The organism is Desulfitibacter sp. BRH_c19, from assembly GCA_001515945.1.
Lineage (GTDB): Bacteria > Bacillota > DSM-16504 > Desulfitibacterales > Desulfitibacteraceae > Desulfitibacter.
The window spans coordinates 173,015-230,685 of record LOER01000046.1 but is presented as its reverse complement, the minus strand read 5'-3'; the positions used below and the strand labels follow the sequence as shown (position 1 = coordinate 230,685).

The 57,671-nt window shown below is 34.7% G+C and carries 63 protein-coding genes, 1 tRNA gene and 1 pseudogene (2 of these 65 running past the window's edge); 51 read left to right on the top strand and 14 right to left on the bottom strand.

The annotated features are described in order from the left end of the window. Nucleotides 1-740, bottom strand: the 5' portion of a protein-coding gene (locus tag APF76_10510) for a hypothetical protein (GenBank protein ID KUO49050.1). 373 nt of this gene lie to the left of the window's left edge; the window shows 740 of its 1,113 coding nt (coding positions 1-740); the start codon lies at nt 738-740; its stop codon lies off the left edge, out of view. 168 nt (nt 741-908) lie between these two features. On the opposite strand from APF76_10510, the gene APF76_10505 reads away from it, so the two are divergent. The 6 genes from APF76_10505 (at nt 909) to APF76_10480 (ending at nt 5,892) form a co-directional block, all read left to right on the top strand. Next, nucleotides 909-1,958, top strand: a complete 1,050-nt coding sequence (locus APF76_10505) for a hypothetical protein (protein KUO49049.1) — start codon at nt 909-911, stop codon at nt 1,956-1,958. Nucleotides 1,959-2,171: 213 nt separating this feature from the next. Next, nucleotides 2,172-3,209: a cobalamin biosynthesis protein CbiM gene (locus APF76_10500; protein ID KUO49048.1), complete on the top strand. Its 1,038-nt coding sequence runs from the start codon at nt 2,172-2,174 to the stop codon at nt 3,207-3,209. Between the two features lie 7 nt (nt 3,210-3,216). Then, nucleotides 3,217-4,029 (top strand): cobalt ABC transporter permease, encoded by an 813-nt coding sequence (locus APF76_10495; GenBank protein KUO49047.1) that lies wholly within the window; start codon nt 3,217-3,219, stop codon nt 4,027-4,029. After that, nucleotides 4,026-4,781 carry a cobalt ABC transporter ATP-binding protein gene (locus APF76_10490; protein KUO49046.1) on the top strand — a complete coding sequence of 252 codons (756 nt, stop codon included), beginning with the start codon at nt 4,026-4,028 and terminating at the stop codon, nt 4,779-4,781. The genes APF76_10495 and APF76_10490 overlap by 4 nt, the downstream gene beginning before the upstream one ends. Before the next feature lie 242 nt (nt 4,782-5,023). Further along, a complete protein-coding gene (locus tag APF76_10485; GenBank protein KUO49100.1) occupies nt 5,024-5,194 on the top strand; it encodes a disulfide oxidoreductase in 171 nt (56 codons plus the stop codon). A 143-nt stretch (nt 5,195-5,337) separates the two neighbouring features. Next, nucleotides 5,338-5,892, top strand: a complete 555-nt coding sequence (locus APF76_10480) for a hemerythrin (GenBank protein KUO49045.1) — start codon at nt 5,338-5,340, stop codon at nt 5,890-5,892. On the opposite strand, the gene APF76_10475 is transcribed toward APF76_10480, so the two are convergent. From APF76_10475 to APF76_10460, 4 genes are all read right to left on the bottom strand, one after another. After that, nucleotides 5,884-6,981: a hypothetical protein gene (locus APF76_10475; protein ID KUO49044.1), complete on the bottom strand. Its 1,098-nt coding sequence runs from the start codon at nt 6,979-6,981 to the stop codon at nt 5,884-5,886. The genes APF76_10480 and APF76_10475 overlap by 9 nt on opposite strands. Nucleotides 6,982-6,998: 17 nt before the next feature. Then, complete coding sequence (locus tag APF76_10470) at nt 6,999-8,324, bottom strand: hypothetical protein (GenBank protein KUO49043.1); 1,326 nt, start codon at nt 8,322-8,324, stop codon at nt 6,999-7,001. 249 nt (nt 8,325-8,573) lie between these two features. Continuing rightward, a complete protein-coding gene (locus APF76_10465; protein KUO49042.1) occupies nt 8,574-9,896 on the bottom strand; it encodes a hypothetical protein in 1,323 nt (440 codons plus the stop codon). Nucleotides 9,897-10,172: 276 nt separating this feature from the next. Beyond that, a complete protein-coding gene (locus APF76_10460; GenBank protein ID KUO49041.1) occupies nt 10,173-10,883 on the bottom strand; it encodes a hypothetical protein in 711 nt (236 codons plus the stop codon). A 270-nt stretch (nt 10,884-11,153) separates the two neighbouring features. Here APF76_10460 and APF76_10455 point away from each other — a divergent pair, with 270 nt between their 5' ends. From APF76_10455 to APF76_10445, 3 genes are all read left to right on the top strand, one after another. Next, nucleotides 11,154-11,426 (top strand): hypothetical protein, encoded by a 273-nt coding sequence (locus APF76_10455; protein ID KUO49040.1) that lies wholly within the window; start codon nt 11,154-11,156, stop codon nt 11,424-11,426. Between the two features lie 45 nt (nt 11,427-11,471). Then, a complete protein-coding gene (locus APF76_10450; GenBank protein ID KUO49039.1) occupies nt 11,472-11,759 on the top strand; it encodes a hypothetical protein in 288 nt (95 codons plus the stop codon). Nucleotides 11,760-11,833: 74 nt separating this feature from the next. Continuing rightward, nucleotides 11,834-12,130: a hypothetical protein gene (locus APF76_10445; protein ID KUO49038.1), complete on the top strand. Its 297-nt coding sequence runs from the start codon at nt 11,834-11,836 to the stop codon at nt 12,128-12,130. Between the two features lie 46 nt (nt 12,131-12,176). Here APF76_10445 and APF76_10440 read toward each other — a convergent pair whose 3' ends face one another. Further along, nucleotides 12,177-13,130, bottom strand: coding sequence for a hypothetical protein (locus APF76_10440; protein ID KUO49037.1), 954 nt, complete (start codon nt 13,128-13,130; stop codon nt 12,177-12,179). Between the two features lie 192 nt (nt 13,131-13,322). On the opposite strand from APF76_10440, the gene APF76_10435 reads away from it, so the two are divergent. From APF76_10435 to APF76_10415, 5 genes are all read left to right on the top strand, one after another. Beyond that, complete coding sequence (locus APF76_10435; protein KUO49036.1) at nt 13,323-13,973, top strand: hypothetical protein; 651 nt, start codon at nt 13,323-13,325, stop codon at nt 13,971-13,973. Between the two features lie 225 nt (nt 13,974-14,198). Next, nucleotides 14,199-14,939, top strand: coding sequence for a hypothetical protein (locus APF76_10430; protein ID KUO49035.1), 741 nt, complete (start codon nt 14,199-14,201; stop codon nt 14,937-14,939). A 7-nt stretch (nt 14,940-14,946) separates the two neighbouring features. Beyond that, nucleotides 14,947-15,396, top strand: a complete 450-nt coding sequence (locus APF76_10425) for a hypothetical protein (GenBank protein KUO49034.1) — start codon at nt 14,947-14,949, stop codon at nt 15,394-15,396. A 92-nt stretch (nt 15,397-15,488) separates the two neighbouring features. Continuing rightward, complete coding sequence (locus APF76_10420; protein ID KUO49033.1) at nt 15,489-15,689, top strand: cold-shock protein; 201 nt, start codon at nt 15,489-15,491, stop codon at nt 15,687-15,689. Between the two features lie 162 nt (nt 15,690-15,851). After that, a complete protein-coding gene (locus APF76_10415; protein KUO49032.1) occupies nt 15,852-16,691 on the top strand; it encodes a hypothetical protein in 840 nt (279 codons plus the stop codon). On the opposite strand, the gene APF76_10410 is transcribed toward APF76_10415, so the two are convergent. Next, nucleotides 16,688-16,987, bottom strand: a complete 300-nt coding sequence (locus APF76_10410; protein ID KUO49031.1) for a hypothetical protein — start codon at nt 16,985-16,987, stop codon at nt 16,688-16,690. The genes APF76_10415 and APF76_10410 overlap by 4 nt on opposite strands. Before the next feature lie 148 nt (nt 16,988-17,135). On the opposite strand from APF76_10410, the gene APF76_10405 reads away from it, so the two are divergent. From APF76_10405 to APF76_10385, 5 genes are all read left to right on the top strand, one after another. Next, nucleotides 17,136-18,491, top strand: a complete 1,356-nt coding sequence (locus APF76_10405) for a hypothetical protein (GenBank protein KUO49030.1) — start codon at nt 17,136-17,138, stop codon at nt 18,489-18,491. A gap of 24 nt (nt 18,492-18,515) precedes the next feature. Further along, complete coding sequence (locus APF76_10400) at nt 18,516-18,743, top strand: hypothetical protein (GenBank protein KUO49029.1); 228 nt, start codon at nt 18,516-18,518, stop codon at nt 18,741-18,743. Beyond that, nucleotides 18,743-18,991 (top strand): hypothetical protein, encoded by a 249-nt coding sequence (locus APF76_10395; protein ID KUO49028.1) that lies wholly within the window; start codon nt 18,743-18,745, stop codon nt 18,989-18,991. The genes APF76_10400 and APF76_10395 overlap by 1 nt, the downstream gene beginning before the upstream one ends. Before the next feature lie 61 nt (nt 18,992-19,052). Then, entirely contained in the window at nt 19,053-19,952 is a 900-nt protein-coding gene (locus APF76_10390) for a hypothetical protein (GenBank protein KUO49099.1), read from the top strand. Between the two features lie 11 nt (nt 19,953-19,963). After that, nucleotides 19,964-20,425, top strand: coding sequence for a hypothetical protein (locus APF76_10385; GenBank protein ID KUO49027.1), 462 nt, complete (start codon nt 19,964-19,966; stop codon nt 20,423-20,425). A 98-nt stretch (nt 20,426-20,523) separates the two neighbouring features. Here APF76_10385 and APF76_10380 read toward each other — a convergent pair whose 3' ends face one another. Further along, nucleotides 20,524-22,221, bottom strand: a complete 1,698-nt coding sequence (locus tag APF76_10380) for a hypothetical protein (GenBank protein KUO49026.1) — start codon at nt 22,219-22,221, stop codon at nt 20,524-20,526. A gap of 149 nt (nt 22,222-22,370) precedes the next feature. On the opposite strand from APF76_10380, the gene APF76_10375 reads away from it, so the two are divergent. From APF76_10375 to APF76_10345, 7 genes are all read left to right on the top strand, one after another. After that, nucleotides 22,371-23,006, top strand: coding sequence for an endonuclease III (locus APF76_10375; GenBank protein KUO49098.1), 636 nt, complete (start codon nt 22,371-22,373; stop codon nt 23,004-23,006). 31 nt (nt 23,007-23,037) lie between these two features. Continuing rightward, nucleotides 23,038-23,499 carry a hypothetical protein gene (locus APF76_10370; protein KUO49025.1) on the top strand — a complete coding sequence of 154 codons (462 nt, stop codon included), beginning with the start codon at nt 23,038-23,040 and terminating at the stop codon, nt 23,497-23,499. 31 nt (nt 23,500-23,530) lie between these two features. Further along, nucleotides 23,531-24,376: a hypothetical protein gene (locus APF76_10365; protein KUO49024.1), complete on the top strand. Its 846-nt coding sequence runs from the start codon at nt 23,531-23,533 to the stop codon at nt 24,374-24,376. Nucleotides 24,377-24,519: 143 nt separating this feature from the next. After that, nucleotides 24,520-25,008, top strand: a complete 489-nt coding sequence (locus tag APF76_10360; protein ID KUO49023.1) for a phosphodiesterase — start codon at nt 24,520-24,522, stop codon at nt 25,006-25,008. Nucleotides 25,009-25,058: 50 nt separating this feature from the next. Beyond that, nucleotides 25,059-25,135: transfer RNA gene (locus APF76_10355), tRNA-Pro, on the top strand. Between the two features lie 225 nt (nt 25,136-25,360). Beyond that, a complete protein-coding gene (locus APF76_10350) occupies nt 25,361-25,537 on the top strand; it encodes a spore protein (protein ID KUO49022.1) in 177 nt (58 codons plus the stop codon). Between the two features lie 64 nt (nt 25,538-25,601). Continuing rightward, complete coding sequence (locus tag APF76_10345) at nt 25,602-25,793, top strand: hypothetical protein (GenBank protein KUO49021.1); 192 nt, start codon at nt 25,602-25,604, stop codon at nt 25,791-25,793. 194 nt (nt 25,794-25,987) lie between these two features. Here APF76_10345 and APF76_10340 read toward each other — a convergent pair whose 3' ends face one another. Together APF76_10340 and APF76_10335 are read right to left on the bottom strand one after the other, a co-directional pair. Next, entirely contained in the window at nt 25,988-26,482 is a 495-nt protein-coding gene (locus tag APF76_10340) for a hypothetical protein (GenBank protein KUO49020.1), read from the bottom strand. Nucleotide 26,483: 1 nt separating this feature from the next. After that, nucleotides 26,484-26,807 (bottom strand): hypothetical protein, encoded by a 324-nt coding sequence (locus APF76_10335; protein KUO49019.1) that lies wholly within the window; start codon nt 26,805-26,807, stop codon nt 26,484-26,486. Between the two features lie 168 nt (nt 26,808-26,975). Between APF76_10335 and dnaE the strand changes: the two genes are divergently transcribed. The 8 genes from dnaE (at nt 26,976) to APF76_10295 (ending at nt 36,224) form a co-directional block, all read left to right on the top strand. Beyond that, complete coding sequence (gene dnaE, locus APF76_10330) at nt 26,976-30,374, top strand: DNA polymerase III subunit alpha (GenBank protein ID KUO49018.1); 3,399 nt, start codon at nt 26,976-26,978, stop codon at nt 30,372-30,374. A 14-nt stretch (nt 30,375-30,388) separates the two neighbouring features. Continuing rightward, nucleotides 30,389-30,874 carry a phosphopantetheine adenylyltransferase gene (locus tag APF76_10325; GenBank protein KUO49017.1) on the top strand — a complete coding sequence of 162 codons (486 nt, stop codon included), beginning with the start codon at nt 30,389-30,391 and terminating at the stop codon, nt 30,872-30,874. Nucleotides 30,875-30,926: 52 nt separating this feature from the next. Beyond that, nucleotides 30,927-31,157, top strand: a complete 231-nt coding sequence (locus APF76_10320; GenBank protein ID KUO49016.1) for a transcription attenuation protein MtrB — start codon at nt 30,927-30,929, stop codon at nt 31,155-31,157. Nucleotides 31,158-31,186: 29 nt separating this feature from the next. Then, nucleotides 31,187-31,387: a glutamate decarboxylase gene (locus APF76_10315; GenBank protein ID KUO49015.1), complete on the top strand. Its 201-nt coding sequence runs from the start codon at nt 31,187-31,189 to the stop codon at nt 31,385-31,387. Between the two features lie 21 nt (nt 31,388-31,408). Beyond that, a complete protein-coding gene (locus APF76_10310) occupies nt 31,409-32,368 on the top strand; it encodes an ATP-dependent 6-phosphofructokinase (protein KUO49014.1) in 960 nt (319 codons plus the stop codon). 23 nt (nt 32,369-32,391) lie between these two features. Continuing rightward, nucleotides 32,392-34,140 carry a pyruvate kinase gene (locus tag APF76_10305; protein ID KUO49013.1) on the top strand — a complete coding sequence of 583 codons (1,749 nt, stop codon included), beginning with the start codon at nt 32,392-32,394 and terminating at the stop codon, nt 34,138-34,140. A gap of 224 nt (nt 34,141-34,364) precedes the next feature. Then, on the top strand, nt 34,365-35,771 hold the full coding sequence (locus APF76_10300) for an oxaloacetate decarboxylase (protein ID KUO49012.1): 1,407 nt from the start codon (nt 34,365-34,367) through the stop codon (nt 35,769-35,771). 111 nt (nt 35,772-35,882) lie between these two features. After that, nucleotides 35,883-36,224: a hypothetical protein gene (locus APF76_10295; GenBank protein ID KUO49011.1), complete on the top strand. Its 342-nt coding sequence runs from the start codon at nt 35,883-35,885 to the stop codon at nt 36,222-36,224. Nucleotides 36,225-36,342: 118 nt separating this feature from the next. Here the strand turns inward: APF76_10295 and APF76_10290 are convergent, their stop codons facing one another. Next, a complete protein-coding gene (locus APF76_10290) occupies nt 36,343-37,023 on the bottom strand; it encodes a hypothetical protein (protein ID KUO49010.1) in 681 nt (226 codons plus the stop codon). Between the two features lie 278 nt (nt 37,024-37,301). Between APF76_10290 and APF76_10285 the strand changes: the two genes are divergently transcribed. The 11 genes and pseudogenes from APF76_10285 to APF76_10235 all read left to right on the top strand — a co-directional run bounded on the left by APF76_10285 (nt 37,302) and on the right by APF76_10235 (nt 47,684). Continuing rightward, a complete protein-coding gene (locus APF76_10285; GenBank protein ID KUO49009.1) occupies nt 37,302-37,493 on the top strand; it encodes a hypothetical protein in 192 nt (63 codons plus the stop codon). A gap of 200 nt (nt 37,494-37,693) precedes the next feature. Beyond that, entirely contained in the window at nt 37,694-38,209 is a 516-nt protein-coding gene (locus APF76_10280) for a hypothetical protein (GenBank protein KUO49008.1), read from the top strand. 264 nt (nt 38,210-38,473) lie between these two features. Then, complete coding sequence (locus APF76_10275) at nt 38,474-39,868, top strand: reductive dehalogenase (protein KUO49007.1); 1,395 nt, start codon at nt 38,474-38,476, stop codon at nt 39,866-39,868. Beyond that, a pseudogene (locus APF76_10270) lies at nt 39,849-40,220 on the top strand (hypothetical protein). Before APF76_10275 ends, APF76_10270 begins: the two are co-directional and overlap by 20 nt. Nucleotides 40,221-40,347: 127 nt before the next feature. Further along, the gene (locus APF76_10265) at nt 40,348-40,956 is read left to right on the top strand and encodes a hypothetical protein (GenBank protein ID KUO49006.1); all 609 of its coding nucleotides are present in this window, start codon (nt 40,348-40,350) and stop codon (nt 40,954-40,956) included. A 22-nt stretch (nt 40,957-40,978) separates the two neighbouring features. Beyond that, nucleotides 40,979-41,824, top strand: coding sequence for a hypothetical protein (locus tag APF76_10260; protein ID KUO49005.1), 846 nt, complete (start codon nt 40,979-40,981; stop codon nt 41,822-41,824). 77 nt (nt 41,825-41,901) lie between these two features. Then, nucleotides 41,902-43,434: a hypothetical protein gene (locus tag APF76_10255; protein KUO49004.1), complete on the top strand. Its 1,533-nt coding sequence runs from the start codon at nt 41,902-41,904 to the stop codon at nt 43,432-43,434. A gap of 1 nt (nt 43,435) precedes the next feature. Then, nucleotides 43,436-44,119 carry a two-component system response regulator gene (locus tag APF76_10250; GenBank protein ID KUO49003.1) on the top strand — a complete coding sequence of 228 codons (684 nt, stop codon included), beginning with the start codon at nt 43,436-43,438 and terminating at the stop codon, nt 44,117-44,119. A gap of 27 nt (nt 44,120-44,146) precedes the next feature. Beyond that, nucleotides 44,147-45,376, top strand: a complete 1,230-nt coding sequence (locus APF76_10245) for a reductive dehalogenase (GenBank protein ID KUO49002.1) — start codon at nt 44,147-44,149, stop codon at nt 45,374-45,376. 19 nt (nt 45,377-45,395) lie between these two features. Then, nucleotides 45,396-46,094: a two-component system response regulator gene (locus APF76_10240; GenBank protein KUO49097.1), complete on the top strand. Its 699-nt coding sequence runs from the start codon at nt 45,396-45,398 to the stop codon at nt 46,092-46,094. A gap of 699 nt (nt 46,095-46,793) precedes the next feature. Further along, the gene (locus APF76_10235; GenBank protein ID KUO49001.1) at nt 46,794-47,684 is read left to right on the top strand and encodes a hypothetical protein; all 891 of its coding nucleotides are present in this window, start codon (nt 46,794-46,796) and stop codon (nt 47,682-47,684) included. On the opposite strand, the gene APF76_10230 is transcribed toward APF76_10235, so the two are convergent. Next, the gene (locus tag APF76_10230; protein ID KUO49000.1) at nt 47,667-48,515 is read right to left on the bottom strand and encodes a nitrilase; all 849 of its coding nucleotides are present in this window, start codon (nt 48,513-48,515) and stop codon (nt 47,667-47,669) included. The genes APF76_10235 and APF76_10230 overlap by 18 nt on opposite strands. 180 nt (nt 48,516-48,695) lie before the next feature. Between APF76_10230 and APF76_10225 the strand changes: the two genes are divergently transcribed. Then, nucleotides 48,696-49,358: a dihydroorotate dehydrogenase gene (locus APF76_10225; GenBank protein ID KUO48999.1), complete on the top strand. Its 663-nt coding sequence runs from the start codon at nt 48,696-48,698 to the stop codon at nt 49,356-49,358. Nucleotides 49,359-49,395: 37 nt separating this feature from the next. Here APF76_10225 and APF76_10220 read toward each other — a convergent pair whose 3' ends face one another. Beyond that, nucleotides 49,396-49,935: a chromate transporter gene (locus tag APF76_10220; GenBank protein KUO48998.1), complete on the bottom strand. Its 540-nt coding sequence runs from the start codon at nt 49,933-49,935 to the stop codon at nt 49,396-49,398. Nucleotides 49,936-49,937: 2 nt separating this feature from the next. After that, a complete protein-coding gene (locus APF76_10215; GenBank protein ID KUO48997.1) occupies nt 49,938-50,498 on the bottom strand; it encodes a chromate transporter in 561 nt (186 codons plus the stop codon). 232 nt (nt 50,499-50,730) lie between these two features. Here APF76_10215 and APF76_10210 point away from each other — a divergent pair, with 232 nt between their 5' ends. The 5 genes from APF76_10210 to APF76_10190 form a co-directional block, all read left to right on the top strand. Next, entirely contained in the window at nt 50,731-52,497 is a 1,767-nt protein-coding gene (locus APF76_10210; protein KUO48996.1) for a hypothetical protein, read from the top strand. Nucleotides 52,498-52,641: 144 nt separating this feature from the next. Next, entirely contained in the window at nt 52,642-53,943 is a 1,302-nt protein-coding gene (locus APF76_10205; protein KUO48995.1) for a hypothetical protein, read from the top strand. A 375-nt stretch (nt 53,944-54,318) separates the two neighbouring features. Then, nucleotides 54,319-55,773, top strand: a complete 1,455-nt coding sequence (locus APF76_10200; protein KUO48994.1) for a hypothetical protein — start codon at nt 54,319-54,321, stop codon at nt 55,771-55,773. A 57-nt stretch (nt 55,774-55,830) separates the two neighbouring features. Next, nucleotides 55,831-57,261, top strand: a complete 1,431-nt coding sequence (locus tag APF76_10195) for a hypothetical protein (protein ID KUO48993.1) — start codon at nt 55,831-55,833, stop codon at nt 57,259-57,261. Between the two features lie 115 nt (nt 57,262-57,376). Beyond that, a protein-coding gene (locus tag APF76_10190) for a hypothetical protein (GenBank protein KUO48992.1) crosses the window boundary here: on the top strand, nt 57,377-57,671 show its 5' end (the start). It continues 1,142 nt past the right edge of the window; the window shows 295 of its 1,437 coding nt (coding positions 1-295); its start codon is at nt 57,377-57,379; its stop codon lies off the right edge, out of view.

Genomic DNA, 57,671 nt, shown 5'->3' with positions numbered 1-57,671 from the left:
TTACCGTTCTTTTGTAATTCAGCTCTCATATCTACTATGCTATTATCTATTTTGATTAAATCAATTGCTTCTTGGATTATAAACTCTTTATTACTATAAAATTTATGAACTTCACGAATTAAGCGAGTGAAATCATTGACTATTAGAACATATAGCTTGTTAATATAATACCTAAATTCATAGCTGCCTTCGGGTAACTTGGAGATACAGATTACTCCTCTACCGAGACCACTTTGACAGTGCTTTAAGTAGACTTTTGGAAAAAGATTTAGCATATTTTTTAAATCATCTGATGTATTATAATAAATAGTATGTGGTAAATGGGGTGCTAAATTTTCATGTCTTGACAAGTGCTTCAAAACGTCCCATTTATTAAAGGTAAACAAGTAATTTAGAGTTTTAATTTTTCGTTTTTTTAACTGTTTCGCAAGCTTCCTATCTAATCCTTCCTCCTTTTTTGTGCCATATAATTTATAAATTACATCAGGATAAGGAAATTGTTGAATCTCCCAGTTGCCTGAGTTTTTGTTAAAGATAATTCCATTTATTACATTTTCATCTAAGTTTCCACTTGAAAAAAAGTAGATAGTTATTTTCGCTTGTTCATTTGCCTTTATTACTTCTAGATATTTTAAGGGTGGTTCTTGTTTTTTAAGTAACTTATTGGCATGGGTATCCTTAATAAGGATACCTAAAATAGGTCTTGCGTAAGCTTGTGGCAAACTATTATTATTATTCATATAAACTCTCCCTGTCTAATTTACCTTCCTAATTTCATTTTATTCTATTATGTAGTATAGCTTTTGGTGACTATTTCTGATTTTCTTTATTTATCATCTGGAAAAGTTTTACAGCAAGGGTATATACTCTTTCGCCGCGGTGAATTCTTACGAAAGGAAGGTATTAATATGAAAAGAAATAAAGAATTTTTTAGAGGGTGTTTATTAGGTGGAGCGATAGGTGATGCCCTTGGCAGGCCAGTTGAATTCATGAAATTTGAGGAAATTACAAGACACTTTAGTAATGAAGGAATAACAGATTTAATAGTAGGGGAAAATGGCAAAGCAGACATAACAGATGATACTCAAATGACTATCTTTACTTCCGAAGGACTTTTAAGAGCTTATACAAGGGGGAATAGCAAGAGTATATGCCATATTCCAACAGTAGTCCATAATGCTTACCTAAGGTGGTTACATACCCAAGGCCAATTAACTATAAAGGAAGATAACAAATTGTTATTAGATAGCTGGCTACTTAACGTTGGGGATCTTTATGCTAGACGTGGACCTGGTAACACATGCTTGACAGCATTAAATAGCGGTGTGATGGGAGAAATTGAAAAGCCCTTAAATAATAGTAAGGGTTGTGGTGGAGTTATGAGGTCAGCTCCCATAGGGTTATTTTTTACAAAAGATGAAGCCTTTAAAATAGCTTGTGAATGTGCAGCTTTGACCCATGGGCATCCAAGTGGATACATTTCTGCAGGTATTCTAGCGCATTCAATTGCAGGCATAATTGATGGTATGGAAATAACTGAAGCAGTAGAAGATGCCCTACAGCAAGCTGTGCAATATAATGGACACGAGGAGTGCACAAGAATCACTATTACAGCACTTGAACTGTCACAAACAGATCTAGAGGCACATGATGCCATTAAAAAGCTTGGGGAAGGATGGGTAGGTGAAGAGGCGCTAGCTATTTCTTTATACTGCGCTATTAAATATAATGATGATTTTAAGAAGGCAGTAATTGCGGCGGTAAATCATGATGGGGACAGCGATAGTACGGGAGCTATTACGGGTAATATTTTAGGGGCTTATTTAGGAGTAAGCTCTATACAAAGTGAATGGATAGAGAGGTTAGAATTAACAGAGCTGCTTACAAAGATAGCAGATGACTTGCTCACAAGATTTCAGGACACCAGGGACTGGTGGGATATGTATCCAGGCTTTTAATAATTTATCTCTAGACATTGATAGTCTATTATTATATAATTTTATTAAGCAATTAAACCATGTAGGTTTAGTAAAGGCGAAAAAGCATGTCATAACATAGATTGTAAAATTAAAAATTATAATTTAGCCATGGAGACTGAATAGACTGCGAAAAGCAGTTACTTAAGTTTTCACGGTTTTTTGTTTTTCTAACTAATTTTAGGAGGAATCGCTATGCATATGGCTGACGCTTTAATATCGCCTGTGGTTGGTGTGACCATGCTGGCGGCAACAGCAGGTGTTGCTGCATATTCAGTTAAAAAGCTAAAAGATAATATTGATGAACAAAAAATTCCTTTAATGGGAGTAATGGGAGCTTTTATATTTGCAGTCCAAATGATTAACTTTGCAATTCCAGGAACAGGTTCAAGTGGGCATTTAGGTGGGGGTATGTTATTAGCAATTCTACTTGGACCCTATGCAGGTTTTCTGACCATGATATCTATTTTAAGTATACAGGCATTATTCTTTGCTGATGGCGGGCTGCTTGCTTTAGGAGCTAATTCTTTTAATCTTGGGTTCTTTACATGCTTTGTTGGCTATCTATTAATCTATAGACCCATTATGAGTAAAGGATATTCATCTTCAAGGCTGTTCATGGCCATTATGTTGTCAGCAGTAATTGCACTCCAGCTTGGGGCTTTTAGCGTTGTACTCCAGACATTGTTTTCTGGAAAAACAGAGCTGCCTTTTACTAGCTTTGTTCTTCTAATGCAGCCTATTCATTTTGCGATCGGAATTATTGAAGGCTTAGTAACAGCAACAGTAGTATCCTTTGTTTGGAAGTCCCATCCTGAGCTAATTGAAAGGACTGCTGGAAATGGCAAATCAAGTGTGTTTTCTATTAAAAAAACAATAGCAGCCATTGCCATTGCCGCAGTATTAATTGGAGCTGTATTCTCATGGTTTGCATCAGAGCATCCAGATGGGCTAGAATGGGCTATTTATAAAGTCTCGGGAACTGAAGAGTTGGAGGCACAAAACGGCATCCATAAAACATTGGAATCAATTCAGGAAAAAGTTGCCTTTCTTCCGGATTATTCTTTTAAATCTAGCGTAGATAATTCTCAAGAAGAAAGTGAAGTATCAGCTTCTATTGTTGATGCAGGAACTAGTATAGCAGGATTGGTAGGAGGATTAATAACTCTTTTGGCAGCTGGATTGTTGGGATATTGTTTACACACAGTTAAGAGGCGTAGACAAAGGATTTGATGGATTTATGTCTAAAATAATTGATTCATTTTATAACATTAGAATTCTTGATGAAATAGCAGAAAAAGATACAGTTATTCATAAAATTCATCCACTCATGAAGGTATTTACAACCTTTGTGTTCTTGATAACTGCTGTATCTTTTGGTAAATATGAGCTTAGCGGCTTGATACCTCTCATTTTTTACCCCATAACTATAATGGCATTAGCTGAGATTCCTGCTATTCCTATACTTAAGAGAATGATAATCGTAATGCCCTTCATAATTTGTATTGGGGCTTTTAATCCATTCTTTGATACAAATACCATAGTCATCTTTTCAGATATTACTATTTCTGCTGGCTGGGTTTCCTTTGTATCGCTTTTGCTTAAAGGTATCATGACAATACTTGCCGCTTTTATTTTGATAGCAACAACGGGAATGACAAAAATAGCATTCTCATTAAGATTAATGAGGGTACCGCAAATATTTGTTATGCAGCTTCTCTTAACATATAGATACATATCAGTTTTGATAGAGGAGCTGGCCAGAATTCTTAGAGGTTATTCACTTCGTTCACCATATGATAAGGGTATCCGCTTTAGTAGTTGGGGGCCTTTAACAGGTCAATTGCTTTTAAGGACTATAACAAGGGCACAGCGAGTTTATCAATCCATGTGCTGCAGAGGGTTTGTAGGGGAGTTTAATACTGGTAGTGAACAGAGGTTTTATATAAAAGATATTGGATATTTTATAAGCTGGTCAGTATTTTTTATAGTAGTAAGATATTTTGATATTTCAAATCTAATAGGTACATTAATGACAGGAGTAGGAAAATGAGCCATCATATCATTGAAGTTAATAATTTAAAATATAAGTATCCCGATGGAAGAGTAGCTCTAAATGGTATTAATTTTCAAATTATCCATGGGGAATCTGTAGGTATTGTTGGAGCAAATGGCGCAGGCAAGTCTACTTTATTGATGCATTTGGTGGGTGTCCTGTTGCCACTTGAGGGAGAAGTACGTGTAGGGGAAATTCCCGTGGTTAAAAAGACATTACCAATGATACGCCAAAGTGTAGGAATGGTTTTTCAAGATGCAGATGATCAACTATTTATGACTACTGTTTATGATGATGTTGCCTTTGGACCCAGAAATTATAAACTGCCTGAGGATGAGGTTGATAAAAGGGTAAAGGCATCGCTTGAAACAGTAGGTGCCCTGCACTTAATTAATAGACCTCCGTATAAGCTATCAGGAGGCGAAAAGCGAGCAGTAGCAATTGCATCAGTACTGGCTATGGAGCCCAACATCTTGGTTATGGATGAGCCCACTTCGTCACTAGACCCAAAATCAAGACGCCGATTAATAGATCTTCTTTCTGGCTTTTCACATACTAAAATTATTGCCACCCATGATTTAGATTTGGTTCTGGATTTATGTGAGAGAACAATTGTTATCAAGGATGGCAGGATAATTAAAGATGGCTCCACACTTGACTTGTTTAATGATCAGGAAATGTTAGAAGAGTGTGGACTTGAAAAGCCATTAAGCATGCAGAATTGTCCAATATGCAGCACAAGGAAATGAGAAGAGTTCATAAGTCCCAGTAAATGAGACTTGTGAACTCTTTTTTTCATAAGATGGAATCTAGAGGAATTTCTATTAGTATTGGGTATCTTAAAACTCTGGAAATAATTGAACATAAGACAAATATTGTATAAAACAAAATGGATATGTAGTGTCAAATGGTTGAATAATAGGAATGGAGTTATGATTTGATTACTAAAAACTCAGATAGAAAGGGGATTATATTAGTGATTACAAAGGATATGTTAATTGGAGATGTATTGAGGAAAAAACCAGAAGCTACTAAAATTCTTGCTGAGTTTGGAATGGGTTGCCTAGGTTGTCCTTCTTCCCAGATGGAGAGTATAGAGGATGCAGCCAAAGTACATGGTTTAGAGGTTGAGAAGATTTTGAAGAGTCTTAATAAGGATTAAGGGAGGCATAACCTTGAGTGCGTTTTTGAGAGATGAATGGATCAAGTCCTTTGTAAAGTCCTTGCCTCAAAGGTATGAATATACTGCAGAATATTCCTCAGGGAAAAAAACAAATAGAATAGTTAGATTGGAGGATAGTTAAGATGAAGTCTATAGACCTAATGGTACATGAACATACCTACATTAAAAGAATGCTTACCGTAATTAGGAAGTATTGCTTAAAAATATTAAATCATAAACAGATAAACTATGCTGATTTCTATAAAGCTATTGATTTTGTTAGAAACTATGCTGACAAGCATCATCACAGTAAAGAGGAAGATATTCTTTTTAAAAGAGTAAATCAGGAAGTAGATAATAATGCTGCTAAAAGCTCAATTACAGGTATGTTCATTGAACATGATAGTGGTAGGTTATTTATTCAAAATCTTGAGAGGGCTGTAGGTGAAGTGGAAAATGGAAACATGGATGCCAGACTAGATATTATCGGAAACGCCATAGCCTACACAGATTTGTTAAACCGGCATATTGATAAAGAGGATAATGTTATCTATGTATTTGCAGAAAAAAATCTCTCTCAAGCTGGGAGAGAGTATGTAGAAGAATATTCTCGAGAAGTGGAAAATAGTGCTACTTCAAAGAAAATACAGAAAAATTACATAGATTTACTAGAAGAACTGGAAAAAGGCTTAGCGTAAGGAATACAAATACTTAGCATATTCTAGTATGTTTAAATATGATTGATTGATTGTCTCTTTGTCATATGCGTTATTAAGTGACACTTTTAAAGAGCGAGCGTTGCATTCAATAAACCATAAGCGACCTTCTTTATCCAGACCAATGTCTATTCCTATATCACCACTTGGCCCATAAATTCTTTCTATGGACCTGTAGGCAGTAATTAGGAAGTTATTTACCTTAGTTTTTAGACTTTCAATTTCCTCTTGAGAGTATTTCATAATTTCTTCAAAAAAGTAATCAAAGGTATAGCTCTTAGCATGTGTGGTGATGGGTGAATTGTAACGACCAACACGAACAGGAATGGCTGTTACTGTTATTTCTCCACTACCATTTCTTTGTACTTCTGCACGGAGATCCACAATACTTTTGCCGATTGTTATAAGATCAATTGCTTGTTGAACCACAAATTTTTTTGAGCCAAAAAATCCTAGAATTTTTTTAATAAGCTTATTGAAATCATCTATTTTTTCGACATACAATTTTTCAATAAAACAACTGAATTCATATTTTCCATTAGGCAATTTGCTTACACAAACAACTTGCCTGCCTTTTCCACCTCGACAAGCTTTTAGATAAACTTTATTGCTTATTGCAAAAAGTTTCTTTAAGTCATTTGGTCTCTTATACATAAGTGTTAATGGTAAATACTGAAGAAAATCCTTATCTTTAGATAAACTGTTATAAACCTTCCATTTATTAAATCCATATATGTAGTTCAATGATTGAATATTTTCTTTTCGGAGCTGTTTCTCAAAGGTAGCTGCTAATTTTTTTTGAGTTCTTAAATTACTGCTTTTTCTGTAAATGAAATCTGGGTAAGGAAACTGTTTTTTCTCCCAGAGACCTTTTTTATCATTATAATAAGTGCCTATTATCCGTTTCTTTACAATATCAACATTCTTAATGGTAAAAAAAAATAAAGTTGTATTTGCATGTTTGTTAGCTTTTATTAAATCTTTAATTTGTGATACTTGTTCTTGCTTTAAAAGCTTATTTATAGAAGTTTTGTTAACAACTACTCCTACGACAGGTTTATTTCTTAACATTTTTGTTATCCTCCTAATTAATTGTGTGAATTATTATACAGGTGTTTCACTAGGGATGTAGCGTAGTCTATTGGCAAGCCGAATATTTGATTACTTTTTTCTTTGGTGGCTGTTCTGTATGCGATGCTACTAGGCCGGCTGTTAGCCTCAATAATCCATAGTTTTCCTTCTTTATCTAACCCTATATCCAAGCCTATTTCTCCTAAGCTTCCAAAGGAATTTTCCAAGGCGTAAACTGCCTTTGATGAAAGATTTGATAGTACTTCCCAAGAAAGGCCAGGATGAAGTAAATCCTCCCCAGGTGTAAGAAAGACGTCTCTAGCGCCAGCAGCGAAGTTAGTCACGATAGCTCCTGGTTTAGCAATCCGGAAGTTCACGGCGGAGATAATCCATTCGCTATTGATGTCTTTTTGAACTAAAACACGCATATCAAAGGGACCTCCATCTATCTCAGCCAAAAAAATTCCCTGCTGAATAATAAGATTCTTTCCAAGAGTATTACACAAAAAAGAATAAAGAGTCTCTATATTGGCAAATTTCCAGCTTCTAATTTGATTTCCTCCTGCCTTACATAGATAATATTTTTTTACTTTTTCTATCCTAAAAACTTTTTTACCACCCCTGCCATAAGTATCCTTAATAAAAGTGTACATATATTTTTTCAAGAATTCTTTCAAGTTTGGTAAAGTAAAGAAGGCTGTTTCGGGGTGGGATTTACTAGTGTCTTTAAAAGACCTAAAGGCTTGAAAAGTTTCCCACTTACCAAAGGTACGTGTAGTATTAATCCATTGAATGTTATTAACCTTTCCTTGGTTATTGTAACTTTCTACTGTTTTTGGCCCGGGATGTGAACCCCTGTCATAGATAACATGAGGAACAGGAACATTTTTCTTAACCCAGTTATAGTTATTAGGATTTAAACAGTATGCTTCCACTAAATTGTTTTTCCAGTCCACGTTCTTAAGGCGAAAGCAATAAAAGAGAACACCTTTTTCTAAGGCCAGAAGAGCTCTTTTTTTTATCGCAGTACTTTTGTCAATATTACTCCATGAATGAGGCGTTAAAGTCAAACCTAAACTAGGGCCTAAAATCAGTTTGCTATTTGAACTATAAATCAGCTTTAAAGGTTCACCTTGGTAATAATAAAAGTCAGCAAGTAGCGTTTCTGTCATATAAAGAGTATCAGTTGAACGCTGACTATTTTGTATTGCTACTTCTACTAAGGAGTCTATAACTCCAAGTTGTAAGATTAGTTCTTGACCTGGGGTGAGATTGAACATCTCTAACTGAGAATTGTTTAAGAAAAGCTGTTTTTTGTGTGATCCTTGGACGAAAACTTCCAAGGTAAAAAGTCCTTGCTTCGGGTTCTGGATTTTATAAAAGTTGTTTATTTCAAACCCTCCTTAGGTTTTCTTGTTTCTTTTGAGTTCAAATTATCCTCTTTGTGCAATGAAGCTGTCATGATTTAAGAAGTGTATTTCAAGATATACTATGATAATTCTAATCCATGTGTACCTTAACGTTATAATTTACATTTACTGCAGTCCGTTAAAAACTATAGGACACTCACAAAAGGAGTATCCTATAGGCTTCTATTTTTCATTAGTTTCTTGGGCAGTATTGATATCCTTCATGCTTTCTATTATTTCTTGAGAGCTAATATCTTCAATTTCTTTCTTCTGCTCCATATCCTTAGAATGTGTATTACCCACGTTTGTATTATTTCCCGGTAAACGGAAGGTGCTGATAGGCACCTGATAATTATAATTTTTACTAGAAATTTTTTGAGACCCCCACATGTTTTTTGGTGTTAAGGAAGTAGGTAAATCTATGCTTTTAGTCTCACGATTAGGTCTCATAAATTCATATACTGGACCCCCTTCAGGGATCCTCACCGGATAAGGCAAATGATTATACTTGTAAAGATTTGACTGCTCTTTTTTACTTATAGGCATGTATAGCTTTTTGGCTTTTGTCTCCTTCTTTTTGCGAGTTTTTCTGTTTTTATTAGTTCCAAGATTATTTTTTTTGTTAGGTTTTTGTTCTTCCTGTGTTTGATTGTCTACAATTAGCATTTTCTCATTAAGTTCAACTTTTTCTTGATTTTTTTCTGTATTTATTTCTTTTATTATTTCTTCTGTTTCTATATAAGATCTTTTTAATGCATCTAATTCAGCTTCTTGTAGTTCTAGTTTAGCTAGAAGTTCATTTAACTGATGCTGTTCTTTAGATAAAGATGTGTCAGCAGATAACCTTTGAGTTACATCATTAAAGTATTTAACAACACTCTCTATTTCTTCGTTGTTAGGTTTATAACTAAACTCTTCGACAAGGCTTTTTAACAGACTGTCTCCAAAGTTACTTAGAAATTTATCAGGTAGACTAGGAATTCCTAGTTCAAAAACCATTGTTGGGGTTGGATTACCATATAAATAGTTCCAATATTTAGTTGCAGTAATTTTGCCCCAAAAGCTTGCTACCTTGTAGGTTATATTTCTGTCTAAAAGATTTAAATGTCTTAGGAGTTTTTTTATGAGAGATAGGCTAATTTCCTGGTCACTAAAAGGCAAATAAATAGTTAGATTGGGATTATTTTTCGAAAAGGAAAAAGATAATAAAATTTGTGCATCCAGGTACCCCAGAGATTGTTTATCAGTTTCTCCACCATCAATTAAAACTGTAGCTCCTTCACTTGTAAGTGAATTTTCTATAGTTTTAATAGTTTCCTTTAATTCCTCATGTTCACTCAGCATTTTAAGTATTATGGTTTTATCATATAATGCAGGGAATATAACTACATTGTCAGTATCTAAAATATAGTTGATATTTTTTGAGTTGCATGAAGCTATCAAGAATTCTTTGTAATTACTTTCAAACTCCAGAATTTCTTTATTATTCCATATAACATTACCCATGACTTTCCCACCTTATCAATTTTGGTATATCTTATGCAGGGTAAAAAAAACTGTGTTAAGAGTAGGAAATTTAATAATAATATTATTATGCCAATATATAGAAAAGGGCCTACTTTTATTAAAAAGTAGACCCTTTTTTGGTTTTAAGCAATTTTTGTTTTATCCAAAATATTATATATGGGTTAAGACCCCCACTTCTATTAGTGGGCTCTAAATCAGGTAGAGTAGAGTCTTCACCTGATTTCCCGATGTTAAGTTTTAGCTGAACGAGTTCACTTATTGAGCAATAAATAATTGAGTTGCAACGATACCATATCTGTCAGATAAAATTCCAACTCCTATATGGGTAAAATGTGAACTTAAAATATTATTTCTATGGCCTTCACTAGCCATTAGAAGTACATGGGCCTTACTTACGTCTCTAGCCTTTGCTAGATTTTCTCCTACTTGTCGATAAGAGATACCTGCATTGCTTACCATGTGATAAAAAGAACCGTAGGTTGGCGAGTTATGTGCAAAATAATTATTGTCCACCATGTCCTGACTTTTTAATCTAGCCAAACCAGCAAGTCCAGAATGCCATTGTAATGGTTTTAAGCCCTTTTCAGATCTTTCTTTGTTAATTAAATTAAGCATCATGCTTTCTGAACTCGTCATTGCTCCCTGCTGGTTGCTCGGAGGTGTTTCAGGCCTAGGATTAGATGGGGATGGGTTACTAGGAGTAGGATTAGCATTGTTTTGCTGGGTTGTTGGATTTCTACGCAGATTGCGAATATAATCTGCAGTAGATTGGTTGCTTGAAGGGGCTGGAGTTGTAACCTGAGTATCTTTAGGCGGCTGTGTAGTAACAGGTGCAGATGTTGTAGCTTGATTTTGCTGATCAAGTATTCTTTGCAATCCCCATGATGCATAAGCCATTGTTGGTATTTGCATTAGCAAAACTGTGATAACAAGAAAAGAAAATGCTTTTTTAAGTAAACTGTTCATGGTATTACCTCCTGATAATTTATTATGTTTATATATATTGATATTATATCTAATATATTGGGACATACAAAATGCTTAACTCGCTATATCTAGATAGAATGTTATGGTTATCTTTATATTAAAGACTAAGTCTCCCAAAATTGCAATTATTTAGGGGCATGTCTTAATTTACCAGAGTGTAACCTTTATTAAGTGAAGTTAATATACTGGAATAGCAAGTTAATAATGCTGGGTTCTATCAGAAATTAAGAATAAGAGGGGTGAGATGACTTGAAGCCAAAGCAAAGAATCTACATTGATGCTAGGAACGAAAAGCTAAATCATGAAAATGCAAGACAAGTGTGTTATATCATAAATGGAGCATCTGATGACCATATTAAACAAAAAATTTATGAATGCATTGGCTTAAATACCTTAAGAATAGAGGTTGTGCCAGCAAGTGAAAAAGTAATTATAACCTACTATGAGTATCTAATTACACCAACCTATATGGACTATAAGTTTCAGCTAAAAGGTATAGAATTTAAAAGAGAAGGTGGCTGAAAGTAAAACATAAGCAGTTGCTTATTAAATCAAGGGGGTACTATTATGTCCATGTATAAAAAGGTACAGGATTTTAAGTCTTATACAACAGCAGAAATTAGACTGCGTATCGGAAATATGAATACATTATATGATGGGCAAGTTATTAAACGAGAATTAACAAAACATGAGGGAATTAAGGATGTAGAAATATATACCAATAAGAAAATAATCTCTGTTAAATACTACCCGAATATCATAGATGGTAGCGTTATTGGCTACTTGATTCTTAAGCTAGGCTACAAACTACAAAATTACAATAATAAACCGGCAATAAAAGTCAAGGGTGGATGATGCACTAACAAAAAATAACAGGCAGGGTGCCTGGTTAATTGATTTCTAAATTAATAAATGAGGTGGTGCTCAAAATGAGCTGGTATGAAAATAGACTTGGAAAGTTAGCTGAGATAATGGAAGAAAAAAATCAGCAGCATTCAAGTATTCATAATGCATTTATAACAATTAATATGACAATTGCGAACATGAATACTTTAACTGATTATGAAGGAGTTACTAACGCTCTTAGAACTATTAAAGGAGTGGAAAGTTTTGGACCTTATCAACAGAAAAAGCTTTCTGTAACATATAATCAATTTGAGACTAGTTTGGAATATATAGTATATAAGCTGTCTGTCATGGGATATAGATATATAAATAGATTCTGAAAAAAATGTTAAAAACCTGTATGGTTTTCAAAGATATAATCTCTAATTATCTCTTTTGTGATAGCTTAATTATGTTTGATGCTTTTAATGTTATGGGAGATTTCAATTCTATGTTAAAGAGTTCATTAAAGGCCAGACTTGAAGAAATGTAACCTGTAGTATTATAAACACCAGCAATATTTTTATAAGAAGATATTTGGCTAATAGAAGACTCTATCCACCTTGAACCGTCCTTCAAATAAAAGAAATGTCCATTTATCAAATTTGTAGAAAATATCGCCATTATGTTATTGTCTTGAATTAAATAACATTTTTTAGGGAAGAAGGCTGGAAGCATTATAATATTAGACTCTCTAGAACTATTAGTATTCCTATTGAGTTCTGTGTAATTGAGCTTGTAGTAATGGTCTTTTACAAGTGTTACCAGATGTACTAAGCTTCTTGTATATCCAAGAGCAAGTATGGTTCCAGTAGGGATATCAAAACTGAAACCTGCTTCTTCCCACTCCTGAGTATCGCCATTCCAACTATAGGTTAATAATACTCTGTTTTTTTTGCAAAAAACGGTTAAGAAGAGTAGATGTTTCTCTGAAAGAAAGGTTAGATCAAATATTTTACAGTTTGGTATTGGAAGAGACTTTCTATACCAATTGTTATCTACATTAAAGAAATGAAAAGCTTCTTTATTATGACCATATGCAGTTTCTATTAGCAAATGGGATTGATTATTATCAATCTTGGAAACAAAAAAGCCAGTAATATATTCTTTAAATTGAAACTTTTTCAATATCCAGTGATTTATTTGCCATTGGTATACGTTAAGCTGATAGTGATTGTATTTAGTAACAATTAAAGGCATATTTGTTCCGTTGTATGCTACACGATAATCAAGAACATTATTATGCTGCTTTCCGTTAAAGCAGAAAGTAAAGTTTAGGGTACTGTGCTTAAATGAAAAATTCCAGGTATCCCCAGATTTTGGGTTTATAAATACTGTCATAATCATCACCATATTTCATTTCATTTAAAATAAAACTTGTATTTCTTTACCTTAAATAATATACATTATTCTTTGAACTATGATAAAAAATTTAGATATTTTATGCCAAAGCTGTAACCAATACCAGCAAATTTTAATAGAATACACTAGATAGTTTAACTAAACCAAAAATCTAAAGGAGGAAAGTGCAACATGTCAAAAAAAGTAAAACAAAATCAAATTCAACCGGGACAGTGTCCCATTGATCCTGACACAGGTTTGCCTGTGTGCCCACCCTTTGATAGAATTGAGTGTATTGTGGTAGATAAGGTTTATGATAGTTGCTTCCAAATCGATGATAGAACAAGAGAAGTATCAACTGATTCGGATGAGTTTGGAACAGGTCTTGAGCAGGGAGATCCTGTAGAATGTGCGTTAACTGAGGGGTCTGATATTACCTGTAATGAAATCAGCCGTACATCAGTAGGGGATGGATTTTTCACAATAGTGCTTTCAGTAAATGTCCCAGTCACCCTTATTAACCCAGAAGCAGAAAATGGTGAAGATAATGAAATAGAAAGAATTTTTACATTCAGTAAAACAGTTACATTATGTGCCCCTGAGGGTGTAAGTATAGACTGTACTGAAAGTGTATTATTAGCTTGCAATTGTGTTGTTACTGATGTAGAAGAAGATGATGAGGTTCTAGAATACTCAATTTCCTGTGACATTCAGGTATGTCTAGTAGTTAAGTCTATCTTAACTGTACAGCTGTTAGTTCCTAGCTTTGGCTTTTGCGTACCTGCACCATGTGTTACCTTACCTGGCGTTTGCCCTCCACTACCGCCAGAGCAATGCTTTTAAATTTAATACAGAGAGAGTCATCTATGATGGCTCTTTTTTGTATTTAATCACCCGAGATGATAATCTACAGGTTTTTTGTTTGAAATTACTAAAAAATGAAGGTATAGCAAATAATAATATAGAATGTTATATGGACCTTAACTATATCTTAATTATTTGACACCTAGTACTGATTAATGGTTAATGGATTTCTAATTTAACATAAGGGTAAGGAGGTTGTTGTAAATGAAAGTATTTAAAGAACTTTTTTTCAAGATGGACAGGCAGGTACCCGGCAGTAAGGACTATACACTAAAGGCAGCGGAAATCGCCGGCTTAAAAAGTTTACCTGCTAAGAGCAAGGTGCTAGATGCAGGATGTGCAACTGGGAATGCTACCATTATACTAACAGAGGAGTATCCTGTAGAGGTTGTTGCCGTGGATGCTGATAGTAACTCTTTAAAAATACTTGAAGAAAGAGCAGCGGACTTAAATCTCAGGGATAAAATTTCTCTTTATAACACCTCAATGCTTAACTTAAATTTTGAAAACGAATTTTTCGATGTTATCTGGTCAGAAGGCTCTATCCATAATGTTGGATTTTTTAAAGGCCTATCCTATTTAAAGAAGTTTTTAAAACCTGGAGGTAAAATAGTTGTATCTGAACTTACATGGATTAAGGATAGTCCACCAGATGAGGTGTTTTGGTATTGGAAAGAGAACTATCCTGACATGACGGGAATTAAGGAAAATGTAAAATCTATGGAAAAAGCAGGTCTAAAAAATATTGGGCATTTTGAAATGGGCAAGGATGGTTTCTGGGATAATTATTACAAACCTATGTATAAGCATATTAATTATTTTCAGCAGAAATTTGTAAAGAATTCTACAGCACAAGAACAATTAGAGGAATTGCAGACTGAAATTGACTACTTCGTTAAATTTGGAGATTACTACAGCTATGTATTTTTCATAGGGGAAAAGTAATAGACATATGAAAATACTTGTAGATGCAGACTCTTGCCCCAAAAAGGCTATGATGATTTTAGTAGAAATGTCAGATTTATATGATGTATCTCTTTTAGTAATATCCTCATTTAATCATCAAATTAATGGGATTGAGAAAATAATTGTAGGTAATGAACCGCAAGCAACAGATATTGCTTTAATTAACAAAACTAATCGAGGTGACATAGTAGTTACCCAAGATTGGGGATTGGCCTCATTGGTACTATCCAAAGGAGCTAATTGTATAGGACCAAAGGGATATATATATTCAAAGGATAAAATCGATTTCATGTTAGAGGAAAGGCACTTAAAAGCCCAAATAAGAAAGGTTGGGGGTAGAACAAAAGGTCCATCTCCAAGGGAGAAAGAAGATGATGAAAGATTTAAAAAAAACTTAGAAATATTACTAAAACAATTAAATGAACTAAAAAATTGATAAAAAAGTTCGAAATAATTGACAAATGGAAAATGTTATGTTATCATTGCCATATTCGCCGATAGGCAAAGAAATAGGAGGAATTACGATTTATGAAACAAGGTACAGTAAAGTGGTTTAACAATGAAAAAGGTTTTGGTTTTATTGAAGTAGAAGGTGAAAAGGATGTATTCGTACACTTTTCAGCAATTGGTGGAGATGGTTTTAAATCATTAGAAGAAGGACAAAGAGTAGAATTTGAAGTGACTGAGGGACCAAAAGGACCTCAAGCTGCTAACGTTTCCAAAATCTAAATCCACAGACAACACGCCTATCCTTATGGTTAGGCGTTTTTTATTACACCAACAGAAACTTAACTTTTGGCGATATTAGTAATAAAGCATTAAATGATTGATATTTATACACATTGCAAATCCTAGAAATACTGGCGCAAGGCCCCAGAAAGGAGAATTAACTTGGCAATAGATGAAATACAGCAAGACACCATTAGTATTAATAGTCAGAAAATACATATAGATATATATCCAGCAAATGGAAAACCCATTGGAACTATTTTATTTCTCCATGGAAACATAGTCTATGCTAAATCCTATAGGAAATTTTTAAGTAGACTAAATGAAAAGGGTAATTTTAATGTAGTATCATTTGATTACATAGGTTGGGGGCGTAGTGAAGGACAAAGGGGAAAGGCACAGGCCAACAACATATTAAAACAGATTAATGAAATGGTGAAGTATACAACTAACAGATTCCCAAATAGCAAATATGCTGTTGTGGGGCATAGCATGGGAGGGCAGTTTGCTTTTGAAGCATTAATTGATAACCCTGTTCTTTATTGTTGTGTATCTCACACTATACGTTATCCTGGTACATATGCCAACATTATTGATAGGTTTTTTGTTAATTATTTTAGATTTATGGGTATCATAACACCCAATAAAAGAGTTAGTCCATTAAAAGAAGCCTTAAAGCCTAAAATGAATCCAGGAATTAATACTACATATGAAAAACTTTTAAGAGATCCTAGGATAGTAACGACTTTTGACATGAAGACAATTGCTGAATTAACAAAGGTAAAATCTAATAAAGACCATAAAACTCAAAAACCAGTATTAATAATTGTGGGAGAAAAAGAGGAAAATATAAATGAAATATTATTAGCAAAAGAAGCAGTTCGGATTTTACCCAATTCCAAACTAGAAATTGTAAAAGGTAGCACTCATTTGCTTTTTATAGAAAATCCAGAAAAGGTTGCAGACTTGATAATTGACTGGTTGAATAAAAGCTTAGCTTAACTAAAAAGGCTTCTGATTTTTTCTTCTTCTGCTCTGAAAAACTTTAGGCAACCATTTAAATACTCCTCCAAAGAAAGGGCATTCTTTGAGTTGTTTATTATTTGAAGTTTATCATCAGGTACTTCAAAAGTTAATTCTTGCATCATTGAAGATTTCCAAGGAGTTGTGTCTAAATCCTCCAAATTTATAAGTATGGTGTCTATTAGATCGTCAAAAGCTTCCTGATGATTACTGTCCTTACCAACCCACCACTTCCAAAGAATACGGTCTAAACTTATAGTTATTTTTTTAACCATGTAAATACCTCCAAAATAGCCAAATTCATAAGCACGGTTAACATATTGTACTTTGTTTATTATACATCTTTATATTTAAAAAATCAGTTAAAATAAAAACAAGATAAAATGATATTATTCATAGTATAATTTTAAAGGGGACAATTTCATGAATAGAGAAGACATTAAGAATGAAATAGCTATTGAAATTGATAACAGTTTTGGTGAATTAAAAAGAATAGCAGAGCTCCTCTATAACACTCCAGAGCTTGGTTACAAAGAAGAAAAGACTGCATCATTAGTTAAGCAGGCATTAGAAAAGTTAGGAATTAAAGCTTCAGAAAAGGTTGCATTAACGGGTTTTAAGGGTGTTATCAAAGGGAAGAAACCTGGTCCTAAGGTGGCTCTTTTAGGAGAATTGGATAGTATAATATGTCATCAGCATCCTGTTGCAGATAAGAATACTGGTGCTGCCCATGCATGTGGTCATTTTGCTCAATTAGTGTCATTATTGGGAGTAGCAACAGGACTGAAATATTCTGGAGCTATGGATTACTTGGCAGGTGAAGTATGCTTTATGGCTGTACCTGCTGAAGAATTTGTAGACCTGGAATATAGAGAAAGATTAGTACAAAATGGTCTTATAAAATATAAAAGCGGTAAGCAGCAGGCTATTTATGAAGGTCATTTTGACGATATTGATATCCTTTTGATGAACCATATCATGCCTATGGATTATCCATACTCTGTATATGCTGGGATGACAAGCAATACATTTATTTCAAAAAGGGTAACCTATTTAGGAAAGGAATCCCATGCTGGTGCTGCGCCTCACCAGGGAGTGAATGCACTCAATATGGCAATGTTAGCTTTAAATAATATAAATTCTCAAAGAGAAACCTTTATGGAAGATGATAAGGTTAGAGTGCATAGTATTATATTAAAAGGTGGAGATGCAGTAAATGTCATACCTGACGAAATTGTTATGGAAACAGTAGTAAGAGGTTCTTCCGTGAAGGCCTTGCAAAATGCCGTGGAAAAGGTAGATCGCTGTCTGATAGCTGGTGCTATTGCAGTAGGTGGAAATATTATAATAAAAAATGATGCAGGTTATCTTCCTCTTGTTAATAATCAAAAGTTGATGTCTATCTATTCTGAGAACATGGGAATCTTAATTGGAAAAGACAAGGTATGCGAAATGGGTTCAATAACTGCTTCCTTTGACTTCGGTGACATTACTCACCTGAAACCTGGGCTACATTCATTTATTTGTGCAGCCGAAGGTAACTTGCATACCAAGGAATTCAATGTTGCCGATGAAAATCTAGCTTATAAAGAAAGCATCAAAGGGCTTGCATTTACTCTTGTTGACCTTTTATATGATGATGGAAAAATTGCTAAAGAAATTAGCAGTAATTATAAATCTTTTATGACTAAGGAATGCTATTTAAAGTACCTAGAAGATAATTCAAAGACATTAAGAGGGAAGCCATTGAAAAAAGCACGGACATCTGCCAAGTCATAATTTTAATTTAGGGGGTTTTTAAAAATGAGTAATAATATAAGTTGGGCTAAGCTTACTAGTTTAAGTGGTGAAATTGAAGCTGAATTAGTTATTGGGCTACTTGAGACTCATGATATACCTACTCGAAAAGTTTATCCGGGAGCAACTCAATATGTTAAAGTTTACATGGGAACTGCCGTGGGTGTCGAGATTCATGTACCAAAAGAGCAGTTGGAGATAGCTAAAAAAATTCTAAGGGAGTTAGAGGACTAATGCAAAAGTTTCTACGTGTTTTCTGGTTTTTATTAAATCACCCCCAAGTGGGTCAATACAAAAAGCTCATATACGTTGGACTCCCAATTGCTTACTGGTTTTTACCAGATTTAATCCCATTTATTATTGATGACCTAATTATCTTGGCGCTAGGTTTTCGGGGCTTTGTTAAATCTGCAAGTCATGATGTTAAGAATAAAAATGGGGATATTATTGATGTGGAGGCTAGGGTTATAAAAGATGAGTGAATAAAAGAAAAGAAATATACTTAATATTGGCAAATTATTTTTAAAGGATGTTGTGATGGAAATGGATATTTTGCAAAAAAATAGATTATTGCTTATATACAATCCAGTAGCAGGTGAAGGAGCTTTTAAAGAAAACTTGGATACAGTAGTACACCAGTTACAAAAAAATGGATATCAGGTTGTTGTTCATCGAACTAGTCAGAATGATGAAATTGATATTATACTGCATAATTATAAAAATTGTATTGATACTATTGTAGCCGCGGGTGGAGATGGAACCATTCATAAAGTTGTAAATGGTATCTTCAAAGCTGGGATAACAGATATTCCCCTTGGAATAATTCCAGTAGGAACATCCAATGATATTGCCAATTATCTAGGAATACCAACAAATTTTATTGGTGCAATAGATGTTATAGGAAAAAGAAAAGTAGAACGAATTGATATAGGAGAAACCAATGGAATTTATTTTGTAAATGTAGCTAGTGGTGGACTTATGACTGAAGTACCACACACAACTAATGTGAAATTAAAAAATTTAACTGGAAGGCTCGCCTATTATCTTAAAGGAATTGAAAAATTGCCGAACTTAAAACCCATTCCAGTAAGAATTAACTGCGCAGAACAGAAAGTCGAAGCGGATATTCTGCTATTTATTATTCTAAATGGATCAATAGCAGGTGGATTTAAGAAACTTGCTCCTGCAGCATCTATGGTTGATGGAAAATTTGATGTATTGATCTTTAAGTCGGTATCTATTTCAAAGCTTTTATCGGTGTTTGTAAAAATACTTCGGGGTGAGCATGTTGGGGATTCATCCTTAATATATTTCCAATCAGCGGGTCCTATTGAGATTTTATGTGAATCAGCTATTGCCACAGATATAGATGGTGAGAAGGGGCCTCTTTTTCCAATGAATATTAAGATTCATCCAAGGATTTTGCCTGTATTTGTTAATTAAGGAGAGAGTTTATGAAGTTTGAAACCGAAATTAGAGTAAGATATGCAGAGACAGATGCCATGGGAGTAGTATACCATGGAAATTATTTTGAGTGGATGGAAGTTGGTAGAACAGAATTTTTCAGGCACTTAGGTTTACCCTATTCAAAAGTGGAGAAACAAGGTATCTATTTCCCGGTAGTAGAGGCTTATTGCAAGTATCTAAGGCCAGCTAGATATGATGATCAGATTATTGTGGAAACCCAGGTAGAAAAGTTTTCCGCTGCCAGGATTGTTTTTAAATATGCGATATATCTCAAGAAGAATCAGACATCCATAGTTGAGGGGCAGACAGTACATGCCTTTGTAAATAAAGAAGGAAGACCAATCAATATCAAAAAGGTTCCTGAGCTGCAAGAGAAGCTTCTTAAAATAACAGAGCAACCGCAAGAATCAAACACTTCTCTTAAGGAAAGGGGACAAACCTGTGAGTAGAACCAGGAATGTCCCCCATATGACTAAATCAGGTGGAGTAGAGTCTCCATCTGATTTCCCAATGTACAGCTTTGGCTGAACGAGTTCACCAACCTTTATCAAGGTCTTCTAGAAAGTTCTTCCTTAATAACATCCCAGATATGGGGATTTTCAAAACCTCTACGCCATGAAGCAACTCCTGCTAGATCATACTTTCTTACCAACTCTATTCTTTGTTTCATTGAAAACTCATCTTCAAGCCAAATTTTATAAGTTATATTATTGTCATCATAGATGCCCAAAAACTGTCCAGCAGTTTCATCTAATTCAATTAAGGCATTGTTAGTATTCAATATTTCTTCTGCATTAGCCATGGAAAGTGCCCTTGAGCTAACTTGGATAGTCCCGTCGTTCATCATCTCCTCTTCCCAAACTCTAGTATAAAATGGAACACCTAAAAGTAGCTTATCCTTTGGAACTTGTTCTAGCATTCTAATTAAACCATTTTCAACCCACGGCAAGGAAGCGACAGAACCAGCAATAGAACTAGAACTCCAGTGTTCATCATAAGTCATTACTGCCACATAATCTACAATTTTACTAATTTCGGGGCGGTCATAGAACATTGACCAGTTTGGGCTAGTTGATCTAATTGTTACATCTATAGAAACAGTTAGATTTTGTTCATGGAGTATGGGGGTCAACTCTCTTAAAAATTGGGTTAGGTAATCTCTATCTTCATAGTAAACATTCTCAAAATCTATGTTAATACCATCTAGGTTAAAAAGCTCAGCAAGAACTACAAGTTGGTTTATAACATTTTTACGATTATCAAAGTTTCTTAGCATTTCAGTAGTTATTTCAGGGTCAAAACTATTACTAAAAAGTGCCCACACTTGAAGACCCTGATTATGAGCCCACTCCATATAAGGTAAACTTCCGTGATTAATTATGTTTCCGTCTCCATCAGCCAAATGAAACCACCTAGGTGCAATAACATTTAATCCAGGTATAGAATCGTAATTGCTCATATCGTAACGTGGTCTAGAAATATAATCCCAGGTTAAATTAATTTTTCCTCCCATTGGTTTCCAAGGGGGATTTGTTATGCTACTGTTTTCATTGCTTGCAACTTTAATTTCTTGTAAAAAAACATGGTTTTTATCCACGTAACCAAGTTTCCCATCAGCACTCCTTGACTGATACCATCCATCCTCTTCTCTAAATATTAATAATTCTTCCTCAGGTAATAAGTCTTGAACGCGGGAGCTTCTATAGCCAGTTTCAGATCTTAAAAAAGTTTCTTGTTTAACTATACCTGTTAAGATAGGCTGGTCTAAATAATCAATTACAGTGATACCAGACTCTAATCTATCTATTGTAATACCATATAAGGGTGCTAGAAATTCCAAGGGCACATAGGGTTTATCATCTAGTAATGTAAATGGAATACTCAATGGTACGGGTTCTGAATTTATATAGGCAGTCAGCTGTTGACTATTCATTTCAATAACCTTATCTTTTGTGGTAACGATCATTTTGTTATTTTCCGGTTCCCAATATATGTAGGGATCAAAATTTTCTTTTAACAAGTCAAGGCTTACTAATAAAGAATCGTTTTCCCATGAATAATCTTCTGTGGAGATAGGGTCCTCATCTATAATTAGCCTATCAAGTGATTGGTTATCAACCCATTTGCTGCTTGGGTAGTAATACCAAACACCTAATCCTCCAAAAACAAAAATAAAAATCAAAATTACAATAGCATAAGGGAAGGGGTTAGGTCTAACCACTTCCTGGTTAATTTGCGGTTCCATATTAGTTTCTCCTCTCCCATATAGCCTGTTTATATTATGACATATATTATTATAGACTTCAGTACAACATTTTTGGAAAATATTCTTCAAATTACACATAATAGGGGTATACTATAAGAATAGGTGTGTATCCAAAGGGTGATTATATCTTGAAAAAAACAGAAATATCTAAAATACTAGAAATACTCGAAAATGAATACCCAGAAGCAAAAACGGAACTGGAATTTCAAACTCCATTCCAATTATTAATAGCCACAATACTATCAGCTCAATCAACAGATGTTCAGGTAAACAAAATCACAAGAGAACTATTTAGTAAATATCCTGATGCTACAGCATTTGCTAGGGCACAACAATCTCAGTTAGAAAAGGATATTCAAGGTGTTGGACTTTTTAGAAATAAAAGCAAAAGTATTATCGAAACAAGTAAGATTTTAACGAACAAATATAAGGGCGTAGTTCCTGACAAAATGGAGGAATTAATTCAGCTTCCTGGTGTAGGTAGAAAGACCGCCAATGTCGTTCTTTCCAATGCTTTTAACATACCGGCAATTGCTGTTGATACACATGTTTTTAGAGTATCTAATAGAATAGGCATAGCAAATTCAAAAAATCCTGAAGCTACGGAAATGGATTTACAGAAAAATATCCCCAGGGAAAAATGGTCGCAAGCACACCATTGGTTAATATATCATGGCAGAAGGGTTTGTCATGCAAGGAAACCAGCTTGTATTAGCTGTGCAGTAGCTGAATTGTGTAGATATAGAAAAAGTTTAAATATTTAATTAGAATTAGGAGGAAGTGGGGGGTACTTGCATGAATATAGTGTTATATCAGCCGGAGATACCGCAAAACACAGGCAACATAGCTAGGACGTGTGCAGCTACCGGCGTTTCTTTACACTTAATAAAACCTTTGGGATTTAGTATAGATGACAAGCAAGTAAAAAGAGCAGGATTAGATTATTGGCACCTTCTTGACCTAAATGTATATGATGGATGGGAGAGCTTTATTGGGCAAAAGGCCGATGCCAACTTATATTTTGTATCAACTAAGGGAGAATATTACTACCATAATACTAAATATCCTGAAGATAGCTATTTTATCTTTGGGCCTGAAACTAGAGGTATTCCTGAAACCATCCTTAAACAATACTGGAAAAGAGTTATCAGAATTCCTATGATATCTGATTCCCGGTCTTTAAATCTTTCAAATGCTGTTGCTATAGTTACTTACGAGGCATTAAGGCAGCATGATTTCAACTCATTTGTGAAGTAATCATTTTTATTTATAGGGGAGGTATTTACCCATGGGAGAGTTAGCTTACATAAAAGGTGTAATTACTAATATTAATGATGCTTATGTGCATATTGAAGACAGGGGATATCAATTTGGTGAGGGAGTATATGAGGTTATAAAAGTATATAATGGAAAACCTTTTGCACTTAGGCCTCATATACAAAGGCTTAATAAAAGTGCAATAGGTATGGCAATAAGCTTTCCATGGGACATTGATTTTCTCGAAAAAGAAATTTTAAAGTTACTTAATAGAGCTGAGTTAAAATATGCAAACATATACATGCAAGTTACACCTGGTGCAGCGCCAAGGTCTCATTTGCTTGAAAAAGCTCCAGAACCAAATCTTGTCATAACCATTCGCAGGTCAGCTGAACCCCGTGAAATTAAAGGTATTAAAGTGATAACCGTGGATGATATACGCTGGAAAAAGTGCTGGATAAAAAGTACAAATCTGACTGCAAATATTATGGCAAAAAAGACAGCCAGAAAAGAGGGCGCTGGAGAAGCAATAATGTGTGAAACTGATGGTACAGTAAATGAGGGAGGCAGTAGTAATTTATTTGCAGTTATAGATGGAGTTCTGGTTACTCCAAAGTTATATAATAAAATACTAGCAGGAATCACAAGAGATATAGTTCTACAAATTGCAGAGTATAGAAACCTGCAATACAAAGAAGACAAACTGTTAATTGATGATTTAAGGTCAGCACAGGAGGTTCTTGTAACCAGCACCACATTTGAAATAACCTATGTTAGTCATATAAATAATCTAATTATAGGTGACGGTAATCCAGGAACAGTTACTAGGGCTATCTATACATATTATAAGGAATTAGTTAAACAACAGTGCTTTTAATAACTTGTAGTTTATCCAAAATATTATATATGGGTTTAGAGCCCACTTCTATAAGGGGGCTCTAAACCAGGTGGAGTATAGTCTCCATCTGATTCCCCGATGTTCAGCTTTGGCTGAACGAGTTCACTATGGAGATGATTAAGATGTTAATAGGTGTAATCTCTGATACCCATCTTCCCAATAGGGCTAAAACAATACCAAAGCAGGTTTTTGATGCCTTTCAAAAGGTAGATCTAATTATACATGCAGGTGATATATGCAAAGAAGCAGTATTAGATGAACTTGCGGCATTAGCACCTGTTAAGGCAGTCTCCGGTAACATGGATGGTTGGGAAATATACAGCAAGTATCCTAGGAAGCAAATTATAGATGTAAAGGGGTTTAAAATTGGAATTACTCATGGAGATGGTAATAGTAGAAGTACTTTGCAAAGAGCAGTTGAAGCCTTTAAAGGGGAGCTAGTAGACTGCATTATATTTGGGCATAGTCATCAAGCATATAATACTTTCAGTGGAGATGTGCTATTATTTAATCCGGGTTCTCCTACAGATAGAAGACGAAGCAAGTATTTTTCTTATGGTTTGCTTAATATTAATGATATAATTGAGGCAAAAATAGTTTACTTTAGATAACTGGCATAGCTGAACCCGTGCAAGCTAGTGGCATTAGTCATCGGACAAATCGGGATGTAGCGCAGCTTGGTAGCGCGCCGCGTTCGGGACGCGGAGGCCGCAGGTTCAAATCCTGTCATCCCGACCATTGTTACTATCCTGCTTAAAGACAGGATTTTTATTTTGCTCCACCAATTGCATTTGATGCTACAGTTCCTGTTGTAGTAAATTCTAGATATTAAATGTTGAATAATACCGGGATTGAATAATTCAACAGATGTCTGTAGGATGACGAGCAGTAAGTAAATCTAAGATTTAATAATATTCACCTTCCCTGGTAATAATAAGTACCAAGGGGAGGTGATCTCATTTAATGACACTTAATGATAACGAAGATAAAGAAGATTTACTTATCCAACTGAAAATGGAAATTGTTGATGAACTTGGATTAATGGAAAAGGTACAAAACGTAGGATGGTCCGGCTTAACTGCGGCTGAAAGTGGTAGGGTAGGAGGCTTGATGACACAGAGATTGAAACAATTTAGATAAAAAACATGCAGATGAATTGGGTTTCCTGCATCTGTTTTTTGATAAATGTTTAGGAGGAAGATCTGTGAAAAATAAAAAGTTTAAAAAGCATGACAAGGGAAATCACCCTCAAAGTGATCAATTTAGAGAAGGTAAAATTGGCTCAGGTTTTATGTCTACAATTGAAGGGCAGCCACATCTAGAAGACTTTGTAGAAAACACCAAAAATGAGGAAAATCCCATGGAAGCAAAGAAGACAAGTATAAAAGATTATTAAAGATAAAGGCAGAAGGTATCTACTAAAACCTTCTGTCTTTAATTTATCCAAAATATTATATATGCGATAAGACCCCTACTTCAAAATAAGGAAAGGTGACACACCTGTGAATAGAACCAGGAATGTCCCCAATTTGGCTAAATTAGGTGGATTAGAGTCTCCATCTGATTCCCCGATGTTCAGCTTTGGCTGAACTAGTTCATTATGTAGTCGTTCACGACTACATATACTAGTACCTTTTGAGAGAAAATGATTGTGGTTACATCCAGAACAAAACTTTTATCTTCAACACGAACCATCCTATTTTCAAGGACTTCTGGTACTAGAGAATGATCAATATCCTCTATTTCCTTTCCTATGAGAGAGGATAAATACTCCTTAATAATTTTTGCAATCTCTAATGAATAGCTTTCCTTATCATAGGAAGTCAAATCTTCGTTCGCCAAGCTAATAATAGGTTCAATTGAAGTTACAACATACTTTCTGTTTATTAGACTTTCATTTAACTCTTTGATTTCCTCTTCAGATGTTTCCAGTTTATGTTTCAAGCTATCATTCTCAAGGCTTAGTTGATCTATTTGATAACCAATCAAAAATACAGTAAATGAAGACCCGATGATAAGACCTAGAATAAATAATGATAAGAACCTTTGTATGGTTTGTTTACTTGAGAAGAAATAAAATTTCATTTTATTTTCCACCTGAAACTGCGACTATTATAGAGTAACCTATTTGAGCTCCAAAAAAGGCTGCTACAAAATAAAGCAATTGCTTGACAACAACTGTAAAATGTCCTTCAAAAAGACCTGTTTGTAAAATCTCTATGGTAGTAAAGGTACCGCCAATACCCGCTGCAATAGCCCATATTTTAATGTCAGTAGCTATTTTTAGCATTGTTTTTATAGGTGGATTACCTGTAAGAATAGTAGCTAATGATCCTATTAGTGATGCACCTATTACCACACCCAAAGATGTACAGAATACTAGCAAAAACTTTTCACCAAAGCTATCCATTGTAATATCATCTCCCTTGTAGAAATATATTTTTCTGCCAATAAATCTATGCTTTAATATAAGCAACAAAAATAAATATTTTAGGATTACAAATATATAGAGGAATTCAGCTTATCTCTAAAGAAAAATATTTAAAGTAGCAATTAGATGAAAACATGGAGGTTAAGCATGTCCTTTGTACATTTACATAATCATACTGAATACAGCCTCCTTGATGGAAGCTCAAGAATCAAATCCATAGTAGCAAAAGCTAAAGAATTAGCAATGCCTGCATTAGCCATTACTGACCATGGTAATATGTATGGGATTATTGATTTTTATAAAGAGTGCAAAAATAATGGCATAAAGCCTTTAATTGGTTGCGAGGTGTATGTTGCACCAAGGGAAAGGACTCAAAAGGATCCCGGATTTGATGCTTACCAATACCATTTAGTTCTTCTTGCTCAAAATCAAATAGGTTATCAAAATTTAATTTCATTAGTATCTAATGCTTATTTATCTGGTTTTTATTACAAGCCTCGTGTGGATAAGAAGCTTTTAAGAGAGCATTCTGAAGGTCTAATAGCCCTTAGTGGCTGCATAGCTGGAGAAATACCTTCCTTACTTTTAAAGGGTCAAAAAGAAGCTGCATATGATGCGGCAAAGGAGTACATGGATATATTCGGGCAAGATAATTTCTACCTTGAAATTCAAGACCATGGTATGGAAGAAGAAAGAATAACCTGCAGAGAAGTAATTAATATGAGTAGAGAACTTTCGATTCCTTTGGTAGCCACCAATGATACACATTATGTATTAAAAAAGAATTCAAAAGTTCATGATATACTCCTGTGTATTCAAACTGCTAAAACTATAAATGATGAGAAACGACTAAAGTTTCCAACTGATGAGTTCTATTTAAAATCTTATGAGGAAATGGAATTACTGTTTGCAGAGGTACCAGAAGCGCTTACTAATACCCTAGAGATTGCAGAAAAATGCAATCTAGAATTCATATTTGAGGAGTTTCACCTACCGGATTATTCTATTCCAGAAGGCTATGATGAAGCCACCTATCTAAAGAAGCTTTGTGACCAGGGCTTAAGGGAGAGGTACTCTGAGGTTTCACAGGAAATTATAGATAGACTTGAATATGAACTATCCATTATAAACAAAATGAATTTTCCAGGATATTTCTTAATAGTCTGGGATTTAGTAAATTATGCAAGACAACAAAAAATTCTTGTGGGACCTGGTAGAGGTTCAGCTGCAGGTAGCTTAGTTGCTTATGCTCTTAAAATTACTAACATTGATCCATTAAAATATGATCTCTTATTTGAACGATTTTTAAACCCAGAAAGAGTTACAATGCCGGATATAGATATTGATTTTTGTTACGAAAGAAGAGGAGAGATAATAGAATATCTTTCTACAAAATATGGACAAGAACATGTCGCCCAGATAATTACCTTTGGCACAATGGCGGCAAAGGGCGCTGTAAGAGATGTTGGCAGGGTTTTACATATTCCCCTGCCAGAAGTTGATAAGGTAGCTAAATTAATACCAAACGAATTGGGAATTACTCTTCAAAGAGCTATCGAGACCTCAACTGAATTAAGAAAACTATATGAGTCAGATGATACTGTTCATGAACTCTTGGATATAGCTATAGAAGTGGAAGGGCTACCTCGTCATGCTTCTACCCATGCGGCGGGTGTGGTAATTTCCAAAGAAGAAATGATATCCTATCTTCCTGTACAAAAAGCCAACGAAGCTGGTGTAGTTACTACTCAATTTCCCATGGGAACTGTTGAAGAGATAGGCCTTCTTAAAATGGATATTTTGGGCTTAAGAACATTAACAGTAATTGGCCATGCAGTTGAAATTCTTAAGGAAAATAAAGGAATAGATATTGCCATAGATGATATTTGTTTAGAAGATATAAAGACATTTGAAATGCTTGGCAGGGGAGATTCTACAGGTGTATTTCAGTTAGAATCTGATGGAATGAGGGCTATCCTAAAGAACTTGAAACCAGACAGATTTAGTGATCTTATAGCACTAGTCGCCCTATACAGGCCAGGTCCATTAGGAAGTGGAATGGTTGATGATTTTATAAATAGCAGGCATGGTGAAATTGCTGTAAAGTACCTTCACCCTAAACTTGAGCCTATTTTAAAGGATACCTATGGAGTAATTCTTTATCAAGAACAAGTCATGAGAATTGCTAGTGACCTAGCAGGTTTTTCACTAGGACAAGCCGATCTATTAAGAAGGGCCATGGGTAAGAAAAAACCAGAAATTATTGCAAAACAAAAGCAGGTTTTCATAGAGGGATGTATAAAAAATACTATCAAAGAGAAAATTGCGGAAGAAATATTTGATCTTATGGCATATTTTGCCGGATATGGTTTTAACAAATCCCACTCAGCAGCTTATGCATTGGTTGCATATCAAACTGCCTATTTAAAAGCTAATTATCCAACTGAATATATGGCTGCTTTATTATCTAGCATTATAGGCAATACTGATAAAAATATATTTTACATTGAAGAATGTCAAAGGCTTGGGATCGAAATACTTCCTCCCGATGTAAATGAGAGTGCTGTTGATTTTAGTGTTCATGAAAATAAAATACGTTTTGGATTAGCTGCAGTAAAAAATGTAGGAGAAGGTGCAATTAGAGGAATAATAAATTCAAGGCAAAAGAACGGCAATTTTACATCTTTAATTGATTTCTGCTGTAAAGTTGATTCTAGTTGCTTGAACAAAAGAGTTCTTGAAAATTTAATTAAATGTGGTGCTTTTAATTATCTGAATACACCTCGATCACAGCTCCTTGCTATAATGGATAAAGCTATGGAGATAGGACAGAAAAACCAAAATGATTTAAAAAGTGGTCAATTATCGTTTTTCGATATGAGTGGAGGAGATTTTGCTAGGGAAATAAAAATGCCAGACTTGGAGGAATTTAGTAAAAGAGATATACTTGCTATGGAAAAGGAAACAATGGGATTATATATAAGTGGTCATCCAATTAATGAATATCTGGCTAATTTGCGTAGTCAGACATCAAACAACATAGAAGAACTGACTGATAACATGGAAGGTTCAACTGTAGTAATTGGTGGAGTAGTATCTCGCATAAAAAGAAGTGTTACTAAAAAAGGAGAAGCAATGGCCTATGTCACGTTAGAAGACAACACAGGATCGGTAGACTGCCTTATATTTCCTTCAGTATTAGTGCAGTTTGCCAGGTTAATAAAAGAAGACAGTGTTATAAGGATTGAAGGAAGGATTAGCTGTCAAAATGACGAGATGAAGGTAATTGCAAGTTCTATAAAAGCCATTGAAAAGGATTCTGAACAGACATTAATAATTTACTGCACCCAAAGTTCTAACAAACAAGTATTGGAATCCATAAAAAAGTTATTAATAAGTAACTCCGGGGATATCCCTGTTTATATAGAATTTGCTGGATTCAACAAGAAATTAATTGTTGATAAAAATCTTTGGGTAAATCATAATAAAGAATTGATAGATTCATTAAGAAATTTAAAACTAAGATATGAACTTCAAAATAATTGACGGAGGCTAGTTAAATGCGTAAAGCTATATACCCTGGCACATTTGATCCAGTAACAAATGGACACTTGGATATTGCAAATAGGGCTGCAAAATTATTTGATAAGATAATTATTGGAGTTGCGGAAGATACAGCTAAAAATACCTTATTTAATTTAGACGAAAGAATTGATCTTTTAAGATCTCAATTTAAGGAGTTACCTACTGTTGAAGTAAAACCATTTACTGGACTATTAGTTGATTTTGCAAAGGAGGAAAACTGTTGCACCATTATTAGAGGAATCAGAGCAGTCTCTGATTTTGAATATGAGTTCCAACTTTCTTTAATGAATAAAAAATTGTCTCCAAATTTAGAAACAGTATTTTTAATGACTTCTAGTGATTATTTATTTCTTAGCTCTAGTGTAATTAAACAGGTTTCATCTTTAGGGGGGTGTATAGAAGGGTTAGTTCCAACGGATGTTGCAAAGGCTCTTTATAAGAAATTAAGGAATACCAGGTGAATTTAATTGCGTAATACGGGGGAGTATAAATTTAGATATAAGGAGTGATATAATGGAAAACACCCAGGAAACACAACAAAAGTATGTTGTTATTAAAGCCCTTGAAAATGGAGTCACAATAATTGGTTTAACAAGAGGCAAAGATACCAAGTTTCATCATAGTGAAAAACTTGATAAGGGTGAAGTTGTGATAGCTCAATTTACTGAACATACATCAGCAATAAAGATTAGAGGAAAAGCTGAAATTTTAACAGAGTACGGTGGTGTCCAGTCTGGAACCTAAGCGAAATCAATAATGGGGAGGGGTACCAAATGTGGACTGTTGTCTATATCGCACAAAACAAGACTAGAGCGGAAAAACTAAAGGATGCGCTTATTGCCGAAGGCCTTTTGGTAAACCTAAGGGGACTGGGCAATGATTCAGATAACGTGTCAAAGGCGGTAGAAATATTAGTTCCAGAATCTGAAGCCGAAGAAGCCCATGAAATTATAAATAACATTTTATCTATTTAATTTAGGAAAAGAGGTGGTATAGTGAAAACCATGGGAGTCTTAACTAGTGGTGGAGATGCACCGGGGATGAATGCTGCTATTAGGGCTGTTGTTAGAAGTGCCATTTATCATGACAAAGAAGTTGTTGGTGTAATGAGAGGTTATCTGGGACTTATTCATGGTGAAGTAATTCATATGCACCTCGGATCTGTGGCAGATATTATCCATCGGGGTGGAACTATTTTGCACACGGCCAGATGTGATGAATTCTTATGCCCTGAAGGAAGAGAAAAGGCAGTAGAACAGATTAAAAAAGCAGGCATTGAGGGATTAATTGTAATTGGAGGGGATGGATCTTATAGGGGAGCTCTTGAATTATCTAAATTAGGAATACCTACCATTGGAATTCCTGGAACCATAGATAATGATATTGCATGCACAGACGCTACCATTGGTCTAGATACAGCTGTAAATACTGTTGTGGATGCAATAAATAAAGTCAGGGATACTGCAACCTCCCATGAAAGAGTTTTTATCATCGAAGTTATGGGGAGAAATAGAGGGGATATTGCACTACTTGCTGGAATAGCTGGTGGGGCTGAGTCTATTTTGATGCCTGAAGTCCCCCTCAACTTGGAATCTGTTGCTCAAAGAATTGAAAGAGGAAGAAAAAGAGGTAAGTTACATAGCATAATTATTTTAGCAGAAGGTGTGGGAAGTGCGATAGATGTTGGTAAAGAAATAACTAGATTAACGAAACTTGAAACAAGGTACGCTATTTTAGGACATATACAGCGTGGAGGCACACCTTCGGCATATGACAGAATGCTTGCTAGTAGAATGGGTGCTGAGGCCGTAGAACTATTGCTTAAGGGTGAGAGTGCTAAAGTAGTAGGAATAGAAGCAAATAGAATAGTTAGTTATGATATCGATTATGTATTGAAACAGAAAAAACCCATAGATCTGGATTTAGTTAATTTGGCTGGTATCCTTGCAATCTAGGGCAAAAGGAGGTTCTTTTATATATGCGACACACCAAAATAGTATGTACCATCGGTCCTGCTAGTGAGAATATTAGAGCATTAAGTGAAATGATTGATGCGGGCATGACCGTGGCTAGGTTGAATTTCTCTCATGGATCACATGAAGAACATGAAAACAGAATTAAACTGGTTAGGCAGGCTGCAAAAGAGACTGGTAAAATAGTAGCAATAATGCTAGATACAAAGGGACCTGAAATAAGAACTGGTATGATAGAAGGAGATAAGATTACTTTAAAAGAAGGAAATAGTATTGTATTATCCACTCAGGAAGTTAAAGGGACTCCTGAAAAAATATCCATATCCTATGAAGGATTGCACAAAGATATAACACCTGGTAATAAGATACTTTTGGATGATGGCTTAATCGAACTTTTGGTTAAAAAAGTGATAGATACTGAAATACATTGTGAAATACTCAATGGTGGAGAAATATCTAGTCGTAAGGGTGTCAATATACCAGGAGTTCATGTGAATCTTCCTGCCATTACTGAAAAAGACGTGGATGATATACTGTTTGGAATTAATCAGGAGGTTGACTTTATAGCTGCTTCCTTTATAAGAACTGCTTCAGATGTTTTAGAAATAAGAAAGATATTAGAGGAATATGGAGCAGATATACATATAATTTCAAAAATAGAAAATCAAGCCGGAGTTAACAATATAGATGAAATACTAACTGTTTCGGATGGAATTATGGTAGCCAGAGGTGATCTAGGAGTAGAGATACCGCCAGAAGAGGTACCTCTTGTGCAAAAGACATTAATTGAAAAGTGCAATAAGGCAGGTAAACCAGTAATAACAGCAACACAAATGCTTGATTCCATGATTAGAAACCCAAGACCCACACGAGCAGAAGCAAATGATGTGGCAAATGCAATATTTGATGGTAGTGATGCAGTTATGCTTTCTGGAGAAACAGCAGCTGGAAAATATCCTGTTCAATCAGTAAAAACAATGGCTAAAATTGCTGAAAGAACAGAGACTGCCTTAAAGTATGAAGAGATACTTGGCAAAAAGGACCTCCTTCCACAAAGGACAGTTACTGATGCAATTAGTTATTCTACATGCAATATAGCTTTGGAACTGGATGCATCAGCAATTATTACTCCTACAGCCTCTGGTTTTACAGCTCGTATGGTATCCAAATACAAACCTAAAGCGAAAATTATTGCAGCTACTCCATATCTAAAGGTAGCAAAAAAAATGTGCTTAGTATGGGCTGTTCATCCAATATTGGTTAGAGAAACAAATGGTACTGATGAAATGATTACTGAAGGTGTTCAAAGAACTCTTGAATCAGGAATTATTTCACTTGGTGATTTAGTTGTAATTACAGCTGGTGTACCAGTAGGTGTTCCTGGAACAACAAACCTACTAAAAGTACATATTGTGGGAGAAATTGTTGCTAGAGGAACGGGAATAGGGAACAAGATTGTTACAGGCAAGATTAAGAAAATAGTCTCAGGCAAAGACGCTGTTGAGAAGATTTCCCAGGGTGATATACTTGTTACCCATGGAACTGACAAAGACTATGTCCCAGCCATGGAGAAAGCAGTTGCAATTATTACAGAGGAAGGTGGTATTACTTCTCACGCGGCCGTTGTTGGAATTAGTATAAATGTTCCTGTGATAGTAGGATGTAAAAATGCAATGAGTTTAGATGATAATTCTACTATAACCATTGATTCAGCAAGGGGAATCATCTATAGAGGCGTTACAAAAGCCCTATAATCAAGAGGCAGGATACAAGAGGTATGATGCATGAAAAATGGATGCATTCGGTCTCCTGTTTCCTGCTTCTTACTTCCATGCTTCTGGAAATGTATATTGTATTCTTTGCTAAATATGCAGGAATACACTATGCTCAAATGGAACATTAACAAGCGCTTAAATGTACTATAGAATTAACTTCTAGTTAAAATATACTTGGAACTATTAATCGGAGGTGTAATAGGGTGACTAGAAAAGTAGGAATTACAGATACAACATTAAGAGATGGGCATCAATCACTATTAGCAACAAGGATGAAGATAGAAGATATGTTGCCAATTGCAGAAAAGCTAGAGAAGGTTGGTTATCACTCCTTAGAAGTCTGGGGAGGAGCTACATTTGATACATGTATGCGTTTTCTAAATGAAGATCCTTGGGAAAGATTAAGGACATTTAGAAAAGTATTTAAAAATACAAAGCTACAGATGTTGCTAAGAGGTCAAAACTTAGTAGGCTACAAGCACTATCCAGATGATATTGCAGAACTCTTTGTCAAAAAAGCAGCCGAAAATGGGATAGATATATTTAGAATATTTGACGCATTAAATGACCCAAGAAATATGGCCAAAACAATGGAGGTTGCTAAAGAGCACAATACTCATGTTCAAGCAACCCTATCATATACAATTAGCCCAGTTCATGATGTAGATCATTTTGTTAACCTAGGCACAACTTTAAAGGAAATGGGAGCCGATAGCCTTTGTATAAAAGATATGGCCGGCTTGATCTCACCCGCAGGGGCATATGAATTAGTTAAAAGACTTAAAAAAGAAGTTGGAATTCCCATTCAGCTACATTGCCACTATACTAGTGGAATGGCATCCATGGCATATTTAAAAGCAGTAGAAGCTGGAGTAGACGTAATAGACTGTGCAATTTCAAGTCTTGCGATGAGCACATCTCAACCAGCAACAGAAACAATGGTTGCAGCACTAAAGGATACAGAATATGATACTGGACTAGATCTAGAACTGTTATCAGAGATAGCAGAATACTTTAAAGGCATCAGAAAAAACTATACACAATTTGACATGTCAGGAAATGGTGTAGATACAAATGTATTACTATATCAAATACCTGGAGGAATGCTTTCTAATTTCTATTCACAGCTAGCAGAACAAAATGCCTTAGATAAATTACAGGAAGTATTAGATGAAGTTCCAAGAGTGAGAGAGGACTTTGGTTTCCCACCACTAGTAACACCATCTAGTCAAATAGTTGGTAGTCAAGCAGTACTAAATGTTTTGGTAGGTGAACGCTATAAAATGGCAACAAACGAAGTTAAGGCGTATTTAAAGGGTTTATATGGAAAACCTCCAGCTCGAATAAATGAAGAAGTACGCAGAAAGGTAATAGGAGATGAAAAAGTAATTGAGTGCAGGCCTGCTGATTTATTGGAACCAGGCTTAGAACAGGCAAAAAACGAAATAGCACCGTATATGGAAAAAGAAGAGGATATATTATCCTATGCAATATTTCCTAGTGTAGCAAAACCATTTTTAGAAAAGAGAATGGCAGAAAAGGTTAAGGTAGATTTTAATATAGCCTTAGAAGGCCCTAGAAATGGAGAAAGCTCCTATCATCCAGTTTAAAAATTAAAGCCCATCAAGTAGGGCTTTTTTTTATATCTAAAAGAAGGTTAATGATTTAAAGGCAAAGAACAATAAACATAGAATAGAAATAGCATGGGGGAGTTGAAACATTTGCATGAGTTTTTAGAAAATTTATATCCAAAGTTTGATAAGGTTTTTAAAAATAGTGTAAAAATGACAGAAGTAACAGTATTTTCTTTACAGCTTACAACAAAATGTGCTCTTATTATGACAAATAAAAGTATCTACCTTCTCAAAAAGAGCTTTTTTGGTGGAGTAAAAGCTATTAATTTTCCATTGAATAAAATTGAATTAAAAGTGACAGGAAATGAACTAAAGATTATTGCAGATCAATATGATGCTAATATTAAAATACTGGATAACAGGAAGGTTTCTTTGTTAAATATGGCTCTAGAAAAGTTTATTCAATTTAAAAATAAACCCCAGATTTAATCTAAGGTTTATCCAAAATATTAAAGACTCCCATTTCTATAAGTGGGCTCTAAATCAGGTGGAGTAGAGTCTCCATCTGCTTCCCCGATGTTCAGCTTTGGCTGAACGAGTTCACTATTTAGCTAATCTGTGCTAAAGCTCCTGTTAAGTATGGCAAGACAACTATCTGATTGTTATCTACTCGTGCTATTTCAGGAGTGTGCTTTTTAATACTAGTGTTTTTTTCAGGCTTACACGCAATAAGCTTACCAATTCGTATTTGCAATGGGTCTAATATGGAAGCTATAATAAATGAATTAAGGTCTCCTTCTGCACCGGCATGGACCATGCCCTTAACAGAACCCATCACTACTATATTTCCTGATGCTACTATTTCAGAACCAGGATTAATATCACCTAGTAATATTACATTGCCTTTAAATGAGAGCTTTTCGCCGTTACGAATGTTCTTAGAGATGAAGTGACTTTGTTGCTCTAGTTCATCATCAGATACACCTAAGATCATTTCCAGGCCCTTTTGTTCGTCACCAGAAGTGTTATTTTCCGGAACAGTAGTTTCAGAACTTGGTATAGGGATCAGACCACATTCAGAACAAACTTGTTCTAGAATTATATACTGTTCATTTGTCAATGAACCAGGAGATGTTTGAAATCTATATTTTGCATCTACAAAAAAACCATTAGCATGGTTGATGTGTTTCCTTAATGCTGATTTAATGTCTGCAAAATCATATTTAGTGTCTATATGTATTACTAAACACTTAGGAGTTCCTTTTATTGTTACAATACTTTGTGCCATATTATACACCCACTTATGAAAATTTATTAATAAGAGTAACTTCGATTATTTTCTACAAATTTCCTGCACAATTGATAAATTTGCAATATTTCCTGTTTTATAAGTACAAGCCATTATAATTTTAATTTTAACTGATAAAGAAGTTGTAGAAAATTTAAATATATACTACAATACATTTAAAGTTATTATGTTCCATTAGGTGAAAACTTTTAAGATGAAGTAATTATAAAAACGGGTAAGGGTTAAGATGAATTAAAATGAGGGGGATGATTTTTAAAATGTTTGGAATATTACCAATTGGCCCATGGGAAATGGGTCTTATTCTAGTAATTGTGCTAATTGTCTTTGGTGCAGGAAAACTACCCCAGGTTGGCAAGTCAGTAGGCAAAGCAATTAGTGAATTTAGGGGATCCGTGAAGGATGTAGAGGATGCAGTTAAGATAGAAGATAATGATAAAGAAGAAAAATAAAAAGATTGAAATAAATTTCATAATGTGTATGAGTAATGTAAAAAAAGGGTAGCCTAATCCGAGGTTACCCTCCTTTTATTTTTATATTATTTTTATGTTTTCACGTTTTGTTTAACATATTTTTAACATGCTAATTTATAAAAACTAAATTATAATTTTTTTAGAGAGATAATTTTTATGTCAGCGACAAAGGCGGTGAAGTGTGTATTTTACATTATACTATTAAGTACAAAAAAATCTCTATTATTTTTATATTAGCGATCGTAGTCTTTCTAGTGATTTCAGGATGTACAAAACCTCTTGAAAACACAGATAAAGAAAATGAAGAAGAAAAACCTAAGGATGTAGAGCTTATAGAACCTAAACCTTTAAAATCTGCAAGATCTATAGATCACATAATGGCTCAAGTTAACAACTCTCCATACTTGGATAATGTTCATATAAATAAAAATGTAAGTTGTACAGATTGTCATGGAACCTTAAATGAAAATGAACCAGTTAAATTACCAGAAGATAAAGTCTGTTTAGATTGTCATAAGGTAACCTATGAGGAATTAGCCGAGCGTGTGGGTAGTAAGGATGAATATAAGTTAATAAACCCTCATAGTCCAGCTCATGGAAGAGAAGCTTGTATTACCTGCCATAAATCTCATGAGGCTTTTGAGTTTACTTGTCGCGAATGTCATACCGTTAAGGCCACGGAAAGATTTCAATAACTACAAATTGCTACATTTTAGATGTTCATTTTAAGTATTTGAATGATATATTTAGATATATTGAAATAAGATCTTAATACAGGGGGATATTGACGCAAATCACGGAATTTTAATGCCGATGAGTTGCTAATTCAAAGCCCACTCCCGCTGAATTTGACGCAAGTTTGAACCTGTGCAAAGCTACGCCAAGTTAGTCAGTTAAGATGATTTCAGAGGGTTAATCCTATGAAATAATAATGTTATAACAAGGGGGAGGAAGAAAGTATGCCTGAATTAAGTAGAAGGCAGTTAATTAAAGCTGCGGGTCTTACAGGGGCAGGAATAACTTTGGCTGCTACCGGTTTCGACAAGCATGCTTTAGCTGCTGGAGATGCGTTGCCTAAGGAAGTACCTAATCGCTACTGGTGGGTAAAAACTGTTGACAAACCAACCACAGAAATAGACTGGAAAAATCTTAAACGTTTTGAAGAATGGAAAACTGTTAGAGGTAGTATTAATGAGTATCGTAGTGCAGAAGAGACTAAAAGGCTTGATCAACTGAAAAAAGACAATATGTTAAAATGGGAGCTAGAAAATGTTCCTGGTTATACTACGAAGGATTTTGCTTTAAAGGATGCTGTTGGTGCTGGAAGGCCTCCATTCTATTTTATGGGACCTAGATCAGCGAAAACCCCTCAAGAACGGGGTACACCAAGATATGAAGGTACTCCTGAAGAGAATGCTCGCATGATTAGAATTGCTTTAAGGCACATGGGAGCTGCAACAGTAGGTTTTGTAGAGCTTGAACCTGAAACTACAAGAAAGCTTGTTTATGCAGAAGAACCTAAATCTGTGAAAAAACCTATTTTATTTGAGAATGTTGATGTAGGCTATGAAGATGAAAAGAAATTAGTTATTCCAGATAAGGCCAGATATACGATTGTATATACTGTACAAATGTCTAATGAAACGATGAAATATGGTCCAACAGTTTTAGGCTCTCAAACAACTACTTTATCATACACTCGTTTGTGGACTATTTTAACTCAGATCCATGAGTTTATTTACGGGCTTGGTTATAATTCCTATGGACCTACAACCAGTAATGGCTTTGGTATTGCTCCAGCTTTTGGAGTAATGGCTGGATTAGGTGAATTGTCACGTTTAAACCGAGTAATTACCCCTGAATATGGTCCTATGGTTAGATTAACTGCTTTGACTACTGATCTACCTTTAGCTCCAACTAAACCAATTAATTTTGGAGTCATGGATTTTTGTAAGGATTGTATGACTTGTGCAGAGATGTGTCCATCAAAGGCCTTGAGTTTAGACCGTGACCCCAGTTGGGAAGGCAGAGGTCCTTGGAATAACCCTGGAGGTCACAGGGCTTATTATGAAGATTCAGTAAAATGCCGTGAGTTCCAAGCTGATTGTGGCACAAACTGTGGCATTTGCTTCTCTTCATGTCCTTATGCTGTTGATGATGATGCTAGCTTACACAGAATAGTTAAAGGAACAATTGCTTCAACATCAGTCTTTAACTCATTACTTGTAGCTGGAGACCATAAGGCATTTCCTGCTCAATCTGGGAAGCCTATGAAGGATCCTGAGGGCTGGTGGAAGAATGAGAATTTAGCTGAAATGGGTATTGATACCCGTCGTGGAGGAAGAAAAATCTGATAAGCATATTAATTGTAGCCTAATAATAAATGGGGGTGAGTGAATGCTTTGGTTAGTACTCGGCATAATTATTGGTTTTGCGTTACATTGGTTGATTTCTCAAGTTAAAAACAATAACCTATCAGTTCAGTGGTATCAATGGGTGCTAGGAGTAGGTTCAGTAGCAATGCTTTTATTGACGGTTGAGAATTATATAGGGTTACAACAGGAATTAGAACCTATTGCAGCTAATTTTGTGTTAATAGCTATGGGACTTCCTGCTGTAATTTTAGGAGCTTTAACATGGTTTACACCATCTATTGTACAAAAGTTTACAGGTAAGTCAAAAGCTAATACTAAGGCAGCTGGTTAATTTTATTTTTAAAAAATATATGTACTGTTATTTATTAGGGGTCAGACTCATGTCTGACCCTGTGATAATTTTAATATTATTCAAAACTAGGGCAATAGTTAGAGGTGGCTAATGGAGGGGAATTCTAATGAAGGTTTCTCGCAGAAGATTTCTTGAATATCTGGGTGTTTTTGGAGGTTTTTATTTAATTTCACCTTTACCTTTTACTGTGGAAGATACTTTGCCTTTAAGACCACCTGGAGCATTGCCAGAAGAGGATTTTATCAAGAGATGCATCCGTTGTATGCAGTGTGGTCAAGATTGTCCGACCAAAGCGATAGAATTTAATTTTGCCGCCAAAGGGAACTTAGCTCATACTCCAATACTAGCTAAGCCAGATAAATGTACCTTATGTATGAGTTGTATAAATATTTGTCCAACTGAGGCACTTACTCCAGTAATTACGACTTTAAGCTTTGGTAGCTATGGAGAAATTGATCCTAGATCAAACCAAATAAACCTAGGTGTAGCTCAACTAAAAAGAGAGCAGTGTATTCTTTATAAAAGAGATAATCTGAAATGTTTGTTGTGCTACGATATCTGTCCAATCAAAGGTCAAGCTATTAAAAAGGATGGCAAAGGCAGACCGATTATAGATAAAGTTCAGTGTTATGGCTGTGGCTTATGTGTTCCCGTTTGTCCACCTAGAGCAATCAGTATGCCAATTGATGTAAATAAGTTTAATAAAACAATCTGATATACTAAATGGGGGATTAATGGTGAAGCCATTAACTTATCGGAGAATCACCCAAATCGGTGCTCTGCTTTTTATTTTCATGACACCTTTAATAGCAATTTATAAAAGACAGGTTATCCAAACCCTTATAGATTATACAGAGGGTTTATCTAAGCTTGGATATAATTTCTTGAATTTAGCGGAAGGCTTTAGTGGTTTTTATTGGGCAATCACCTTTGGTGGTTACACCTTTTTAGATCCTTTAGCTGCCTTACAGGTGATATTGGATTATCATCCTTTGAATCTAAGTTTTTTCTTTGCTGTTTCTTTACCAATTTTATTGGCCTTATTATTTGGCAGGGTATTTTGTAGTTGGCTTTGCCCTGTTAATACTATCAGAGAAGCTACTAATTGGTTGGCAGATATAATTGGGTTTAAAAAAGATAAACCTCAACTTATTACAAATTCCAATCTCCGTTATGTAATTTTATTGTCTGGTATAGCTGTTACCTTTTTAGGATTTCCTATTTTTAATTATATTTTGCCCTACGCTGTACTAGGTAGAGCTTTACAATATTTATCCATTGCAATAGTTTTCTGGCAGGGCATAATGTTTTTTTTACTGATAATTTTGCTTGATGGCATATGGCAGAGAGGGTTATGGTGCAATTATTTATGTCCCACTAGTGCATTGCTTTCAGCTTTTGCTAAGAAGAGCTTGTTTAGGCTTAAGAGAGATGAAAATACTTGCCTAAACAGCTGCAATATTTGCCAAAGAAATTGCCAATGGAACGCTGAACCAAAGTTAGAAAAAATACAAAATTGCACCAATTGCTTTGTGTGTGTAGAGAAATGTCCAAATATGTCCCTGAGTATTGGCAGAAAATAGTCTTTAATAAAGGATTTCTGTGTTATAGAAAAGAAGATAAGATACAATAATATTTTTGGAGTGGGGAATTGAATAAAATGAGTATAACAATGGAATTTTTAAAAGACACTTCAAATATGTTAGTACGTTCTCCAAGCTGTACCTGTGTATTAAAAGATCTATTAAAAATGATAATTGATCATTGGAAAGCACCAATTGGAATTTTAGCAATTAAGAATAATAATGGAAAATTGTTGCCTTTAGCTCAAATAAATTCAGGAATAGAGATGGACCTATTTGAAGATATGGCTTCTTTGGATTGTGTGATTAAAGCTTTACGGGGGTACAGCGGTGTTACCTTAATCGAACAATCTATTACTAAAAATCTGTATGCTGTTGCTTTACCATTTTGGTTAGAGAACAAAATACATGGTATTTTCTTCATGGCAGTATATATGGAAAAACCAATTGATGATGATGAACTTAATCTCTTACAAGTTTTAATTAATCAGATAGCATTGTCCTTGGAGATGGAACTTGCAAAAGAGAAGATAAACACCTTGAATGATTGTTTTAATTCTGTATTAGATAGTTTAACGGAAGGTATAATTATTATTGGAGGCACTCAGATAATTTATAGTAATGCCGCTGTTAATAACTTACTAGGCATAAAAGAAAGTATTGTGTTTAAAGACTTAGAGGACTTTATCAATCAAATTATAAAATTAAGTAAAGACCAAATTAAGACTCAAATTTACCTTGAAACAAGCAAAGTAATCAAAAACAATATATATTCCTTTGAATTAGAAACCAAGGAAAGTAGAAGTCTGAAAGTAACAAAATTTCAAATAAGAGGTAATACGCAAGAAATATTAAGCTATGGATTTTTAATTATAGATATTACTAAACACAAGGGGATAGAAAAATTTAAAAATGACTTAATTGGAATTGTTGGTCATGAATTAAGAACTCCATTAACTTGTATAAAGGGAAATGTCAGCTCTTTATTAAGAAAGGGTGTAGTCTGGGAAGATGACATAAGACATACATTTCTGCAAGATATATATGATGAATGTGACCGTCTAAATATAATGATTGAAAAATTATTAGACGTGTCTAAAATTAATGCAGGTGTTTTGAAATTAGAAAAAGGATTAGTTACCATCGATAAACTGATGCAAAAAGTAGTTGTTAGGGCAAAAACTTCCTATAGACAGCAAATTAACCTTAAACACGTTATAGCAAATGGGGAAGAAATCATTGAGATTGATGAGCAAAGGCTTTTGCAGGTATTTATGAATTTAATTGATAATGCTGTAAAATATGGTCATCGTAATACAGAAGAAGTATCGGAAATTTTTATTTCCGCAGCAAAACAAAATGATAGGGTCATTTTTTTTATAAGAGATAAGGGTCCTGGCATTTCTAAGGAAGAACTTAAAAAAGTATTTTCAAAGTTTTATCAGCTAAACAGTAAAGGTACAGAGCAAATTGGTAGTGGTCTAGGTCTAGCCATTTGTAAGGGAATTATTGAAGCACACAATGGTAGTATTTGGGCAGAAAGTATAGTGGGAAAGGGGACTACCTTTTTCTTTACCATCCATGTAAATAAGCAAAGGTTGGTGTATTGAGATGAAAGAAAAGATATTAATAGTGGAAGATGAGCATAAAATAATGAAGTTCATTAAGGCCAACCTATTGATTAGTAAATATGAGGTTTTTACAGCTTTTGATGGAAATGAAGCCTTAATTATGTATGACAAACATTTGCCAGATATAGTTCTCTTGGATGTTATGCTGCCAGAAATTGATGGCTATCAATTTTTAACTAAAATCAGGAACTTTTCAGAAGTACCTGTTATTTTGATTACTGCAAAGAATAGTACAAGTGATGCAATTAAAGGCTTAGAATTGGGTGCTGATGAATACATAACCAAGCCCTTTGATATTGATATTTTGTTAGCGAGGATTAAAGCAGTTCTGCGTAGATCGAAAAATAATTGGGTGGAGAATGAACCCTTAATTAAGGTTGGCAATTTATGTATAAACCTAGTTAGCTACAAAATTGAGGTTAATAATCAGATAGTTAAACTAAATCCTACAGAACTTAAATTATTAACTGAGTTGGCAAAGAATAAGGGCTGTATGTTAACTCACGAAGACTTACTAACTAAAGTATGGGGTATTGAGTACAAGGATGAAACACATTATTTACGGGTATGTGTAGCAAGAATTAGGAATAAGCTTAATATATATCATGGTGACGCTGGATATATTGAAACAATACCTACTATTGGCTATAAAATGTTATCATAATAGTAAATATATTAGGGGGTAATTCACCTGAATATTCACCAGCTAAATACCACAACAGCACAATTATATAATGTGGATGAAACATATAGGAGATATAATCAAAAATACAATTTGAATATCCGAGGATACTGGGATAAAGAGTCAAAGAATCTGGAATTACAAATTGTTAACACAATGAGTGACTATGTGAAAAAAAACACTCCTGGGTACTCGCCATTTGACTATGGTTTTTTCATGGGATCTTTGAACTATCTTAAACAAATAGGCTTTAATGCTAATTTGTGTGATCAAAATGCTAACAGTTGGAATTATGATATTAAAAGTATTAAAGAAGCCAAAGAGAAGGTTACTGATGAAAGGGAGACAACTGTTGCTCTGAAAAAAGCTGCCAAGATGTATGGTGCGAGTGCCATGGGCATTGCTAGACTTGACCGAAGATGGATTTATTCCCATTGGTTTGATGAAAAAACAAAGCAGGAATATCCCATTAGATTCACAGATGAAAGCAAGGAATATGCCGATATTAGTCAGCCTACCTTATTGCCTGATGGTGTAAGAGTAATCCCTGCTACAATGAAGTATGTGATAGTACTACTCTTTGAGATGGACTATGAATCCTTGAAATATGCACCTACATTACTGGCATGTGCAAGTACTGTTAATACCTATGCTAAAGCTAGCTTAACCACTATGAGTCTGGCCGGAATGATTAAGGCCCTTGGTTATGAAGCCATTCCAAGCTTAAATTGTACAGGTTTAAATGTTCCATTAGCAATTGATGCGGGTTTAGGACAGCTGGGTAGAAATGGTAAACTTATAAGCCCTCGTTATGGTTCTATAAGTCGGATTGCCAAAATAATTACTGATATTCCCCTATTACCTGATAAGCCCATTGATTTTGGTGTTACAGAATTTTGTGAAGCTTGTCGAAAATGTGCTAGAGAATGTCCTTCTAATGCCATTTCATCAGGAACAAGAGAAATGGGACCAGTAGATGATACAGGTAATACTGGCTATCTTCGCTGGCCAGTTGATCATAAGAAGTGTCATAGCTACTTTTGTGGATCAGGGACTAATTGTAATGTTTGCATTTCTGTTTGTTCTTATAATAGGGGCTATAAATGGACAAATAGTATGTTAAGCACTTTTAACAAGAAAAATGGCCTTGTTGACAGTATACTAGATGGACTTGATGACGAAATCTATGGTGAAGAACTATTCAAAAAAGGAAAAAACGTTTTTTGGAAAGAAGAGTAGAAGAAATCAAAAAAAGAAGGTGGTTAATATAAAACACAGAATACTCGTCGTAGAAGATGAGGAGAAAATCTTAAGATTTATAAAAGCTAATCTTCTTGTTAGCAACTATGATGTTAGTATGGCCAAAAATGGAAAAGATGCTCTGGAGTCATACGAAAAGCATTTACCTGATATTGTTCTTCTAGATATTATGTTGCCGAAGCTAAATGGGTTTGAAGTATTAAAAAAAATAAGGGAGTTTTCTGATGTTCCAATAATTCTATTAACCGCTAAGGGAAGTTCAGTAGATATTGTCAAAGGTCTAGAACTAGGTGCAGATGATTATGTTACGAAACCTTTTGAAATTAATGAATTACTTGCAAGAATTAAAGCAGTTCTTAGAAGAGTAAAAGATGATATGATGATGGTGGATAATGAAATCATCATTGGAAATTTAGTCATCAACTTTTTAAAACATGAGGTTTTTGTGGATGAAAAGAATGTAAAATTGACTTCCACAGAGCATAAAATTTTAGGAGAACTGGCAAAGAATAAAGGATGTGTTATGACTCACGAAGAGTTATTAACAAAAATTTGGGGACATGAATATAGGGAAGAAACACACTATTTAAGAGTTGCTATAGCTAAAATTAGACAGAAAATAGGAATTATAGAAGACAAATCAGGCTACATACAAACTGTTCCTACAGTTGGCTATAAATTGATTGACAGATGCTGAGTTAGTATGCTGAGTGTATTATACCGATAATATGAAAATGCTCCCCTTAAGGTAGGCAGTTTAGAAAAACTGTTTGCTGAAAGGGGAGCATTTTCATGTCCAAAAGAAGCAAATATACAGCAGGATAATTATGAATACTATTTGCCTTGGAACTGTGTACAACAAGAGGATAGCGATGCAGTATCTTTATCTTGTGCGATGCAGTAATGTTTCAAAGATACGAACCAGGAGCATTTGTGACAGTAACAATTATTCTTTTTAGTCATTTGGTATTCCTCCCTTCCTTATAAGTAATTTCCGATTAACATTGTGTGTTGTTAATAATATTATATGACCGCATAAATATAAATGCAACTATTTCATAACAATTAAACTATTTGAATAAATTTACACAAAGATAAGAAAAACTTATACATCTAGCTATTTGCGGAAGTTGTCGTAATTATTAGTGTATAATATACGACTAATATGGTTGGAGTAAGAGGAATTTAGGTATGGAAATCCAAAAATAATATATAACAAAAACAAATACAAAATATAAACTAGCGAAATAAGCAAATGTATAAATAGTGAACAATAAGTATAAATATGCAGAAGGGAGAATTAACTAGCATAAAATTGAATTAGTCCAACAAGGACTTTTTGAAGAATATATAGAAGTTTATAAAATCGAAATCAATGACAATAGGTGATGCTAAAATGTTTATATCTGTTATTCTGCCAATTATGCTAATTTTTTCTGCTGGGTTTATTGTTCAAAAACTATTTAATCTGCATATAAAGTCTGTGAGCACTATTGCTATATATATTATGATGCCTGCTTTAGTCTTTAGGACTTTTTATGACAATCCATTAAGCTTAAATTATTTATATATCCTTCTTTACACATTTGCCCTAACTGCCATCTTAATTCTAATCATTAAAATAATAGGTTTCTGGAAAAAGTATTCTGATGAAAAACAAAATGCATTAATATTGGCTATTGGGTTTATGAATAACGGGAATTATGGGATTCCGCTTGTTTTGTTTGCTTATGGAGCAGGAGGAATAGACTATATAGTACCAATAATGATTTTTCATACCGTACTACAAACCACACTAGGATTATATTATGCAGCAAAGGGTAAGACTAAGCTGAAAAGTGTGATGCTTAATATTTCTAAGATGCCGATGATGCATGCTGTTTATCTGGGGATTGTCTGGAGAGCATTACCATTACCACTACATGATAGTATTTATGGAGCAGTAAGTTTGGTAGCAGATGGCGCTATACCTACGATTATGTTAGCTTTGGGGCTACAGCTTGCGGAAATTAAGGTGAAGAATTTTGAAAGGAATTTAATGTATTTATCAGTATTTTTGAGGTTGGTAGTATCACCGATAATTGCATTTTTAATGGTATGGTTTCTACCTATAGATTTGTTATTGAAGAAAGTGATGATATTGGCAGCTGCAACTCCTACAGCTGCCATATCAGCATTGTTGGCAATACAGTATGATTGTGAACCGCAGCTTGTATCAACAGTTACTTTTATTACAACTTTTTTAAGCATGGGAACTATACTAGTAGTTTTATTGTTGCTTGGGTAATTCACCACGGTTATATAGCTCAGTATATAGTTCGGGCCTTCTTGACTCTAGGTAAAAACTATCCCTCATAGACATTGTTTCTTGGTTCCTTACTCTATTAATAATGTCTGAATTCAAGTCCGCAAATAATATTCCTTCCTTATTACTAAAATCATGTGCTATAAGATTGCCTTTGGGATCTATTACTAAGGCACCACCACAAAAAGATTGTCCATCCCCATTTTCTCCTATTAAGTTGCAGGCAGCCAAGAAAACTGAATTATCGTAGGCACGAGCAGTTAGGTATTTAAGCCAAATGTTTTTTCTATCGCCTACAATGGTTGGAGATGCATGGGGGGCAAAGATTATTTCTGCCCCTTTTAAAGACATAATTGTAGAAATTTCAGGAAAATGTAAATCCCAACATATTTGCACCCCTATTATAGCTGTAGGAGCTTTAAATACAGGCAATCTGCTACCTTCACTAAAATACGGTTTTTCACTTTTACCAAGATGGGTTTTTCTATAAGTCTCAACATTACCATCTGGTGTAGCTATTAAATGAGTTATATAGGGTTTTTTATCTTCAACTTTTTCAGCTAATCCAGCTAAAATACAAATAGAATACTTCCTTGACCATTCACTTAAGATAGAGGATGTTTCGTCTAATGCTTCAGCACTTGTTTTATATAGGTTTTTGCTATACCCATGTATTGATGTCTCAGGAAAACAAATAATATGGGCATCATTACGAGCAGCTTTTTCTACGTGGCTTTTGATTTTAGCAAGATTTAGTTTTCTATTGTTAATTAATGCTTCCATTTGAACTAAAGCTATTCTAGTTTTTTGCATAAGCTTATATCTCCCAAAAGAATATTTTAAACATCTACATAATAGCTTATTTAATGTTTTATGACAAACAAGTCTTGTATTTAAATGAGAAAATTAAAAGAAAATCTTGGAATTGCAGTTTAGTGCTATTTTCATATGGAAATAATAGTACATGTAGTGAAGCGAAAGGAGACAGGTGAAATGAGTTTTAAACGCATTCCAAACCATATAGGGGTTATACCTGATGGAAACAGAAGATGGGCAGCGTCAAAAGGCATGCCAAAGGAGAGTGGATATAAAAATGGCATTGATCCTGGGTTTGAATTATACAAAACTTGTCTTGATCTTGGAATTAAGGAAATGACCTTTTATGGGTTTACTCAGGATAATACAAAAAGACCAGCAGTACAAACCAAAGCTTTTCAAAAGGCGTGTGTTGATGCCGTCGAAATTCTATCTGATAGAGATGCATCACTACTTGTAGTGGGTAATACAGATTCTCCACTATTTCCACCTGAGCTACTACCATTTACTAAAAGGACAAATTTTGGCAGGGCTAAAATGAAGGTTAACTTTTTGGTGAATTACAGCTGGTGGTGGGATATTAATAAAGCCTTTTCAAATGGATCTTCTCCTGGAAATCCCAGAGAGTATTTATCAAACAACATAGCCTCTGGTGAAATTTCAAGAATTGACCTTGTATTACGCTGGGGAGGAAGAAGAAGACTAAGTGGATTTTTACCAGTACAGACTATTTATTCTGATTTCTATATTATTGATGAGCTTTGGCCTGACTATAAACCTGACCATTTATATGATTGTCTAAGATGGTATGAAACTCAAGATATTACCCTAGGGGGGTAATATTTAGGCAGATTTGATTCTATAAACTTCATAGTTATTAATACAACAACACGCCACTAACAGCTGCTAGGACAATTAACAATATTGGATGCATATTTAACTTAAATATTCCTACTAAAGCTAAACCAGCTATAGCAATACTGATCCAGTCTAGACCTAGGAAACTTCCTGCCGAAAAAATTACTGTCTTAGCTACGAAAACGGCAGCCAACAAAATCAAACTAATCACTACTGGTCGTATGCCATATAACATGCCCTTCATAAGGGGATCCTCAATAAATTTACTAACAGCCCTTGCTATTAGTAAGACAATAATAAAGCTGGGCAAAGCCACACCAATAGTACTAACAACCGCTCCCCAAAACCCCGCTACTTTAAAACCAACGAAGGTAGCCGAATTAACTGCAATAGGTCCAGGGGTGGTCTCTGCTACAGCTATGATATCGATAAATTGCTGGGGGGTAAGCCAGTTATGGGATTCAATTTCATTTTGGATGAGGGGAATCATGGCATACCCTCCACCAAAACTAAATAAACCAATCTTAATAAATGAAATTATGAGCTGTAAATAGACCACAACTAATTGCCTCCTTTATTAATCAGACTGGGGAAATGTCTAGGGTACAATAATGCACCAACGATACCCCCAGCAATAATAATTATTATTGGATGAAGATTGAAGATTATCAGAAAAATAAAAGCGGTAGCGGCAATTAAAAATGTGCGGTAATCCTTGATAGAAGATTTGCGGAGTTTAAAAACGGCAGCTACAATTAAGGCTACTACTACCGCTCTGATGCCATAAAACGCATTGGCTAAAATTTCATTATCCCCAAATTTTATTAAAAGACCAGCTAAACTTAAAATAATCAGAAATGAAGGCAGAACCACACCCAACGTAGCAGCAAAAGCCCCTTTAATACCTGCGGTTTTGTACCCAATAAATGTTGAAGAATTAATGGCGATAGCTCCCGGAACCGATTGTGCAATAGCTAAAACATCTACGATATCTTCCTCACTTACCCATTTTTTATTACTACATATTTCATGTTCAATTAAAGGCAGCATGGCATACCCTCCGCCAAAGGTAAAACCACCTATTTTAAAAAAGGTAATAAATAATTCCCACAAAAGCTTCATAATGTCATCTCCTATCACAGTTTCGCATCAAAAAGGAACAAATAGTATATCCTATTATGCTATTATATAACATATAACAGGTTTAAGAAAAAAAGTATTTTGATTTTATATAATTCATAAAGATCTGGCATTGGAATTATTGCATAATCAATGAATTAATGTTAGTTTGAAATGAGAAATACATGCTACCAATGAACAAGATGTTAATATTCTAATTTGTGGGGGGCTATTTATGTTGGAGGAGATTAAAGATTATATACAACAGATAGCTGAGGTTATATCAGAAGTTCTTAAACTTGATGTTACAATAGTGGATAAAAATTTTATTCGATTAGCTGGCACAGGTAATTATAAAAAATATCTTGGTAAAAAGGCTCCCAAGGGGTCAGGTTTTGACATGGTTAAGCAAGTGAAAACCAGAGTTTCCATACTTGATCCAGGTAGACATGAGACCTGCAAAAACTGCAAAATGAATAACTTGTGTAAAACTACGGCTAATTTGATTAGTCCTATATTTGTTAATGGAAAAGTTGAAGGTTTTATTGCAATTAGTTCTTTTGATTTCAAGCAAAGACAACAGTTAATTCTAGCTGAACAAAAATATTTTAATTTTATCTCTCAAACATCTGACCTTATTGCAAATAAAATTTCTCTAAATGTAGCTATGAATGTATTAGAGACTACAACATCCCAGCTGACAGCAATTATTAACTCTGTTCATGAAGGAATTCTAGCAACTGATGAAAATGGTGTTATTATCTCATGGAACTCATCAGCAAAAAGAATATTAGGCCTAAATAATGATAATTTGAAAGAAGTAAATATAAAAGATCTCTTTGAAGACAAATTTGAATTAAATGAGGTTTTACATAAGGGACAAATTGTAATGCAAAAAGAAGTTAGTCTAAAGGATATTTACGGAGGAGATACATTCTTGTATTATGCGCGCCCAATAATATCCCAAGGTGAAATTGCTGGAGCTGTAATGACCTTAAAGGAAATAGCGGAGGTTCATCAATACTTTGCTGGCTATATTTCTAGTACTTCTGAATTTACTTTAGAAAATCTAATTGGCAAAAGTTCATCGATGAAAGACCTAAAATTCAAGTCCCAGAAGGTAGCTAAAGGGACTTCTACAGTCCTAATTAGAGGCGAAAGTGGTACTGGTAAAGACCTTTTAGCTAGGGGCATTCATTCAGCTAGCATGAGGAGTAATGGTCCTTTTATAGGGCTAAACTGCGGAGCTATACCTGAGGCATTATTAGAAAGTGAACTTTTTGGTTATGAAGAGGGGTCGTTTACTGGTGCTAAAAAGGGTGGCAAACCAGGGAAATTTGAAATAGTAAATGGAGGTACCCTCTTTTTAGATGAAGTTGGGGACATGCCCCTGCATTTACAGGTAAAGCTACTCAGAGTCTTACAGGATGGTGTATATTTCAGGGTCGGAGGTAGAAAGGAAGTAAAAAGTGATGTAAGAATCATTGCAGCAACCCATAGGGATTTAGAAAAACTTATAGTTGAGGGTAAGTTTCGGCAGGATTTATACTTTCGCTTAAATGTTGTACCTATTATTGTACCCCCTTTGAGAGAAAGGAAAGAGGATATTGAGGTTTTGCTGTATCATTTTTTGATATATTATAACGAGGTATTAGGAAAGAGAGTAATAGACTTTGAAGATGATGTACGAATAAAACTACTTAATTATAATTGGCCTGGCAATGTTCGAGAATTACAAAACTTAGTTGAATACGCAATGAATATGGTGGATAACGATTTTATAAAAATGGAGCACATTCCTGAATTTACTTTTGATACCTCGCAAGACCAAGAGTGTGTTGAGACTAACAAATTGCAGTCCATTGATAAAGTGCTACAGGAAACATTTAGAAAGGCTGTAAGCTTATATGGTAAAAGCGAGGAAGGCAAGCTTAAAATAGCGGAAACTTTGGAAGTGAGTCGTGCCACAGTATATAGAAAGATAAAAGAGTATAAATTATAGTCGGGAAGGCTGTACTTTCATATCCTTAAAAATTTGTGGACTATAACCGTAAATGAGTAAGTTGGCATGTTTTTTGCTTATGTTTATAAGTGATCATAGTCGATTGTTATACCACTTATGAATAATGGAAGGAGGTAAAATATCATGCCAATAAACCAAGAAAGTCTTCTTGACATATTAAGGGCACAAGTCATACCTGCTCTAGGCTGTACCGAACCTATAGCAGTTGCATTAGCTGCGGCTAGGGCTAGAGAGGAACTTGGCGCCATCCCTGATAAAATGAGTGTCTTTGTTAGTTTGAATATATATAAGAATTCAATGGGTGTATATATACCCGGAACTCAAGAAAAAGGTATCTATATTGCGGCAGCACTAGGGATGCTTGTTGGAATATCAAGCTTAAAATTGCAAGTACTAGAGAAGATAGAAGAATCTAGCATCATGATAGCGAAACAATACATTGAGCAAAAACATTTAAATGTAACTCCAGTTTTAGAGAGGAAAGGTATATATATAAAAGTTGAGGCAATATATGAGGAGAAAATGTGTGAAGTCGTAATTGAAGGTAAACATGATCATATTTTAAGCGTTAAATTAAATGGTCAGTTAGTGGAAAACTTTTCCCATATATCTAATTCCTCTAAATCTAATAGTTTAGATGACCTTGGAAAGCTTAAAATATCTCAATTAATGAAAATTATAAAAGGCATGAAATCCTCTGAATTAGAATTTTTATTAAATGGTGTTGAAATGAATAGAGCAATAGCAAAAGCAGGATTGAAAAATAAACTTGGTTTAGCCATTGGAACAGGGTTAAATGAGTTAATTGAAGACGGTATATTAGGAAGAGATCTAATTAGTACCATAAGAATTCAAACCGCTTCTGCTGCAGATGCTAGAATGAATGGTTTAAATTTACCAGTAATGACAAGCGGGGGAAGTGGCAATCAGGGAATAGTTGCTATACTTCCTATAGCACTAGCGGCAGAACATTACAATATTAGGCCGGAAAGACTGGCTAAGGCTATAGCCTTAAGTCATATCTTAAACGTCTATATTAAACAATATACAGGCAGTTTATCTGCTGTATGCGGTTGTGCAGTTGCAGCAGGTGCAGGAGCTAGTGCTGCGATAGCTTGGATGTTAGATGGAACTGATGATCAAATAGCGGGAGCCATAAAAAATATTGTTGGTAATCTATGCGGTATGATATGCGATGGGGCAAAGGCAAGTTGTGCTTTTAAGCTGTCAACTGCATCTACGGAATCTATTTTAGCAGCAGAACTCGCACTAAAAAATGTAATTATAGCTGAAACGGATGGAATTATTTCTTCATCTGCCGAAGAAACTATAATGAATCTGGGAGAAATATGTGCAAAAGGTATGGATATGGCAGATAAAACTATTATGGAAGTGATGATGAGAAAACCAGTAAATTGTATATAAAGGGGATATCTCATTTTTAGACATGGGGTCTCTTTTTTATACATAAAGAATAATCAGTATTTTTAAACAATTCACAAATTTAATTCAATATTGTATATCACATTGAGACAAATGAATTTAAGGCTACAGAATTAATATAAATTGAGAAATATAAAATAATTTCCAAAAAAGTACATCTATCAAAATTTAAGACATCCTATGGGTTTTCAAAAATGGCAACATATAATCTGGTATGGATTTTGCTTAGATATATATGTGACTATGATCATTTGCCTGTAGGAGGTGAAATGTTCTTAACCCTTAAAAATCTAAGATAGTTGATTTGATACAAGTGAGAGATACTTAATTACTAGTTTTTTAACATATGATAGGAGGATGAAAATGGTAAGATCAAATAGTGTATCTAGTATTAGCTTGGGTTTAAAAGTAGTAGATGAAGACCAGATAAAACAAATACATTGTGCCACACTAGAAGCGTTAGAAAGAACTGGAGTAAACGTTTATGAAGAGGAATCCTTGAAATTATTGCAAGATGCAGGTGCAGATGTAGAGGGAAACAGGGTCAGAATACCTGGGTGGTTAATTGAACAAGCAATCCGCTGGGCTCCATCAAAAGTAACACTATCGGACAGAAACGGCAATAGAAAGTTGTATCTAGAAGGGAACAATTCATATTATGGTACGGGCTCAGATACTCCATATGTACTAGACCCATATACGGGAGAACATAGAGTTACCTGTAAGGAAGATGTTGCAAAAGTCGCACAAATAGTTGACTATTTAGATAATATTGACTTCTCGATGTCAATGGGACTAGTTTCAGACTGTCCCACAAAAACATCAGACCTCCATCAACTAGAAGCCCAGTTATTAAATACAACTAAGCCTGTAATTTTTACAATACATACTAAGGAAAATCTATTAGGAGCTATTGAAATGGCTTCAGTAATAGCCGGAAGTGAAGAGGAATTTAGAAGAGCCCCATTTATAGCTTTATATACTGAACCTAGTTCGCCACTAATGCATTCAAAAGAATCATTAGAAAAGCTACTTATCTGTTGTGATAAAGGAGTTCCCTGTGTATATACAGTTGGTATGATGGCTGGGGCAACTGCACCCATAACAGCAGCAGGAGTGTTAGTATCAGCTAACTGTGAACTCCTTAGTGGATTAGTGATTGGTCAATTAAAAAGGAAAGGTGCTCCAATGATTTACGGTGGAATGGTCACAAATATGGATATGGCAGCAGGAACATTTCTATATAGTGCCCCAGAATTATACTTAAGGCAAGCTGTACTACATGAAATGGCTAATTTCTATAGATTGCCACATTTTGGAGTTGGCGGTTGTAGCGATTCATCCACATTCGATCAACAGGCAGGCTGGGACAATGCATTTACATTACTAGCCGCATCCTTGAGTGGGGTAAACTTAATACATGACGTGGGTTACTTAGGTCAGGGACTTGTAGCATCATGGGAATCCTTGGTAATGTGTAATGAAGGAATAGGATTAGTAAAAAGGTTCATGAAAGGCATAGATGTTAATGAAGAAACATTAGCTGTAGACGAGATAGATAGAATTGGACCAGGCGGATATTATCTTCAAACAGAACATACTTTGAAACATTTTAAAGATGAGCTATGGCTACCCACATTAATGAATAGAAAAGGTTATGAGGTTTGGAAAATGGATGGTAAGAAGACGTATGGAGAAAAAGTAAATGAAAAGGTTAAGACAATTCTAAAGACACATATTCCAGAGCCATTAGGCGCAGAAAAAGTTAAAATAATAAAGGGAATTATTGAAGAACTTGAATGCCAGTTATAAAAGATAATATTATATCATGGACTAACCTAACTTATTACATGAAAGAAGGTGTGATGCATGGATGGTAATCTAGTTAATCGCCAGACAATTGGTATTGGGGCAATGTCTGAAAAAGAAAAAGAACAATTACATGAAGCATCACTAAAAGTCTTAGAGAATTTAGGAGTAGAGTTTTTCGATGAAGAAGCACTCCATTTATTAAAAAAAAATGGAGCTCAAGTAGATGGGTCCATAGTAAAGTTTGCACCTAAAATGATCGAAGCTGCGATAAAAAGTTCTCCGGGAAAAATAAAAATTTATGATCGAAATGGTCAGGAAAAGCTCAATCTAGAAAAAGGAAGAGTTTATTTTGGTACTGGCTCTGATACTCCATATGTTCAGGATTATGAAACAGATAAAGTAAGAAGAGCCGTATTAGAAGATACAGTAAAGGGTTCAATCGTTGCAGATGCATTACCAAACATAGATTTTATAATGTCAATGGGTTTAGCATCAGATACTCCCATATCTATATCAGATATACATCAGTTTACTGCTATGTTAAAAAACTCCACTAAACCAATTATTATAACTGCCCATAATGAAATTAACACAAAAACTATGGTCGAAATTAATGAATTAGTAACAGGATTTCCTGTAAGAGATAAGCCAAATATCATGTTATATAATGAGCCTAGTTCTCCATTGCGTCACACTAGAGAAGTAGCTCAAAAGGCACTTTTTTCGGCCGATATTGGCTTACCTATAATCTATGTGCCAGCAGTAATGCTAGGAGGTGCAGCACCTATCACTTTAGCCGGAGGTTTAGTAGTAGCAAATTGCGAACTATTAAGTGGACTAGTTTTGCATCAATGCCGGCGTTCGGGAGCTCCATTTATATATGGTGGTGCTGCTACACCATTGGATATGAGGACAGGGAATTGTTCTTACTGTGCACCAGAAGGACATCTAAATGCAGTCTATCTAGCTGAGATGGCTCGCTACTATGACTTGCCAGTCTTTACTTATGGAGGATGCTCTGATGCCATTACGTTTGACCAGCAGGCATCTATGGAAGCAATGTATACCTTAATGATTAACGCTTTAAATGGAGGAAACTTGATACACGATGTAGGTTTTTTAGGACAGGGAATGGTTTATTCCATAGAAACAATGGTAGCCTCAAATGAAATGATTAGTATGATAAAACGTCTTATAAGAGGTATTGATTTTAGCGAGACCAAGTTGGCAGTAGATACAATTTGCAAGGTTGGAATTGGAGGAAATTATTTAGGAGAAGAAATAACAGCAAAATATTTTCGCGAAGAATTGTTTATTCCTGAATTACTCAATCGGGAGAATGTGAATAACCGGCACGGTGCTGGGGGATGGTATGCCAGTAATATAAAAGAAAAGATACAAAAAATACTTCTCCAACATAAATCAGAAATGTTACCAAAAAATATAGAGGAAAAAATTAATGAAATAACTAAAAAAGCTCAAAGATAAATCAGATTTGATAAATACTCACAGCCATGATAAAATATGGAAAATATTATAGATTGAAAATTGCCAATAATGACAAAATTCATTCTTAATCTTATTATGTTATAGGGGGAAATCAATGAAATTTACAAAAACAAACCATACACCTAAATTAAGTTTTATATCCGATGAACAGCTTTATGAAATACATATGGCAACCATGGAAGTCTTGGAAAGAGTAGGAGTAAAGGTTAGTCATGAAAAAGCAAAAGAAATGCTAAGGCAAGCGGGAGCTTATGTGAAAGGAGATTTAGTAAAAATTCCCGCTGTGATGGTAGAAAGTGCGTTACGTACTGCTCCAAAAAGAGTCGTATTGTGTAATAGAAGTGGTGAGAGGAAACTTTTTTTGGAGAAAAATAATACATACTATGGTC

Coding starts and splice junctions, on each gene's coding strand:
- APF76_10505 (KUO49049.1), top strand. CDS start 909: ATGAAAAGAAATAAAGAATTTTTTAGAGGGTGTTTATTAGGTGGAGCG.
- APF76_10500 (KUO49048.1), top strand. CDS start 2,172: ATGCATATGGCTGACGCTTTAATATCGCCTGTGGTTGGTGTGACCATG.
- APF76_10495 (KUO49047.1), top strand. CDS start 3,217: ATGTCTAAAATAATTGATTCATTTTATAACATTAGAATTCTTGATGAA.
- APF76_10490 (KUO49046.1), top strand. CDS start 4,026: ATGAGCCATCATATCATTGAAGTTAATAATTTAAAATATAAGTATCCC.
- APF76_10485 (KUO49100.1), top strand. CDS start 5,024: ATGTTAATTGGAGATGTATTGAGGAAAAAACCAGAAGCTACTAAAATT.
- APF76_10480 (KUO49045.1), top strand. CDS start 5,338: ATGAAGTCTATAGACCTAATGGTACATGAACATACCTACATTAAAAGA.
- APF76_10475 (KUO49044.1), bottom strand. CDS start 6,981: ATGTTAAGAAATAAACCTGTCGTAGGAGTAGTTGTTAACAAAACTTCT.
- APF76_10465 (KUO49042.1), bottom strand. CDS start 9,896: ATGGGTAATGTTATATGGAATAATAAAGAAATTCTGGAGTTTGAAAGT.
- APF76_10460 (KUO49041.1), bottom strand. CDS start 10,883: ATGAACAGTTTACTTAAAAAAGCATTTTCTTTTCTTGTTATCACAGTT.
- APF76_10450 (KUO49039.1), top strand. CDS start 11,472: ATGTCCATGTATAAAAAGGTACAGGATTTTAAGTCTTATACAACAGCA.
- APF76_10445 (KUO49038.1), top strand. CDS start 11,834: ATGAGCTGGTATGAAAATAGACTTGGAAAGTTAGCTGAGATAATGGAA.
- APF76_10440 (KUO49037.1), bottom strand. CDS start 13,130: ATGACAGTATTTATAAACCCAAAATCTGGGGATACCTGGAATTTTTCA.
- APF76_10435 (KUO49036.1), top strand. CDS start 13,323: ATGTCAAAAAAAGTAAAACAAAATCAAATTCAACCGGGACAGTGTCCC.
- APF76_10430 (KUO49035.1), top strand. CDS start 14,199: ATGAAAGTATTTAAAGAACTTTTTTTCAAGATGGACAGGCAGGTACCC.
- APF76_10425 (KUO49034.1), top strand. CDS start 14,947: ATGAAAATACTTGTAGATGCAGACTCTTGCCCCAAAAAGGCTATGATG.
- APF76_10420 (KUO49033.1), top strand. CDS start 15,489: ATGAAACAAGGTACAGTAAAGTGGTTTAACAATGAAAAAGGTTTTGGT.
- APF76_10410 (KUO49031.1), bottom strand. CDS start 16,987: ATGGTTAAAAAAATAACTATAAGTTTAGACCGTATTCTTTGGAAGTGG.
- APF76_10405 (KUO49030.1), top strand. CDS start 17,136: ATGAATAGAGAAGACATTAAGAATGAAATAGCTATTGAAATTGATAAC.
- APF76_10400 (KUO49029.1), top strand. CDS start 18,516: ATGAGTAATAATATAAGTTGGGCTAAGCTTACTAGTTTAAGTGGTGAA.
- APF76_10395 (KUO49028.1), top strand. CDS start 18,743: ATGCAAAAGTTTCTACGTGTTTTCTGGTTTTTATTAAATCACCCCCAA.
- APF76_10390 (KUO49099.1), top strand. CDS start 19,053: ATGGATATTTTGCAAAAAAATAGATTATTGCTTATATACAATCCAGTA.
- APF76_10385 (KUO49027.1), top strand. CDS start 19,964: ATGAAGTTTGAAACCGAAATTAGAGTAAGATATGCAGAGACAGATGCC.
- APF76_10380 (KUO49026.1), bottom strand. CDS start 22,221: ATGGAACCGCAAATTAACCAGGAAGTGGTTAGACCTAACCCCTTCCCT.
- APF76_10370 (KUO49025.1), top strand. CDS start 23,038: ATGAATATAGTGTTATATCAGCCGGAGATACCGCAAAACACAGGCAAC.
- APF76_10365 (KUO49024.1), top strand. CDS start 23,531: ATGGGAGAGTTAGCTTACATAAAAGGTGTAATTACTAATATTAATGAT.
- APF76_10360 (KUO49023.1), top strand. CDS start 24,520: ATGTTAATAGGTGTAATCTCTGATACCCATCTTCCCAATAGGGCTAAA.
- APF76_10350 (KUO49022.1), top strand. CDS start 25,361: ATGACACTTAATGATAACGAAGATAAAGAAGATTTACTTATCCAACTG.
- APF76_10340 (KUO49020.1), bottom strand. CDS start 26,482: ATGAAATTTTATTTCTTCTCAAGTAAACAAACCATACAAAGGTTCTTA.
- APF76_10335 (KUO49019.1), bottom strand. CDS start 26,807: ATGGATAGCTTTGGTGAAAAGTTTTTGCTAGTATTCTGTACATCTTTG.
- dnaE (KUO49018.1), top strand. CDS start 26,976: ATGTCCTTTGTACATTTACATAATCATACTGAATACAGCCTCCTTGAT.
- APF76_10325 (KUO49017.1), top strand. CDS start 30,389: ATGCGTAAAGCTATATACCCTGGCACATTTGATCCAGTAACAAATGGA.
- APF76_10320 (KUO49016.1), top strand. CDS start 30,927: ATGGAAAACACCCAGGAAACACAACAAAAGTATGTTGTTATTAAAGCC.
- APF76_10315 (KUO49015.1), top strand. CDS start 31,187: ATGTGGACTGTTGTCTATATCGCACAAAACAAGACTAGAGCGGAAAAA.
- APF76_10305 (KUO49013.1), top strand. CDS start 32,392: ATGCGACACACCAAAATAGTATGTACCATCGGTCCTGCTAGTGAGAAT.
- APF76_10290 (KUO49010.1), bottom strand. CDS start 37,023: ATGGCACAAAGTATTGTAACAATAAAAGGAACTCCTAAGTGTTTAGTA.
- APF76_10285 (KUO49009.1), top strand. CDS start 37,302: ATGTTTGGAATATTACCAATTGGCCCATGGGAAATGGGTCTTATTCTA.
- APF76_10275 (KUO49007.1), top strand. CDS start 38,474: ATGCCTGAATTAAGTAGAAGGCAGTTAATTAAAGCTGCGGGTCTTACA.
- APF76_10265 (KUO49006.1), top strand. CDS start 40,348: ATGAAGGTTTCTCGCAGAAGATTTCTTGAATATCTGGGTGTTTTTGGA.
- APF76_10255 (KUO49004.1), top strand. CDS start 41,902: ATGAGTATAACAATGGAATTTTTAAAAGACACTTCAAATATGTTAGTA.
- APF76_10250 (KUO49003.1), top strand. CDS start 43,436: ATGAAAGAAAAGATATTAATAGTGGAAGATGAGCATAAAATAATGAAG.
- APF76_10235 (KUO49001.1), top strand. CDS start 46,794: ATGTTTATATCTGTTATTCTGCCAATTATGCTAATTTTTTCTGCTGGG.
- APF76_10230 (KUO49000.1), bottom strand. CDS start 48,515: ATGCAAAAAACTAGAATAGCTTTAGTTCAAATGGAAGCATTAATTAAC.
- APF76_10225 (KUO48999.1), top strand. CDS start 48,696: ATGAGTTTTAAACGCATTCCAAACCATATAGGGGTTATACCTGATGGA.
- APF76_10215 (KUO48997.1), bottom strand. CDS start 50,498: ATGAAGCTTTTGTGGGAATTATTTATTACCTTTTTTAAAATAGGTGGT.
- APF76_10210 (KUO48996.1), top strand. CDS start 50,731: ATGTTGGAGGAGATTAAAGATTATATACAACAGATAGCTGAGGTTATA.
- APF76_10205 (KUO48995.1), top strand. CDS start 52,642: ATGCCAATAAACCAAGAAAGTCTTCTTGACATATTAAGGGCACAAGTC.
- APF76_10200 (KUO48994.1), top strand. CDS start 54,319: ATGAAAATGGTAAGATCAAATAGTGTATCTAGTATTAGCTTGGGTTTA.
- APF76_10195 (KUO48993.1), top strand. CDS start 55,831: ATGGATGGTAATCTAGTTAATCGCCAGACAATTGGTATTGGGGCAATG.